Origin of the sequence: Streptomyces sp. ISL-43 (assembly GCF_018614195.1) — a bacterium.
Taxonomy (GTDB): Bacteria; Actinomycetota; Actinomycetes; order Streptomycetales; family Streptomycetaceae; genus Streptomyces.
The window spans coordinates 1-48,726 of the sequence record NZ_JAGGOT010000099.1 but is presented as its reverse complement, the minus strand read 5'-3'; the positions used below and the strand labels follow the sequence as shown (position 1 = coordinate 48,726).

51 protein-coding genes and 2 pseudogenes are annotated in these 48,726 nt (G+C 72.4%); 19 read left to right on the top strand and 34 right to left on the bottom strand.

Going from position 1 to position 48,726, the window contains the following annotated elements:
• Positions 1-16: 16 nt before the first annotated feature.
• Positions 17-1,585: a phosphodiester glycosidase family protein gene (locus J7F03_RS42515; RefSeq protein WP_214957871.1), complete on the bottom strand. Its 1,569-nt coding sequence runs from the start codon at positions 1,583-1,585 to the stop codon at positions 17-19.
• Complete coding sequence (locus J7F03_RS38555; RefSeq protein WP_214957870.1) at positions 1,582-2,304, bottom strand: peptidase inhibitor family I36 protein; 723 nt, start codon at positions 2,302-2,304, stop codon at positions 1,582-1,584. Before J7F03_RS38555 ends, J7F03_RS42515 begins: the two co-directional genes overlap by 4 nt.
• A gap of 50 nt (positions 2,305-2,354) precedes the next feature.
• Here J7F03_RS38555 and J7F03_RS38550 point away from each other — a divergent pair, with 50 nt between their 5' ends.
• Entirely contained in the window at positions 2,355-2,594 is a 240-nt protein-coding gene (locus J7F03_RS38550; RefSeq protein ID WP_214957869.1) for a hypothetical protein, read from the top strand.
• Between the two features lie 39 nt (positions 2,595-2,633).
• On the opposite strand, the gene J7F03_RS38545 is transcribed toward J7F03_RS38550, so the two are convergent.
• The 4 genes from J7F03_RS38545 to J7F03_RS38535 form a co-directional block, all read right to left on the bottom strand.
• Positions 2,634-3,026 (bottom strand): hypothetical protein, encoded by a 393-nt coding sequence (locus J7F03_RS38545; protein ID WP_214957868.1) that lies wholly within the window; start codon positions 3,024-3,026, stop codon positions 2,634-2,636.
• Positions 3,027-3,055: 29 nt separating this feature from the next.
• Positions 3,056-3,688 carry a hypothetical protein gene (locus J7F03_RS38540; protein ID WP_214957867.1) on the bottom strand — a complete coding sequence of 211 codons (633 nt, stop codon included), beginning with the start codon at positions 3,686-3,688 and terminating at the stop codon, positions 3,056-3,058.
• Positions 3,685-3,813 (bottom strand): hypothetical protein, encoded by a 129-nt coding sequence (locus J7F03_RS42195; protein WP_285440551.1) that lies wholly within the window; start codon positions 3,811-3,813, stop codon positions 3,685-3,687. The genes J7F03_RS38540 and J7F03_RS42195 overlap by 4 nt, the downstream gene beginning before the upstream one ends.
• Before the next feature lie 214 nt (positions 3,814-4,027).
• Complete coding sequence (locus J7F03_RS38535; RefSeq protein WP_214957866.1) at positions 4,028-5,395, bottom strand: M64 family metallopeptidase; 1,368 nt, start codon at positions 5,393-5,395, stop codon at positions 4,028-4,030.
• 139 nt (positions 5,396-5,534) lie between these two features.
• Between J7F03_RS38535 and J7F03_RS38530 the strand changes: the two genes are divergently transcribed.
• On the top strand, positions 5,535-6,890 hold the full coding sequence (locus J7F03_RS38530; RefSeq protein WP_214957865.1) for a tetratricopeptide repeat protein: 1,356 nt from the start codon (positions 5,535-5,537) through the stop codon (positions 6,888-6,890).
• Positions 6,891-6,985: 95 nt separating this feature from the next.
• Here J7F03_RS38530 and J7F03_RS38525 read toward each other — a convergent pair whose 3' ends face one another.
• A complete protein-coding gene (locus J7F03_RS38525; protein WP_214957864.1) occupies positions 6,986-7,510 on the bottom strand; it encodes a GNAT family N-acetyltransferase in 525 nt (174 codons plus the stop codon).
• Between the two features lie 57 nt (positions 7,511-7,567).
• Between J7F03_RS38525 and J7F03_RS38520 the strand changes: the two genes are divergently transcribed.
• Positions 7,568-8,095 carry an HAD domain-containing protein gene (locus J7F03_RS38520; RefSeq protein WP_214957863.1) on the top strand — a complete coding sequence of 176 codons (528 nt, stop codon included), beginning with the start codon at positions 7,568-7,570 and terminating at the stop codon, positions 8,093-8,095.
• Between the two features lie 67 nt (positions 8,096-8,162).
• Here the strand turns inward: J7F03_RS38520 and J7F03_RS38515 are convergent, their stop codons facing one another.
• Entirely contained in the window at positions 8,163-8,909 is a 747-nt protein-coding gene (locus tag J7F03_RS38515; RefSeq protein ID WP_214957862.1) for an NADPH-dependent F420 reductase, read from the bottom strand.
• Between the two features lie 194 nt (positions 8,910-9,103).
• Here J7F03_RS38515 and J7F03_RS38510 point away from each other — a divergent pair, with 194 nt between their 5' ends.
• Positions 9,104-9,931 carry a helix-turn-helix domain-containing protein gene (locus J7F03_RS38510; RefSeq protein WP_214957861.1) on the top strand — a complete coding sequence of 276 codons (828 nt, stop codon included), beginning with the start codon at positions 9,104-9,106 and terminating at the stop codon, positions 9,929-9,931.
• Positions 9,932-10,158: 227 nt separating this feature from the next.
• Here J7F03_RS38510 and J7F03_RS38505 read toward each other — a convergent pair whose 3' ends face one another.
• Both J7F03_RS38505 and J7F03_RS38500 read right to left on the bottom strand, forming a co-directional pair.
• On the bottom strand, positions 10,159-10,380 hold the full coding sequence (locus J7F03_RS38505) for a 4-oxalocrotonate tautomerase family protein (RefSeq protein ID WP_214957860.1): 222 nt from the start codon (positions 10,378-10,380) through the stop codon (positions 10,159-10,161).
• A 26-nt stretch (positions 10,381-10,406) separates the two neighbouring features.
• The gene (locus J7F03_RS38500; protein WP_214957859.1) at positions 10,407-11,165 is read right to left on the bottom strand and encodes an SDR family NAD(P)-dependent oxidoreductase; all 759 of its coding nucleotides are present in this window, start codon (positions 11,163-11,165) and stop codon (positions 10,407-10,409) included.
• A 118-nt stretch (positions 11,166-11,283) separates the two neighbouring features.
• Between J7F03_RS38500 and J7F03_RS38495 the strand changes: the two genes are divergently transcribed.
• Both J7F03_RS38495 and J7F03_RS38490 read left to right on the top strand, forming a co-directional pair.
• Positions 11,284-12,186 (top strand): LysR family transcriptional regulator, encoded by a 903-nt coding sequence (locus tag J7F03_RS38495; protein ID WP_214957858.1) that lies wholly within the window; start codon positions 11,284-11,286, stop codon positions 12,184-12,186.
• A gap of 71 nt (positions 12,187-12,257) precedes the next feature.
• Positions 12,258-13,340, top strand: coding sequence for a MerR family transcriptional regulator (locus tag J7F03_RS38490; RefSeq protein WP_214957857.1), 1,083 nt, complete (start codon positions 12,258-12,260; stop codon positions 13,338-13,340).
• 167 nt (positions 13,341-13,507) lie between these two features.
• Here J7F03_RS38490 and J7F03_RS38485 read toward each other — a convergent pair whose 3' ends face one another.
• A complete protein-coding gene (locus J7F03_RS38485; RefSeq protein WP_214957856.1) occupies positions 13,508-13,996 on the bottom strand; it encodes a hypothetical protein in 489 nt (162 codons plus the stop codon).
• Between the two features lie 132 nt (positions 13,997-14,128).
• Complete coding sequence (locus J7F03_RS38480; RefSeq protein WP_214957855.1) at positions 14,129-14,371, bottom strand: hypothetical protein; 243 nt, start codon at positions 14,369-14,371, stop codon at positions 14,129-14,131.
• Positions 14,372-14,504: 133 nt separating this feature from the next.
• Here J7F03_RS38480 and J7F03_RS38475 point away from each other — a divergent pair, with 133 nt between their 5' ends.
• A complete protein-coding gene (locus J7F03_RS38475; protein WP_214957854.1) occupies positions 14,505-16,289 on the top strand; it encodes an NlpC/P60 family protein in 1,785 nt (594 codons plus the stop codon).
• Between the two features lie 15 nt (positions 16,290-16,304).
• Here J7F03_RS38475 and J7F03_RS38470 read toward each other — a convergent pair whose 3' ends face one another.
• From J7F03_RS38470 to J7F03_RS38440, 7 genes are all read right to left on the bottom strand, one after another.
• Positions 16,305-17,489, bottom strand: coding sequence for a GDSL-type esterase/lipase family protein (locus tag J7F03_RS38470; RefSeq protein WP_214957853.1), 1,185 nt, complete (start codon positions 17,487-17,489; stop codon positions 16,305-16,307).
• Positions 17,490-17,563: 74 nt separating this feature from the next.
• Entirely contained in the window at positions 17,564-18,058 is a 495-nt protein-coding gene (locus J7F03_RS38465; RefSeq protein ID WP_214957852.1) for a hypothetical protein, read from the bottom strand.
• A gap of 96 nt (positions 18,059-18,154) precedes the next feature.
• A complete protein-coding gene (locus tag J7F03_RS38460; RefSeq protein ID WP_251073119.1) occupies positions 18,155-19,567 on the bottom strand; it encodes a serine/threonine-protein kinase in 1,413 nt (470 codons plus the stop codon).
• 17 nt (positions 19,568-19,584) lie between these two features.
• Positions 19,585-20,331, bottom strand: a complete 747-nt coding sequence (locus J7F03_RS38455; protein ID WP_214957850.1) for an FHA domain-containing protein — start codon at positions 20,329-20,331, stop codon at positions 19,585-19,587.
• A gap of 76 nt (positions 20,332-20,407) precedes the next feature.
• Entirely contained in the window at positions 20,408-21,271 is an 864-nt protein-coding gene (locus J7F03_RS38450; protein ID WP_214957849.1) for a peptidoglycan DD-metalloendopeptidase family protein, read from the bottom strand.
• A 91-nt stretch (positions 21,272-21,362) separates the two neighbouring features.
• The gene (locus tag J7F03_RS38445; RefSeq protein ID WP_214957848.1) at positions 21,363-21,704 is read right to left on the bottom strand and encodes an NAD(P)-binding protein; all 342 of its coding nucleotides are present in this window, start codon (positions 21,702-21,704) and stop codon (positions 21,363-21,365) included.
• A complete protein-coding gene (locus J7F03_RS38440; protein ID WP_214957847.1) occupies positions 21,688-22,752 on the bottom strand; it encodes a zinc-binding dehydrogenase in 1,065 nt (354 codons plus the stop codon). Before J7F03_RS38440 ends, J7F03_RS38445 begins: the two co-directional genes overlap by 17 nt.
• Positions 22,753-22,822: 70 nt before the next feature.
• Here J7F03_RS38440 and J7F03_RS38435 point away from each other — a divergent pair, with 70 nt between their 5' ends.
• Positions 22,823-23,551, top strand: coding sequence for a TetR/AcrR family transcriptional regulator (locus tag J7F03_RS38435; protein WP_214957846.1), 729 nt, complete (start codon positions 22,823-22,825; stop codon positions 23,549-23,551).
• Between the two features lie 18 nt (positions 23,552-23,569).
• Here the strand turns inward: J7F03_RS38435 and J7F03_RS38430 are convergent, their stop codons facing one another.
• Positions 23,570-24,163 (bottom strand): TetR family transcriptional regulator, encoded by a 594-nt coding sequence (locus J7F03_RS38430; RefSeq protein ID WP_214957845.1) that lies wholly within the window; start codon positions 24,161-24,163, stop codon positions 23,570-23,572.
• A gap of 87 nt (positions 24,164-24,250) precedes the next feature.
• Here J7F03_RS38430 and J7F03_RS38425 point away from each other — a divergent pair, with 87 nt between their 5' ends.
• The gene (locus tag J7F03_RS38425; RefSeq protein ID WP_214957844.1) at positions 24,251-25,102 is read left to right on the top strand and encodes a class I SAM-dependent methyltransferase; all 852 of its coding nucleotides are present in this window, start codon (positions 24,251-24,253) and stop codon (positions 25,100-25,102) included.
• A 63-nt stretch (positions 25,103-25,165) separates the two neighbouring features.
• Here J7F03_RS38425 and J7F03_RS38420 read toward each other — a convergent pair whose 3' ends face one another.
• From J7F03_RS38420 to J7F03_RS38405, 4 genes and pseudogenes are all read right to left on the bottom strand, one after another.
• Complete coding sequence (locus J7F03_RS38420; RefSeq protein ID WP_214957843.1) at positions 25,166-25,963, bottom strand: glyoxalase; 798 nt, start codon at positions 25,961-25,963, stop codon at positions 25,166-25,168.
• 343 nt (positions 25,964-26,306) lie between these two features.
• Positions 26,307-27,851 carry an aldehyde dehydrogenase family protein gene (locus tag J7F03_RS38415; RefSeq protein WP_214957842.1) on the bottom strand — a complete coding sequence of 515 codons (1,545 nt, stop codon included), beginning with the start codon at positions 27,849-27,851 and terminating at the stop codon, positions 26,307-26,309.
• Positions 27,852-28,024: 173 nt separating this feature from the next.
• Positions 28,025-28,912, bottom strand: a complete 888-nt coding sequence (sucD, locus tag J7F03_RS38410; RefSeq protein WP_214957841.1) for a succinate--CoA ligase subunit alpha — start codon at positions 28,910-28,912, stop codon at positions 28,025-28,027.
• 134 nt (positions 28,913-29,046) lie between these two features.
• A pseudogene (locus tag J7F03_RS38405) lies at positions 29,047-29,241 on the bottom strand (succinate--CoA ligase subunit beta); the annotation flags it as partial.
• Positions 29,242-29,302: 61 nt separating this feature from the next.
• Here J7F03_RS38405 and J7F03_RS38400 point away from each other — a divergent pair.
• Positions 29,303-30,241, top strand: a complete 939-nt coding sequence (locus tag J7F03_RS38400; protein ID WP_308380138.1) for a molybdopterin-binding protein — start codon at positions 29,303-29,305, stop codon at positions 30,239-30,241.
• A gap of 41 nt (positions 30,242-30,282) precedes the next feature.
• On the opposite strand, the gene J7F03_RS38395 is transcribed toward J7F03_RS38400, so the two are convergent.
• Positions 30,283-31,860 (bottom strand): PfkB family carbohydrate kinase, encoded by a 1,578-nt coding sequence (locus J7F03_RS38395; protein WP_214957839.1) that lies wholly within the window; start codon positions 31,858-31,860, stop codon positions 30,283-30,285.
• The gene (locus J7F03_RS38390) at positions 31,850-33,424 is read right to left on the bottom strand and encodes a carbohydrate kinase family protein (RefSeq protein ID WP_308380137.1); all 1,575 of its coding nucleotides are present in this window, start codon (positions 33,422-33,424) and stop codon (positions 31,850-31,852) included. The genes J7F03_RS38395 and J7F03_RS38390 overlap by 11 nt, the downstream gene beginning before the upstream one ends.
• A 159-nt stretch (positions 33,425-33,583) precedes the next feature.
• Between J7F03_RS38390 and J7F03_RS38385 the strand changes: the two genes are divergently transcribed.
• Positions 33,584-33,907, top strand: a complete 324-nt coding sequence (locus tag J7F03_RS38385; protein WP_214957837.1) for a putative quinol monooxygenase — start codon at positions 33,584-33,586, stop codon at positions 33,905-33,907.
• A 42-nt stretch (positions 33,908-33,949) separates the two neighbouring features.
• Here the strand turns inward: J7F03_RS38385 and J7F03_RS38380 are convergent, their stop codons facing one another.
• Together J7F03_RS38380 and J7F03_RS38375 are read right to left on the bottom strand one after the other, a co-directional pair.
• Positions 33,950-34,555 (bottom strand): 2'-5' RNA ligase family protein, encoded by a 606-nt coding sequence (locus J7F03_RS38380; protein ID WP_308380136.1) that lies wholly within the window; start codon positions 34,553-34,555, stop codon positions 33,950-33,952.
• A 106-nt stretch (positions 34,556-34,661) separates the two neighbouring features.
• Positions 34,662-35,474 carry a crotonase/enoyl-CoA hydratase family protein gene (locus J7F03_RS38375; protein WP_308380135.1) on the bottom strand — a complete coding sequence of 271 codons (813 nt, stop codon included), beginning with the start codon at positions 35,472-35,474 and terminating at the stop codon, positions 34,662-34,664.
• Positions 35,475-35,708: 234 nt separating this feature from the next.
• Here J7F03_RS38375 and J7F03_RS38370 point away from each other — a divergent pair, with 234 nt between their 5' ends.
• Positions 35,709-36,509: a VOC family protein gene (locus J7F03_RS38370; protein WP_214957835.1), complete on the top strand. Its 801-nt coding sequence runs from the start codon at positions 35,709-35,711 to the stop codon at positions 36,507-36,509.
• A 25-nt stretch (positions 36,510-36,534) separates the two neighbouring features.
• Here J7F03_RS38370 and J7F03_RS38365 read toward each other — a convergent pair whose 3' ends face one another.
• From J7F03_RS38365 to J7F03_RS38350, 4 genes and pseudogenes are all read right to left on the bottom strand, one after another.
• Positions 36,535-37,368 (bottom strand): ABC transporter permease, encoded by an 834-nt coding sequence (locus J7F03_RS38365; RefSeq protein ID WP_214957834.1) that lies wholly within the window; start codon positions 37,366-37,368, stop codon positions 36,535-36,537.
• Positions 37,365-38,225: pseudogene (locus tag J7F03_RS38360) on the bottom strand (ATP-binding cassette domain-containing protein); the annotation flags it as partial. The gene J7F03_RS38365 and the pseudogene J7F03_RS38360, both read right to left, overlap by 4 nt.
• 225 nt (positions 38,226-38,450) lie before the next feature.
• Entirely contained in the window at positions 38,451-38,624 is a 174-nt protein-coding gene (locus J7F03_RS38355; protein WP_214957833.1) for a hypothetical protein, read from the bottom strand.
• Positions 38,625-38,780: 156 nt separating this feature from the next.
• Complete coding sequence (locus J7F03_RS38350; RefSeq protein ID WP_214957832.1) at positions 38,781-39,764, bottom strand: aldo/keto reductase; 984 nt, start codon at positions 39,762-39,764, stop codon at positions 38,781-38,783.
• 129 nt (positions 39,765-39,893) lie between these two features.
• Between J7F03_RS38350 and J7F03_RS38345 the strand changes: the two genes are divergently transcribed.
• The 7 genes from J7F03_RS38345 to J7F03_RS38315 all read left to right on the top strand — a co-directional run bounded on the left by J7F03_RS38345 (position 39,894) and on the right by J7F03_RS38315 (position 47,189).
• Complete coding sequence (locus J7F03_RS38345; protein ID WP_214957831.1) at positions 39,894-40,481, top strand: TetR/AcrR family transcriptional regulator; 588 nt, start codon at positions 39,894-39,896, stop codon at positions 40,479-40,481.
• A gap of 198 nt (positions 40,482-40,679) precedes the next feature.
• The gene (locus tag J7F03_RS38340) at positions 40,680-41,261 is read left to right on the top strand and encodes a (2Fe-2S)-binding protein (protein ID WP_214957830.1); all 582 of its coding nucleotides are present in this window, start codon (positions 40,680-40,682) and stop codon (positions 41,259-41,261) included.
• Positions 41,258-42,265: a xanthine dehydrogenase family protein subunit M gene (locus J7F03_RS38335; protein WP_214957829.1), complete on the top strand. Its 1,008-nt coding sequence runs from the start codon at positions 41,258-41,260 to the stop codon at positions 42,263-42,265. Before J7F03_RS38340 ends, J7F03_RS38335 begins: the two co-directional genes overlap by 4 nt.
• 161 nt (positions 42,266-42,426) lie before the next feature.
• Positions 42,427-44,565, top strand: a complete 2,139-nt coding sequence (locus J7F03_RS38330; protein ID WP_214957828.1) for a xanthine dehydrogenase family protein molybdopterin-binding subunit — start codon at positions 42,427-42,429, stop codon at positions 44,563-44,565.
• 76 nt (positions 44,566-44,641) lie between these two features.
• Positions 44,642-45,028, top strand: a complete 387-nt coding sequence (locus J7F03_RS38325) for a VOC family protein (protein WP_214957827.1) — start codon at positions 44,642-44,644, stop codon at positions 45,026-45,028.
• A gap of 267 nt (positions 45,029-45,295) precedes the next feature.
• Positions 45,296-46,537: a glycosyltransferase gene (locus J7F03_RS38320; RefSeq protein ID WP_214957826.1), complete on the top strand. Its 1,242-nt coding sequence runs from the start codon at positions 45,296-45,298 to the stop codon at positions 46,535-46,537.
• Positions 46,538-46,727: 190 nt separating this feature from the next.
• Positions 46,728-47,189, top strand: coding sequence for a DUF4383 domain-containing protein (locus J7F03_RS38315; RefSeq protein ID WP_214957825.1), 462 nt, complete (start codon positions 46,728-46,730; stop codon positions 47,187-47,189).
• Between the two features lie 12 nt (positions 47,190-47,201).
• Here J7F03_RS38315 and J7F03_RS38310 read toward each other — a convergent pair whose 3' ends face one another.
• Entirely contained in the window at positions 47,202-48,224 is a 1,023-nt protein-coding gene (locus tag J7F03_RS38310; RefSeq protein WP_214957872.1) for a DUF6745 domain-containing protein, read from the bottom strand.
• A gap of 105 nt (positions 48,225-48,329) precedes the next feature.
• Positions 48,330-48,656 carry a hypothetical protein gene (locus J7F03_RS38305; RefSeq protein WP_214957824.1) on the bottom strand — a complete coding sequence of 109 codons (327 nt, stop codon included), beginning with the start codon at positions 48,654-48,656 and terminating at the stop codon, positions 48,330-48,332.
• Positions 48,657-48,726 lie beyond the last annotated feature (70 nt).

Sequence of the window (48,726 nt, the reverse complement as noted above, 5' to 3'; positions counted from 1 at the left end):
ATTCGGAAAGACTCGTCTAGGTACCCGGGGTGACGGACTCGCCGCCCACTCCCACGTAGACGGAGTCGAAGACGGGCCGGTGCTTCTGGTCGGTCAGGCCGGTCTGGCGCGTGTAGTTGTTCGGGTTGGACGGGTCACGCGTGAGCAGCATCGTCGAGCCGCCCCCGTCGAGGTTGATGGCGTCCATGACCTTGAGGTCCTTGAACACGCTCGTGACCTCGGAGAAGAAGGCGCCGTCGTACGTGGCGAGCGCCTCCGCGGGGTCCGCGGGCTCGTCGCGCGTGCCGGTGACCGTCACGAAGACCGTGCGCCCCTGGTCGTCGACCCCCAGCGTGGTGCGCGAGTCCTTGCAGATGACGTCGCTCCCGCTCCCGACCGTACGCCCGCACGAGCCGGGCGCGTAGGGCACGCCGTCGTCCATGAGGCGCGCACCGCCGGAGAGGATGTCCACGGACTCGTCCAGCGGGATGTTGCGGTTGTCGGCGAGGTCGGTCACCTTCTGGTCGATGGTGAGCTTGGCCTTCGCGTCGAACATTCCCTGCAGCCAGGCCGTGGGTTCCACGCCGATGGCCTGGAGGATGTGCTTGCCCTGGGGAACCAGGTGTCCGCCGCGCGAGGTCCAGTCGGCCGGGCGGGTGAGAGTGCCGTCCTCCTCGACCTGCACCTCGAAGCCCGCCTGGTTGTCCGAGCCGATCTTGGGGTTCATGCCGGGGGTCGGAGTGGGCATCCCGTAGCGGTCGTTGAAGAGGATGATCTCCTGCGGATCCTGGTGGACGGTCACCGTCTTCCCGTGGCTGTCTTCGTAGGTGAGCCCGAGCGTGACGGGCACCTTCTCCAACTTGCCGTCCACCATGACCTGCTCGAAGCCGTCCTCCACACCGTCCTTGAGGTCCTTCTCCTTCATGTCCGCGACACCGTCCTCGACGTCCCGCGGGCAGGTCATGGCGCCTCCGGGATTGCGGTTGATGTCGTCGATCTTGTGCAGCGCCGAGCCTCCGCCGGACGGCGGAACGCTGCTCGTCACGGAGAGAGCCGTCGCCAGGTCGGCCACGTAAGGAATGCCGTGCTGAAGGACGAGGGAGCGCCGGGCCGACTTCGTCGGCTCGCAGGCCGCGCCCAGCAGGACGCCGTCGCGGGCCGTGGCGCCGAAGCTCTGTACGGTCTCGGGCGTGGTCGGCCTCTCGGCGTGCTGGCCCTCGTTCGTGAAGTAGCTCGCGTTGATCCCGGCCAGCGGGAGCTGGGCGTACTGGTTCAGCTGATCGCGGACTATCTCGCTCTCGCCCGCCTTCCTGCCGTACGTGCTCTCGATCCTCACGGCGCTGACGGCCGGGTCGATGCGCAGGACGTTCAGCTCGCGCGGCTTGCCCGCGCGCAGGGGGCTGGGGGACGTCTCCTTGTAGCGGAAGAGCTCCACTCCGGGGTCCAGTTGCTGGTACTGGGTGTCGAGCGGCGTCCAGCCCGTGACGTCAGGTGCGGTCGCGGCGGCCGAGACGCTGGACGCGCCCGGGGTGACGAGCAGCAGGACCGAGGTCAGGGCGGTGGCGGTGGCGAGTGCTCCGCGGCGCGCGGTGGTCGTGAGGGTCACGAGCAGTCCGCCTTGTCGCGCAGCTTGTGGGAGACGAAGGTGTCGGCGTGGGCGCCGGCGACCGTGGTGGAGTCACCGGGCAGGACCCGGAACGGCTTGTCCGCTGCCGTTATCTCCGCGGCCGGCTTGTCGTAGAAGCAGGCAGACTTCGCGGTGCGGTTGTAGACGGACTCGATCTTCTTGGCCCAGTAGTCCGGGTGATAGGCGTTGTAGTCGATCTGGGTCTGGAACATCGCGCCGCGGCCGCTGGGCTGCTGGAAGAAGCACAGGAAGCCGTCTTCGCAGCGCTCGAAGCCGGTGAAGCAGTGGCCCTGGGAGGGCGCGAGCTTGTGGGAGGCGAGCTTGCCACCGAGGTTGCCGGCCACGGCGGAGAGGTTGCCCTTGGTGATTTTGGTCCCGGCCTTGGGCGCAATCGCCTTGACCTGGCCCCCGTAGCGGGTCTCCACGTACATGCAGGCCCAGTAGGAGGAGTTGTTCATGAGCGACTCGGCCTTGTTGTTCCAGGTCTCGTACGACTCGGATTCGCTGTTCTTGGCCAGGTCGAAGGCGTGGACGGAGTCGCCCTCGTCGTTGGTGCCGTCCGGCCCACTGTAGAGGCAGAGGCTGTTGTCGGGGCAGGCTTCGTAACCGGCGGCACTCGCCGGGAAAGCCGTGAGCGCTCCCCCGAGGAGCGCCAGGGCGCCCGTGAACAGGGCGCCTCGCAGGATGTTGGTCTTCACGAGGTCAGAATCGCACACACGTACCCACACCAAGCCTGGGGCCTGGGGTTATGAGCTCGGGCCGGCAGCGGCGCGCGGCACTTCCCGCGTACTGCCAGGCCGTGCGGGAGATCGCGAAGGACACCGGGTCGCTGCTCGTCGACCACGAGGCGCACTGGCTGGAGCACCACGGCACGGCCGACCCGATCCCCTGGCTCGACGACCCGGCCCACCCCAACGCGGTCGGCCACCTGCGCATGGCGAACCACACTCTTCGCGCCATGGGCCTGGGCGAGCTGGATCCCCTGTAGGCACGACCCGGGTGATCGCCGTGCCCACAGCGGGGCCGGTCAGGCGGGCGTGAAGACGTCTTCGTGCGCGTCGTCGAGGATGAATCCGTTGTCGAAGCGGACCCGGACGGTCACACGGCCGCGCTGCTCCTGGTAGGCGATCCAGTCGGGCTCCAGGCCGGCGACCTTCTCTTCCAGCTGCGACTTGCTCTCCATGGGCATCTCGTGGCCGAAGGCGTCGAGGAGCGACTTGAGCCGCTCGTACTCGCGGGCCTCCGGGCTCTGCTGGTCGTGCTCGACCACCCGCTCGACGGTGCCCTCGGTCCCCGCCGCCAGGGACAGGGATCCGGCGACGGCCTCCGTCGCGGTCGAAGGGTCGCCGGTCATCGCGACCCAATCGGTCAGCCTGGTGTCCGCCGCCAGCTTCACCCGCCGGCCTTCTTTCAGCGTCATCGCTTCTTCATCTCTCGGATCGGCACACATCAGGACGGTGCCATTATCCGTCCCGCCTTCGCCGCGCCGGCGCGGGCCCGGGCGGCGGCGGCAGGCTCGCGGATGCCCGCCGGGTGGTACCCCACCGGTTCAGCGCGGAGGCAGCGCGAAGAGCCGTCCGTAGCCCGTGATGTCGTCCGTGTACGTGCCGGCCGCGTCATGGCCGACCACAGGAGGACCTGGTTCGCGGTGAGCACGAGCCGGTCGAGGGTGACCTCGAGGGCCTCGATCATGCCGACCGCGCGCAGACCGTTGCCTCCGAAGACGACGGCCTCGGCCTCGTCGGGGACATGGGCGGCCGCCCAGTCGTACAGGTCGCCCGGCCGGATCAGGGATTGGCCGCCGCGCAGGTCGCACGGCGCGTCGGCCAACTGCGCGGCCGCCTCGTCCACATGGGGCGGCGCGGCGAAGTCCCGTACCGGGGCGAGCGGGATCGTCGGATCCATCGCGCCGCCCTTGCGCATCGCGCCGAAGGGCACGCGCGCGCCGTGCAGGCCGACGTCGGCCGGTGCCATCGCGCGCAGTTCGGACTCCGGCCCCACGTCCCCTTGCGGGATGAGCACGCCGAGCCGGACCCGTACGTCCCAGCCGTCGGGCCGCCAGCCCGCCGCGGGCCCGGTCACTTGGCCGTGGGGCGGTCGTGGGCGATTGCCGCGGAGATCCGGTCGGCGGTGGGGCCGAAGCCCACGGTGCCGGGGTTCGGCAGCACTTTGCGGGTGCGGTGCGAGAGCGGTTCCATGGGCACCATGTGCGCATCCGTGCGCCGTCCCACCGGGCACCACTCCGTGTGGGACCCCCTCGGGGACGCTTCCTTCACCCGTCTGCAGGCCGGGGCGTCGGTGCCGTCTCACGCCCCCCGAGCGGGCGCGGCGGGCCGTTGGTGCGGGCGGGCCGGCCGGACCCGCCGGTCGGGGGCCGCCCGCGAGGGCGGCCCCCGACCCGTGGCTGTCTGGGGCCGGCGCCTACCGGCGGACGCTCCAGTCGACGGTGGCGCGCAGTGTGCGGGCGATCTTCGGGTCGCGGACCGAGAGGGTGCGGTCCTCGGCGCTGACCGACAGCTTGTGCGTCCGGAGGTCGTACAGCCGCAGGTCCGCGATCCGCACCTCGGTCCGGCCCTCCAGGCTCTTCAGCTCCCGGCCGTCGAGGTACCAGCGGACCACGAGCTGCCGGCCGTCCGCGCCGGTCAGCCGGGGTACGGCCGCCTTGGCCGTGTCGCGCCGGCGCAAGGTGCGGTCCGTGGGGGTGATCGGGGTGACGGCCCTCGCGTGCTTGTAGAAGCCGGCGATCATTGATTCGACGCCGGGGAGGTTGAAGGGCTTGCCCAGGACCCGCATGAGCGAGTTGTCGGTGGGGCGGTTGAGCCCGGTGACGAAGTAGCCGCCTCCCTCGTACGCGCCGACCGTGCCGCCGTCCGGCGAGGGCTCACCCAGCCAGCGGTACCACTTGGCCCGCTGCCGGGCCAGCCGGTCGGCGGTCAGCGTGGAGATGTTGGAGTCCGCGGGCTCGGGGCCGGTGTACTTCTCGTAGTCCGGGACTCCGGGGTAGAAGTACTCGTCGGCGAGCTTGCCGAGCGAGTGGCCGGTCTCGTGGATGGCGACCTGGCCGGACTTGGCGTTGTCCGACGAGGCGGTGGATATGCCCTCGTAACCGAGGGTGGCGCTGGGCTCGTTGTAGCCCGCGCCGCCGTACTTGGCGCTGTTGGCCAGGACGATGACGAGGTCGGCCTCGGGCGCCTTGGATACGTACGTGTCCACCTTGGGCTGGTCTATGCAGAGCAGCCGCTCGATGTCTTCGCACCAGAAGTACGCGCCGAGGGCCGTGTCGCGCACGGTCGCACGGTCGGGGTCGCCGGAGACGCCCGACTCGCGGGAGACGGCGTCGACGGTCCAGACGTTGAAGAGGTTCCGGTAGGTGGTGTACGGCTCGACGGCAGTCACCTCGGCCCATTTCGCCTCGGCGTCGGCGTGGAACTTCGCCAGCTCGGCGGCGGTGTAGCCGTCGCCGATGATGACGATGTCCAAGCGGTCGGCGGTAGGGCCGTTGTCGACGAGCTTGGCGACCTCGCCGTCGGCCGCCCGCTCCGCCTCGGAGAGCCGGGCGCCGCTCCTGGCCGTGCCCGTGGCCGCGCCGTCGGCGGGTACGAGGACGTGGCCCGATCCGGCGTCGCCCCCGTGCTCCGGTCCCGGTATCTCCACCTCCACCCGCGGCTTGGACGCCGGAGCGTCGGCCGCGCGGACGGGCCCGGCGGCCAGCAGCGCGGTGGTCGCACAGGCCGCGGCGACGGCTGCGCGCAGGACCGATCGGACAGCTGGACGTCTGACGTTGCGCATGAAGTCCTCCCCTGGTGAAGGAAGTTAAACCAGTAGGTAAGTGCACTGAATCGGTTGCTTAAACTAAATGGCGCACGACGGGTGCGCAATGGCCCGCTCCCCCTGAATACTGGGGAGTTCGAGCAACCAGGGGGATTCCATGGACGAACCGTCCGAGATCGGCCGAAGGGTTCAGCGCATGCGAACCGACCTCGGCCTGACGCAGAGGAAGTTGGCGGAGCCCTCGTACACTCCGGCCTACATCTCGACGCTGGAGTCGGGCAAGGTCCGGCCCTCCGAAGCGGCGCTGCGCTTCCTCGCCCGGCGCCTCGGCACCTCCTACGAGGAACTGGCCACCGGACGCCCCGCCCACCTCGCCACCGAGCTGCGCCTCGCCCTCACCGACGCCCAGCAGATCCTGGCCGCCGGAGCCGCCGACGACGCGGCCGTCCGCTACCGGCGCCTCCTCGCCGAAGCGGAACGCCTCGGCCTCGCCGACGTACGGGCCGAGGCCCTACTCGGGCTCGGCGACTGCGCCTTGGAGTCGGGGGAACTGCCCGACGCGATCGGCCACTTCGAGGCGGCCGAACGCCTGCTGGCCGACGAGCCGCTCCCCCGCCGCGCCCGCCCTATCCGCGGCCGCGCCGTCGCGCACCTGCTCGCCGGGGAACTGCGGTACGCCTGCTACCTGCTCGAATCCACCATCGACGAGCTGGGCACGAGCGGACTGGCCGACCCCGAGGCACTGGTGCTGCTCTACGCCGCGGTCATCGGGCCGTACATCGACATGGGCGCCCACGCCCGGGCCGCCCACGCGGCCGAACTCGCCCTGTCACTGGCTCCACAGGTCAGCGACCCGGCTCTGGTCGCGGGCATGCACCGGCAGGTCGCGCGGACGTTCCTCACCGAGGGGCGCGTGGCCGACGCCGACGCCTCCCTCGCCAAGGCCCAGGCGATCTACGGGCAGTTGCGGCTGCGGACCGATCTGGCGCACTGCCACTGGATGCGTGGCTACGTACAGGCCCAGAACGGCGACCTCGCCTCCGCCGAGCGGGAACTGCGTACGGCCCGGGAGATGCTCTCGGCCAGCCGCGCGGCCCTGTACACCGCGCAGGTCGAGGTCGAACTGGCCGACGTACTGCGCCGGCTCGGCCGGTACGAGGAAGCCGCCGGGCTGCTCTCGGCCCTGCTGGAGCTGGGGGACAGCCACGGCGCGGTGCACGCCGGCGGTGCGCACCGGCTCCTCGGCCTGATGGCCGAGGAGCGAGGCGAGACCGAGTCCGCCGAGGAGCACTACGTGCAGGCCCTGGCGCTGCTGGAGCGCAGCGGGGCGACGGGCGACCTCGCCGACCTGTGCCGGCTCCTGGGCGACCTGCTGCGGCGGGCCGGGCGGACCGAGGCGGCCCTGGACGCGTACCGCACGGGCCTGGGTCATCGCGCGGCCCCCGGAACCACCACGCTGGGACCGGCCCCGGCGGCGCCGGCGTTCCCGACCCGCCTGGCACCGCGGTCCTGACGGCCCGGTGCACGCGGGTTCATGATCACGACGCCGCCTCCCCGCGATGATCTCCGCGGGGGACACCGGCGCCCTCACGCTGCCGCCGGCACCTGCTACAGGTCGATCCAGTAGCGCCGCTTGGGGCCGATCAACGTCTCGCGGACGTCCTCCAGGACACCGCCGTTGTTCTCGATCGTGCGGATCGAGGCGCGGTTGCCGGGGTCACAGGTGAGCAGTACCCGGTCCATCCCCAGCAGCCGCGCCTCGTGCAGGACCTCGCCCAGGGCCCAGGTGGCCAGGCCTCGGCCGCGGGCCGAGGGGCGGATGCCGTAACCGATGTGGCCGCCCGCATCGAGCAGGAATCCGTTCAGGTAGTGCCGCAGGTCGATGGCGCCCAGGTACTCGTCGCCCTCGGCGATCCACCAGTACGTGGCGTGGACGCGCCCGTGCTCGACCGGCACCGTGCGGTCCCCGTACCGCTGCAGCCTCTCCGTCCATGCGGCGAAGCCCTCCCGGCTGTCCACGTCGTCGTCGGAGCCGAGTCCGGCGCCGTCCATGTGCGCGTCGTGCCCCCACTCCTTCTGCGCGGCGAGCCACGAGTCGTACAGGCGGGGAGTGGGCGTGATCAGCTCGGGCATAAGCGGACGATAACAGCCCCGGCGGCTGCGGCCCGGACGGGCCGCTACCGTGCTGCCGTGACCGGATCCGCGCAATACCCGCTGCTCTTCCTCGATGTCGACGGACCACTCATTCCCTTCGGCGCGGCATCGCAGGAGTATCCGACGTATCGGATCGGCCCCTCGTCACGGGAGGCCGACTCGAATCCGCTCCTGGACCGGATCGATCCCGCGTACGGGCCCCGGCTGGCGGCCCTGCCGTGCGAGCTGGTCTGGGCCACGACGTGGATGGCCGACGCCAATGAGTGCATCGCGCCGCGGATCGGTCTGCCGGAGCTGGCCGTGGTGATCTGGCCGGAGCCGTCCGACGTCGATGAGCGGGACGAACGCAGCGGCTTGCACTGGAAGGCCCGCGGCATCGTCGCCTGGGCCGCGGGTCGGCCGTTCGCCTGGGTCGACGACGAGATCACCGACACCGACCGGGCGTGGGTCCGCGGACACCATCGAGGCCCCGCCCTCCTCCACCGTGTCGATCCGCGCCGGGGCCTCACCGAACAGGACTTCGACGCTCTCGACACGTGGCTTCGGCGGACGGCCGGACTGTAGGGCGCGTGGGCCGCGGAGCGAACAACGCACCGGGGCGCGTCGTTGCGATCCGGAGACCGGGCCGGAATCAGTCGGCGCTCGGGAGCAGGACCTCGCCCGCGGGCCGGCGAACCGCGGCCTTGACGAGCTTGTCGACGTGCGCCGCCGGAACGACGATGCCCGGTTGCCGGCTGGTCCAGTCGAGGAAGGCCTCGAGGCTCAAGCGGGGTATCGCGCCGAGGTAGGGCTCGACGTACACCGGTGTGTTCGGTTCGCTGCGCCAGCTGGCGGCGAGGGTACCGATGTCCACCGTGTCGTAGCCGAGCGCGTCCAGGAGGCGGGCGGCCTCGGTCTTGGCCCCCTCGTCGTCACCGGCGATGGGCAGGGCGCTGCGGTCCGGTGCGCCCTCGGGCCGGGCGAGGGAGACCAGCTGGTGCGGGGTGATGTTGTTGAACGCCTTCACGACACGGGAGCCCGCGAGGTGGCGCTGCATCAGGGCGCTGGAGGTCAGTTCGCCCGTGTCGAGTTCGGCCCGGTGGCCGTCCCGCTCGGGGTAGTAGTTCGCCGTGTCCAGTACCGTCTTGCCGGCCAGGGCATCGGCGGGGAGCTGTTCGCAGGCCATCAGCGGGATGGCCGCCACCACCAGGTCCGCGGCGCGGGCCGCCTCTGCCGGTGTGGCCGCCCGGGCGCGGCCGCCCAGGTCGGCGACGAGGTCGGCGAGTGTCTCGGGGCCGCGCGAATTGCTCAGGACGACCTCGAGGCCTGCCGCGACGGCCAGGCGGGCAACGGAAGACCCGATCATTCCGCTGCCGATGAATCCGAGCGTGAGGGGCATGGCTTCTCTCCGTTCGTTCGTGTGCGTCGCCACGACGCAGGCCCCGACGGGCGGCGAGCGGGGCAGGGCCGCGCCGGTCGCGCGTAGGTGGCCCCGCCGGACAGCATGGAACCTCCGCAACGGCCCACCCAGGCCCCTGTGCTGCGTACTCACCGCGTGATCACCCACCGCACAGCCGGGCGTAGGGTCGGCGTATGGACGACCGGACCGAGCTGAGCGACTTCCTGAAATCACGCCGTGCCCGCCTGCGCCCCGAGGACGTGGGGTTGCGCGACTACGGCCGGGCGCGCCGGGTCGCGGGCCTGCGGCGTGAGGAGTTGGCCCGGCTGGCGGGCGTGAGCATCGCCCATTACACGCGTCTGGAACAGGGCAAGGGCGACAGCGTCTCGGACGAGGTCCTGGACGCCATCGGCACCGCGCTGCGCCTGGACGCGGACGAATCGGCCTACTTGCACGGGATCGCGCGGCGTCCGCGGGCGTGTGCGGGGGCCGCGGGCTCGCCGGACGTGCGCCCGGGCCTGCGCTACCTCTTGGAGTCGTTCGTGATGACGCCGGCACTGCTGGTCGGGCGGCACACCCAGATCATCGGCTGGAACCGGCTCGCGGTGGCGGTGTTCGGCGACTTTCCCGCACTGCCGGAGGACCGCCGCACCATCTCGCACCTGTGGTTCACCGAGTCGTACTCGCGGCTGCACGGCGCCGGCTGGGAACGGGCGGCATGCGAGCACGTGGCGCATCTACGCGTCCTGGTCGGGCGATACCGCGGGGACGCCGGGCTCGCGGCGCACATCGAGCACATGCGGGATCTGAGCGCGGATTTCGCGCGGATGTGGGCGGAGCACCCGGTCGCGCAGGTCCGGGACCGGGCGTACGTGCTGCACCATCCGGTCGTGGGCGAACTGACCCTGCACGGCGAGCTCATCGCGCTGCCCAATGAGCCGTCGTGCTGGGGGCTGGACCTGTTCGCCGCGGAGCCGGGCTCGCCGTCCGAGAAGGCGCTGCGCGAACTCGCGGGCCTCTAGCGCTGCCCGACGACGCCGGTTCCCGTTTCCCGGACGTGTACGCGGCCGTCGTCCCCACCCGAGACCGCGAACCGCCCGTCCGAGGTCAGCCGGGCGAACCGTCCGCCGGCGCCGAAGGCGACCGCGCCACGGCCGAGGCGGCGGGCGGCGGCCCGGTCCGCAGGGCCTCGCCGACTCCCACTTCGGCGAGGCCCTGGCGGATCCACCCGTCCCGCGGCACTCTCCGGCTACGCGTCCTCAGCGCGGGCGCGGTTGCGGCGGCGGAACTCGTCCGTCGGGACACCGCCGACTCCCCAGTCCTCCAGGGCGACCTCGTCGATGAGGACGAAGGTGGTCGCCGGGTCCTTGTCGAGGACCCTGACCAGCAGATCGGTCACGCCGGCGATGATCTCGGCCTTCTGCGCGGCGGTGGCGCCTTCACGGGTGATCTTGACGTTGACGTACGGCATGGCGGTTCTCCTTCGAGTGGGGGCGGTCAGATCTGGCGGCCGGTGACGTGGCCGCCGTCCACGCGCAGGGCGTGCCCGGTCACGAACCCGGCGCTCGCGAGGTACAGCACCGCGTCGGCGATCTCGGCGGCCTCTCCGACCCGGTTCAGCAGGGCGAGTCCGCCGAAGGAGTCCACGTCGGAGCCCGCGTGCAGCGGGGTGCGGATGATGCCCGGAGCGACCAGGTTGACGCGGATCCCGTCGACGGCGAGTTCGGCGGCCAGGCTCGTCGTCAGCGCGTGCACGCCGGCCTTGCTGACCACCGGCGCGGTGGCCGGGAAGCCCGCCAGCGCGTGGTCGACCAGGACGGTGCCGATGTTGACGATGCTGCCGCCGCCGCCCTGGGCGCGCAGGGCCCGCACGACCGCCTGCGTGGTGAAGTAGGTGCCCTTGAGGTTGCCCGTCAGGTAGCCGTCGAGCTCGTCCTCAGTGACCTCGGTGAAGGGCTTCGGCTCGAAGGTGCCGGCGTTGTTGACGAGTACGTCGATCCGCCCGAAGCGCTCCAGCGCCGTACGGACGAGGGCTTCGCCGGTATCCGGCGAGGCGATGCTGCCCGCGACCCACGCGGTCCGCTCGGGATGGCCGAGGCCGGCGGCGGTCTTGGCGAGGCGGTCGGTGTCGCGGCCGTTGAGGACGACGTTCGCGCCGCTCGCCAGGAAGGCGCGGGCGATGTCCAGGCCGATGCCGCTGGAGGAGCCGGTGACGATGGCGGTGGTCGTGGTGGCGGTGGTGCTGGTGGCGGTCATGAGGTGGGCGCCTTTCGTGGGCGGCGGCCGGGGTGTCCGACCGCCTGACACCAGAAACCTATGAGCCCTCAACCCATAACACCACGACGTAAATTGGAGCATGTGATAATCCAGCGTTATGGATGTGGATCTGCGTGACCTGGAGCTTTTGGACGCCACCGCCGAGGCCGGCTCACTGACCGCCGCCGCCGAGCGGCTCTACGTCAGCCAGCCCGCCCTCAGCCAGCGGCTCACCCGCCTGGAGGGCCGCCTCGGCATGCCCCTCTTCGACCGCAAGGGCCGCCGTCTGATCCCCAACGCCGCGGGCCGCCGGCTGCTGGTCGCCGCCCGCCAGGTCATCGGCGAACTGGAGTCGGCCTCCCGCGACTTGCTGGAGCTCCGCGACGGGCGCGACCGGCGGGTCCGGTTCGCCGCGCAGTGCAGCACCACCTTCCCGTGGCTGCCGCCGGTCCTGCGGGCGTTCCGCGAGCGCGAGCCGGACATCGACGTGCGGATCGAGACCGTCGCCGACGACGCGCCGATTCCGGCGCTGCTCGCCGACCTGGTCGATGTCGCCCTGGTCACCAAGCCGGACCTGCAGATGGACCGGGTATCCCTGACCAGGCTGTTCGACGACGAGATGGTGGCGGTGGTGCCCGCCGGACACCCGTGGGCCTCCCGCGCCCACCTGACCGCCCGCGACTTCGACGGCGCGGACCTGGTCCTCTACGACTTCTACGACCAAAAGCGCATCCCGTCGATGCCGCTGCCCATCCCCGCCGGGGCACGGCCCGCCCGCATCACCACCATGCCGGTGGTGACCGACCTGGTGGTCGAGATGGTGGCGGGCGGCCAGGGCGCGACGGTGCTGCCCAACTGGGTGGCCGCCCCTTACGCGGCCTCGCACGGTCTCGCCCTGGTCCGGATCGGCGCGAAGCCTCTGACCCGCACCTGGTTCTGCGCCACGCGGACCGGCCCCCGCCCGCCCCACCTGGAGGCCTTCGTCGAGGAGCTCGTCTCCCGCCTCCAATCCCCGGTGTGAACGGAGGGGAGCCGGACGGGGTTGACCCTCGACTTGGTGGAGGGCCCAGAGTTCCGGGTGTGGAGAGCGAGATGCGCGGTATAGGTGAGATGGCCCGGGCGAGCGGACTGAGCGTGAGCGCCCTGCGGTTCTACGACGGCGCCGGCGTACTGGTCCCGGCCTGGGTCGATCCGGTGACCGGCTACCGCTGGTACGGACCCGAGCAGCTCGAGGAGGCCGGGCTGCTGGCCCGGCTCCGCCGTGCGGGCATGCCGTTGGCGGACATCCGGCTGGTACTGGCCGGGTGGTCCGGTGCCGACACCGACCTCGTGCGCAAACTGCTCACGGCGCATCTGCGCCGTCTCGAACTGGGGCTGGCCGATGCCCGCAGCGAGTTCTCCACGGTCCGCGTGCTACTCGAACTCAGGGAGAATCCCATGGCTCTGCCCAGCACCACCGCCGTCCGCTTGACCGTCTCGGCGCCCGAGCTGGCCGCCGCGCTGGACACGGTCCGCTTCGCCGCCAGTACCGACCCGGAGTTGCCGACGCTCGGCGGTGTCCTCTTCGACATCGAGGGTGAGGTGCTCCGTGTCGTGGCCACCGACCGGTACCGGATGGCGGTCGCGCAGACCGGTACCACCGGGCATGGCGGACCCCGTGTACAGGCCATCGTGCCGTCCCCGCTCGCCGACGCGATGCGGGCGCTGCTGAGCCGTGACACGTCCGTCCAGCTCACCGTGGAAGGTGACCGCGTGGCCCTGGAGACGGGGGAGCTCGAGGCGGCCGGTCAGCGCCTCGATCACGACTTCCCCGATTACCGTCGCCTCGTCCGGCTGCCCGCGGGGCGCCGCGCGCTCGTCGACGTTCCGGCTTTCCGGAAGGCGGTGGAGACCGGTCCCGTCCGCGCGAACGAGGTGCGCGGACAGGACGGCGTGTCCTGTGATCTCAGCGTGCTGAAGGTGACGGCCGATGGTGTGGTGGCCGTCTGTGAGGACGGGGACGGGGACCAGGACCTCGTCGCCGTCAACCGCGACTTCCTGCTGGATGCCCTCGCCGCCGGAGCCCGCGACGAACTGTTCCTGGAGTTCGGCGCCCCCAAGGCACCCCTGGCGATCCGCCGGACCGATACCGAGGACGCCTTTTCCCTTCTGATGCCGGTCCTCCTGGAGAACTGACCGGCCGCGAGGCCGGGCGGCAGGGGGCGTGCGGGTGAGGCACGGAGGCGTGGCGGCTGCTCGGATCGCTCCGGACGCCTCCCCCGCCCTCACCAGCCCGGACCGCGCACCCGACCACGCGTGTGCTGAAACTCCCGTCCGGGGCCCCGTACCTACTTCCCATTCCCCTACGAAGTACCGCTGGTGGTGGGGGTGGTGAGGGAATCGGCGAGGTAGGCGCCGAGGTCCCGGTCTTCGGGGTGCTCGGGTACGAGCATGTGGCGGATCCAGGCGGCACGCTCGTGCCCGAGCGGTGCCAGCTCCCAGACACAGCCGATCCAGGGGGAGTTCAGCTTCACGAAGTGTGTCGCATCCCGGTCGGGACAGCCCAGCACCGGCTGGCCGGCGGCCGCCCCGCCGAAGTGCAGGACGTTGTCCCACACCCAGCTGTACGTGTTGAGGTAGGCGCTGCCGTCCGACGACTCGTGGACGATGACGAACGTGGCCGGGGGCGTTCCGTCGGACTCCGGCAGCAGGTCGGGCAGTACGGCGTACGCCGCCTTCTCCACGGCGGGTGCGATACCGGCCGGGTCGGCGGTGACGTGGTAGCGCTTGACGTACCGGCCGCCGAGCTCGATCGGCGGGTGCACGGTCAGGAACTTCTCTGCGAAGGACATGTCCGGAAGGTACGCACGGTCCACTGACACCTTGTGTCAGTGGACTTCGACATCCCTGTGACCAGGACAAGCACCCACTCCGGCAGGGTACGGCGGCCGGTCGTGCTCGCCGCAGGTCTTGACGGCCGCCCGTCACATGGCGGAGCGCAGCATTCCCGCCGTCTTCGCCATGGCGGCCCTCGTCGGCTCGTCGGCTGCCGTCCGCGCGGCGTCCTCCAGGAGCAGGGCCGCTGCCTGTAGCAGCCCGACGTGGACCGGTACGGTCTGCAGCCCGGTCAGCGCCGCCATCGCCTGATCGGTGGCGCTCTGCGGGATGAGGGTGCTGACGCCGCGTCCGATGCCGCGCTCACGTGGGCCCTGTGCTGGTGTGGTCACCCCGTGATTCTCCACGATTCGGATGTGTGCCTGCATCCACGACGATCGGGACCTACCGGCCCTTTGGCCCGCGATTTGGGACACCGGCGGGGGCGACTCTCAAGCAGAACCATCCCCACCGGAGAATGACCGTATGTCTCACACTTCTCGACGCAGCGTCCTCGCCGTTCTCGCCACCGCTGCCGCCTCCGTCCCACTCGGCGGTTCGACCGCCGCGGCCTCGCCCAGATCCCCGGCGCGGGCTGCCGCACCGGCAGCCGCCCCCTCCTCCGCGCCCCAGACCGGCGGCACGTCCCTTCCGCCGTCCCTCACGTCACCGCGGTCCTCGGTCACCATGCCTCCCCTGGATCCGTCCTACTTCGCCCAGGCCTCCCTCGGCCCGCTGTCCGTGGGGGTGCCGGCAGGCACTCCGGAGCGTACGGAGGTCACCTCGGCCGGCAAGCGGGTGGCGGTCCTGACGAAGGGGGCGCGCACGGTCGTCGTGACGGGCCCGGAGCGGACCTTCGCGGAGAACAAGCAGGCCTTCGCCGACGAGTTCCAGCGCACGCTCCCCGACCAGACGCTCCCGGTCGCGGACCGGAAGTACTGGGGCACTTCCCCGGGCGGCGGCAGCTGGTCCACGCTCGGGCCGGCCGACACCGACTACTCGGTCGTGCCGGGCAACGGGATCATCACCCTCACCACGGACTACGCGAGCCGTCACGCCACCCTCCGGGACGACGAGATCACCGACGTCGACGTCCGCGCGGTCGCGATGTTCGACAAGGTCCCCACGGGCCAGGCCTGCTCGTACGCGCTGTCCTTCGGCTACCAGGACACGCACAACAACTACCGGGCCAGGCTCTCCTTCCTGACCTCCGGCTCGGTCGAGCTGCGCGTCGAGCGGGAAGTCGCCGACGCGGTCACCCAGTTGACCACGGCCGCCGTCCTCGCCACCTCCGTGCCGGCGGGGACGAACTGGACGATACGCGTCCGCCGCGAGGGCGCCCGCATCCAAGTCAAGGCGTGGCGTACGGACTCCGCCGAACCGCAGGCCTGGGCTGCCGACGTCACGGACTCGACCTTCGCCAAGGGCCGGGTGGGCCTGCGCGCGCTGGCCAACCAGGGCTGCACGAACCTGCCGGTCAAGCTGGTGGTGAGCCGCTTCCAGGTGGACGCCGCCACCTGGCAGCAGCCGCCGTCCGTCACCCACGACACCTGGGTGAGGGTGCTGCCCACGCCGTTCGACGGGACCTGGACGCCCGAGCTGGAGCAGACCGTGCGCGGCTGGGCCGCCTCCGCGTCCCCGGACGTCCTGGCGTACGCGGCGATGTTCCTCGCGGGAGCGCCGGCGGTGACGGGCGGTACGGGCCCGGCGGCGGGCAAGCAGGTACTGGGCGAGGCCGGTTACGGCTACCTGGACCCGCAGGGCTACCGCTACGAGGGCGCCGACTTCCACGAGTACATGAACCTCGGCTGGACCTTCCCCGACGGCACCTACACCGGGCCCTCCTCCAAGCAGGTCGGCAACCTCGACTGCTCGGGCTACACCCGCATGGTCTACGGCTACCACCTGGGCGTTCCCATGGCCGCCGGCGAGGACACCTCGAAGACGCGGCTCCCGCGCAAGTCCCGCCACATGGTCGACTACGCCCCCGGCGCGCGGATCGACTGGACGGACGGCACGAACCCGCCGGCCGCGCAGCAGCTCCAGCCCGGCGACCTGCTCCTGTTCAACGCCGATTCCGGCGACGACACCACGACCGTCACCGTCGACCACGTGGGCATCTACCTCGGCCTGGACACGGCCGGCAAGCGCCGGTTCCTGTCCAGCCGCAAGACCGGCAACGGACCGACCATGTCCGACCTGGGCGGCGCCTCGCTCCTCGACGGCACCGGGACGTACGCGAAGAAGCTGCACACCGTGCACCGCCTCTGAGCCTTCTGAGACAACCTAGGCGGTGCCCTGCGCGAAAGGGCCGTCGGCGGTGAAGGCCAGCTTCGCGAAGCGTTCGCCGATGCGGCGGTGGGTGTCCGCGTCCGGGTGGAGCTCGTCGGGCAGCGGCAGCGTCGCGGAGTCGGCCTGACCGTAGAGGTCACGGCCGTCGGCGTAGTGCAGGTTCGGGTCCGCGGCGGCCCGTTGCGCGACGATCCGGGCCAGCTCCTCCCGGATGACGCCCAGGGTCAGCTTTCCGCTCGCGCGGTCCGCCGGATCCCCCATGGCCAGGAACCGCAGCCGCCCGGCGGCGAGGGCGGTCATGTCCGGGGCGCTGGGGCCGGGCGTGTCCTCGTGCATGGGGCACAGGATCGGCGAGAGGACCAGCAGCGGTGTGGTCGGGTGGCCTTCGCGGATGGTGTCGAGGAAGCCGTGCACGGCGGGGGCGAAGGCACGCAGGCGCATCAGGTCGGTGTTGACCAGGTTTATGCCGATCTTGACGCTGAGCAGGTCGGCGGGGGTGTCCCGCAGGGTGCGCGCGGTGAACGGGTCGAGGAGGGCGCTGCCGCTCAGGCCCAGGTTGATCAGCTCCACGCCGCCGAGGGCGGCGGCGAGTGCGGGCCACGTGGTGCTGGGGCTCGCGGCGTCGGAGCCGTGGCTGATCGAACTGCCGTGGTGCAGCCACACCTTGCGGCCCCGGTCCGGCGCGGGCTCGACCGGGGCGTCGGTGCGCAGGGCGACGAGTTCGGTGATCTCGTTGTGCGGGAGCCAGATCTCGACGTCCTTGGCGCTGTCGGACAGGCCGGTGAAGCGGAGGGTTCCGGCGGGGCCGGGCCGGTGCTCGGCGGTCCCGGTGCTCATGTCGATGACCAGGGAGTTGCCTCCGGTCACACGGGCCTGGCCGGCCAGGCGGCCGTCGACGAGGAGGTCGTACACGCCGTCCGGGCGGGGCGGGGCGCCCACGTAGACGCGCTTGGTGGGCAGCGTGTCCAGCTCGACGGCGGTGGCCCTGGTGCGCAAGGCCAGCCGTACTCCGGAGGGCTGGGACTCCGCCATGGCCAGCTGCGGGTCGGCGCACTGGGCGCGGGCCTTGGCGGGCAGCCGGTGCGGCAGCACGCCGTGCTCGGTGTGCTCCAGTTCGAGGGCGCCGCGCACGAGGTCCGGGGTGATGGGCGTGGTGATCCAATTGTGCTGGGTATGCATCGGTTCAGCCTGCCACAAACGGGCCCGGCCCCGGTCGGTTTCGACCGGGGCCGGGCCCGCGTGGGGGTGGTCTGTCAGCAGTTCTTGATGGAGTACACCGGCGACCAGTTCACGCCGACCTGACCGCCTCCGGGCTGGAAGTGCGTCAACTCGCCGCCGTTCGAGCCGTACAGGTAGGAGGTGACCCCACCGGTCTGGTTGTCGAAGTACCAGCCGTTGCCCTCCCAGTTGGACACCGAGTACCGGTGGCAGGCGTCGAGGTAGAAGATCTTCCAGTCCGATGTCGTCGGGTCCCAGACGAGGGTGCACAGGTTCCCGCCGGCGCAGCCGTAGCTGCCGCTCGGCGGCACGTGGCCGCTGGGGGCCCACGGCGAGATGCCCGGGGAGGCGGCGGCCACGAGGGACGCCGGCTGGGCGGCCGCGGGCGCGGCCGGGGCGACCAGGACGCGGGCTGCTGCCGCGACCTGGCCCGAGGGGGCGGCGGCCTGGGCGGACCCGGTGGTGAAGGCCGCCGCGAACAGCATCGCGGAGACGCCGGCCATGCCGAGGATGGAACGCTTGACGCGCATCGTGAACCCCTTGTCAGAGCGGTGTGACGTGCCTCAAGACTCTCGGAGGGGCCGGCCCGGCAGTACCTCGCAGCTGCGAGGTACACCGCGGGGCGGTCAGCAGTTCGGGACCCAGGCGTGGGAGCGCGGCCGGTCCGTGGCGTCGAGGTTCGTCCTGGTGCGCACCTTCACGCAGCCCAGCAGCTCCCCCTCGGCGGGCTGCGCGTAGTAGAGCACGTCGACTTTGGCCGCCCCCTCGGCGAGGTCGAACCCGTTGTTGTAGACGGAGCGCGGCGCGCCCCGCGCCGCCCACGGGCAGGGGCCCAGGGCGTCGGTCCAGTCGGTGTCGCCATCGACCCAGGAGCACATCTCGCCCCGGCCGTCCCGCTCCGTGAAGAAGCAGACGGCCCCGCGCCGGCACCGGTCGTAGCCCACCGCCCCGGCGTCCCCGAGGGGCAGCAGACCTGAACCCCACGCGGCACCCAGGCCCGCGAGCGCGGCCGCCCCGGCAGCGATCAGCAGGCGGCGCCGCCGCCGCGACCCGGGGAGCCGCACGTCAGGGCTTCGCGGTACGGGGCTTCGCGGGACCGGGTCGCGCGGGACCGGGTCGCGCGGGACCGGCGGTGCGTACGTCGGGCCGACAGCCTGGCCGGTGGCCGCCGCCCGCGCCCGGCACAGCAGCGACGCCGCGGTGTGTCCGGCCCGTTCCTCGTGTCTTCGGGCCAGGCAGTCGCGGACGATGTCCCGCCAGGGTTCCGGCAGTTCGGGTGACAGGCGCAGTTCCTCCTCGCCCCTGGCGTAGCGCAGCGCCGCGTCCCGACGGGCGGCGGAGGTGCCGCCGGGGAGCGGCAGCGAGCCGGTCAGGACGACGTGGGCCAGCACGCCGAAGGCCCAGATGTCAGCCGTCGGACGGATCTTCATCCCGCGTTCGCCGACCTCCGACCAGAGCAGGTCCGGCGGGGTGTAGTCGGGCGTCGCGAAGGCCGGGGAGTAGGCGTGGGTGCCCTCCAGCTCCGCCGCCATGTTGAAGTCGCCGAGCCGCGCCGTGCCGTCGGGCATCAAGAGGACGTTACCGGGCTTGAGGTCGCCGTGCACCCAGCCCGCCCGGTGCAGTTGGTCGAGCCCCTCGCAGACCTGGGCGAGGAGGGCGGGCCCCGTCGGCGGTACTCCGTCGGCCAGCAGGGCGTCCAGGGAGCCCTGCGCCTCCTCCAGGACGAGCACGGTGGCGCCGTCGAGTTCGGGCCGGCCGGGGTCGTCGACCGTGAGCACCTCGTACATCCGGATCAGCCGGGGCGCGCGCACCCGGCGCAGCACGTCGGTCTCTCGATCGGCGAGCTCGCTCAGGTGGCGCAGCTGGCGCGGGGTGCGGGTACCGGTCGGGAGGACCTTGAGGGCGGCCCGGCCGGGCAGGCCCGGTTCGGGAACGGCGCGCAGGGCCGCGTACACGCTGCCGAAGGCGCCGGTACCCAGCAGACGGCCGGTGGTCCAGGGGCCGATCCGGTAGCCGGGCGGGATCGCGAGGGCGCCCAAGTGTCCTGTCCGCCCGTTCACCGTGCGGTTCCGGTCGGGGTGGCCGGCAGGGCCGCCAGGTCGGGCTCGCGGACGAGGTCGAAGCGCAGGGCCAGCGAGACCAGGGTCTCCTTCTTGCCGACCAGTCGCGGTCCCGGATCGGCCGTGTCGGGGCCGGGCTTGAGGCGGAGCTTGACGGCGAGGTAGTCGATGTTCCACTGCACGGCGGCGCGGTTCGCGGCCGGCCAGAGCGGCTTCAGCCGTTCGACGACCTGCTCGACGGTGGGCAGTGGCGCGTGCGGTTCGCCGCGCAGCCGTGACTCACAGAGTGCGGTGAGGACCAGGAAGTACCGGCTGGAGCGGTCGAGCGGGAAGGCGAGTGCGGTCGGCTCACCGCCGGGCTCGCCGGGGGCGTCCCGGTCGGCGTAGTCGTGGCGCGGCGCCCATACGTCCAGGGTGAGGAGTTCGGAGCCGGCCGGCAGGACGATCCGGGCGAACTCGAACGGGACGGGTGCGCCCAGCCGCCCGGGCGCGATCTTGATGTGCTCGCCGGCGCCTTCGGGGTTCTCCACCACATAGGTCGACGAGCGGCTGAGGTTGCTGATCGACCAGCACGTGCCGGTGGCGGTGATCTCCCCCGCCGAGCGCGAGACGCCGATGTGCGGAACGCGCAGGCAGTCGTCGCCCGCTGCCTCACGGCCGAACCGGAGGGTCTGCCCCGGTGCCAGGCGGATCTGTGCGGCCGGGGACATGGTGGGCCCCGGAACCACGATGATGCTGTACACACTGCTTCCTTCCCCCAGAGTGCCGGGGGGAAGGTTAGCCAGCGGAATCAATCAGTCCTGTAACAGTGGCGGGTACTCAGCACTCGCCGCGCCAGTGGAAGCTCTCTATTGTCCGGCCGCCGGCCGGCAGGTTCCCGCGCCCCTCGTCCCAGCCGAAGTGCAGGCAGGCGCCACCACCCTCTTTGAAGCCGACCTGCACGTGGTCGTAACCCGGCTGCGGCGTACCGTTGTTGAAGAAGGACTTTCGCAGGCCGCAGGTGCTGGCCGCCTGGTCGCCGGCGGAGCGGCAGACGGTGCCGGTGCCGTCGGCCCCCGAGTAGAAGCAGACGTAGCCGGACGGGCAGTCCTGCCAAGCGGCCGGCGTACCGGTGCAGTTGCGACTGGTGACGCTCGGCCAGTCCTTCGCGGCGCCCGTGTACTCGATTCCGTCGAAGTGGACCGGAACCCGGTGGCTCTCGTCGGTGAAGTCGCCCGTGGCCAGGTAGCGCTGCTCGTAGTGCAGGTGGGCCCAGCCCGAGGCGCCCGAGGTTCCGATCCGGCCGATCCGGGTGGACGGCTGGACGACGTCGCCCTTCTTCACGTAGGTCGCCGGGTCGTCCTTCAGGTGGTAGTACGCCGTGAACCAGCCGTTGCCGTGGCTGATCTGGATGGTGTTGCCCGAGCCGTTGTTCCAGTAGGTGGCGGACACCGTGCCGGCGGCGGACGCCTGGACGGGCAGGCCGTCGGAGCCGGTGTTGCCCTCCACCACGATGTCCAGCGCGGGGTTGTGGGCCCAGGTGTGCATCTCCCAGGTGGTGCCGCACGGGAACGGCAGCTGGAACGGCGGCTTCGCCGTGGCCTGCGCCGTCTGGGTCACGGCGGCGGCGGGCGTGCCCGCGAGTACCAGTCCCGCCACGCACATCAGCATCACGGCCCGCAGTCTGCGCACATACCGCAGCATGTCTTCCCCTCCCGGCTCACGCGGACGACGCCCGGCCGGGCGTTGTCCAGCGCCATGGTCGGGGGCGGGTGCCGGTCACGACACCTCGCGGCTACGAGGGTGCGCGGGAAGGGCACGCGGCCGGGGTCACGCGCGGGCCCCGCCGAGCACGCGCAGCGGCGGGACCGACGCTCGCGAGGATCCTGCCGGACAGCGACCGGATCGAGGTCCCGGTGACGCGCCGGCCCACTGCCGACAGCTGCCCGCCGAGGCCGAGTTCGCCCAGGACGCGGACGGTGTTGTTCTGGAGCAGGATGCTCGTAGCGACGGCCGTCGGGCGTGGGAGCGCCTCGACGAGCGTGTACGGGATCTCGCGCCGCGCCAGTGCCGCGGCCGCCGCCAGGCCGCCGATGCCGGCTCCCACGATGAGCAGCGGCTCATCCGATGGCGACAACGACCTTCCCCTTCGAACGGCCGCGCTCGACGTACGCGTGCGCGGCGGCGATGTCCTCGAGGGGGTAGGTCCTGTCGATGACGGCCCTCACCTTCCCCTCGGCGGCCAGTGCGGCCAGCATCTCCAGGGCCGGCCGGTCCGGCTTGAACAGGCTCCATCCGTAGCTGCGGCGGTTGCGCGCCTGCGCCAGCCGCCTGCTGTGGAGCGTCGCGGCGGCTCGCAGGCCTCCGCGCACCAGGCCCTTCTCGTCCACCAGCCGCATCAAGGGGTGGACCAGCGTGCCGTAGCCGGAGCCCGGTCCCGGGCGCAGGATCGAGAGCATCTTGTCCTCCTCGGCGTCGTCGGCCAGGCAGACCGCGGCGTCGAACCCGCTGAGGATCCGGCCGAAGTCCTGCGTCCGGTAGTTGATCACCTCGTCGGCGCCCAGGGACCGGCAGAGGTCGACGCCCGCCGGTCCGGCGGTGGTGGCCACGTAGGCTCCCAGCGCCTTGCAGACCTGGAGGGTGACGACCCCCGTGCCGCCGGAGCCGCCCTGCAGGAAGATCCGCTTGCCGGCCGCGTTCCGCGCTCCGAGGCCCGCGTCCCCCAGTGCGGCCCAGGCCGACAGGAAGGCGTACAGGAGCGCGGCGGCCTGTGCGTACGACAGCGCGTCGGGCTTGTGGACCACGTCCTCGGCCCGGACCGCGCAGTATTCGGCGTAGGCGCCGCGGGTGGACGGTTCCTTCGCGCCGAAGACGGCGTCGCCGACGCGTAGACCGCTCACGCCGGGGCCGACCGCGGCGACGTCACCCGAGACGTCGTTGCCGAGCACCAGGGGGAAGCCGCTGACGCCGCGGAGCCTCAGCAGCTTGTGTCCGTAGCCGGCCCGGCGGCGGCAGTCGATCGGATTGACGGAGGTGGCCCGCTGGCGGACGAGGACTTCTCCGTCACCGGGAACGGGCATCGGCGCGTCGTTCACCACCTCGAAGACGTCCTGAGCGGCGCCGAAGCGGCCGATGGGAGCGGCCCGCATGCGGCCCGGTGTCGTGGCTGCGGTACTGGAAGGCATAACGGATACGCTAACACCGAAAAGCAGATAATGGATACACCGACTCCGTAAATAACGGGGAGACGAGCGCATGACCCGAGACCCGTCAGCCGTCCCCGGCAGCCCCGCCTGGTGGGCCGCCCGCCCGACCGCCCCGGCCCCCCGGCGCGGGCGACCGCCCGCCGACGTCGGCCGGATGGTCGACGCCGCCCTGAGACTCATCGACCAGGTCGGAATCCAGGCCCTGACCTTGCGCATGCTCGCCGACGACCTGCAGTCCGGTACGGCGACGCTCTACCGGCACTTCGCGGGCAAGGACGAGCTCCTGGCCCTCGTGGTCGACAAGATCCTCGGCGAGGTGCGCGTCGCCCCCGAGGAGATCAAGGGGCTGGACTGGCGGGCAGCCGTCGAACTCGCCGCCGACGCCTTCCACCGGACACTGCGCCGGCACCCCAACGCCCTGCCGCTCCTGGTCGCCCAGGTGCCGGTCGGCCCCAACGGCCTCGCCAACCGCGAGCGGACCCTCGGCATGCTCCTCGGCTACGGCTTCCCCGAGCCCCTCGCCGCGCGCGCCTTCACCGCCATCGGGCACTACGTCGTCGGCTTCGCGATCCAGCAGCACGGCCCCGGAGCGCCAAGCCCCGAAGAACAGCCGCACCTGCGCGACTACTACCGGAGCTTGGACCCGGCCGCCTACCCGGCCACGACCGCCGCGGCCGACGACCTGACCAACGTGACGCTGGACGAGGAATTCCGGTTCGGGCTGCGCCTCCTCCTCGACGGCCTCGAAAGCGCGAAGGGGGACGCGGAAGAGGTGTGAGGCCAGGCCCGGCCACGGCTACCCGCCCCCGCCCAGCAGGACGGCCGTCAGGCGCCGGATCGTCTCGGGGTCGGCTGCGGCGGTTTCGGGGCCGCGCGTCAGCAGCAGGTGGTGGACGGTGCCGACGAGCGCGAGGGCCATCGCTGCCGGGTCGGCGCCCGCCGCGATCCGGCCCCCCCGCCGCTCCGCCTCGAGGTACGCGGTGACCGACTCCTGCATGGCGTCGAACCCCGGCGCTCCCGCCTCCAGAGCCCGACGGGTGTGGAGCGAGGCACCGGGGCGGGTCATGGCCAGGCCGACGACCGCGGAATCCAGGGAGTTCAGCAGGGCGAGCGCGAACTCCGCGAGGTTCCCCCCGACGGCGCCCTCCCCCACCTTCGAGGCCAGCCGTTCGGCGTCGCCCGCGCTGCGCGCGAACCGGTCCAGCACCAGCTCCGCGACGAACTCGTCGATCCCGGCGAAATGCGTGTGCAGCACCCCCTTGGCGCACTCGGCTTCGGTCGTGACCGCCCGACTGGTCAGGGCGGCCGCCCCGTCGCGGGCCACGACCCGTTCGGCAGCCGCGAACAGCCGTTCGCGCAAGTCGGGAATCGCCACTCCACGCGGTGACATAGGGCCTCTTTCCGCTTACCGATTGCCAGTATGGGCATTCGCCCATACTGTTTGGGCACTTGCCCATTCTAGGTGCGGAGGCGCTCGATGGAACACGTGGTCAACACCGACCAGGCGCAGGCGTGGAACGGCTATGAGGGAACGCAGTGGGCCCGCAACCAGGACCGCTGGGACGCCGTCAACGACGGCTTCAACCGGCCTCTGCTCGACGCCGCCGCCATCGGGACGCGCGAGCGCGTCCTGGACGTCGGCTGCGGGGCCGGCCGCACCACGCGCCTGGCCGCCCGCCGGGCCGCCGAAGGCGGGGCGACGGGCTTGGACCTCTCCGCCCCCATGCTGGAGCGGGCCCGCGCGAGCGCCCGTAGCGAGGGGCTGGGCAACGCGTCCTTCACCCAGGGCGACGCCCAGAGCCACCCCTTCGCACCTGGCGCCTTCGACGTGGCCGTCAGCCGGTACGGCGTGATGTTCTTCGCCGACCCGGTGGCCGCCTTCACCAACATCGCGAGCGCGCTGCGCCCGGGTGGACGCCTGGCCTTCGTCTGCCCGGCGGAAGCCGACGGCAACGAATGGCTCCAGGCACTCGCCGCGCTGCGCGGCATCCTGCCCGTCGGCGAGTTCGGCGCCCCGGGATCCCCCGGAATGTTCTCGCTCGCCGACCCGGAACGCGCCGTTCGGATCCTGTCGGCCGCCGGATGGGAGGAAGCCGAGGCGGTACGCGTCCAGGCGGACGGGGACTGGGGACGTGACGCCGAGGACGCGGCCGGCTTCCTGCTGGGATCCGGCCCCGGCCGGCACCTCCTCGACCAGGTCGGACCCGAGCAACAGCAGCTCGCCCGCCGAACCCTCGCCGACGCGCTGCGCCCCCACCAGAGGGACGGCGCCGTACGGCTGCGCAGTTCGTCCTGGCTGGTCACCGCCCGTCGTCCCGCGACGCGCTGAGGCCGGCGCCCGGCCTTCGCGCCGGCACCGGCACCGGCACCGGCACCGGCGGCGGGCCCTTCGTCAGTCGCCGTCCGGGGCCGGAGCCGTGCCCCGGAGGCCGCCGGCCTCCGACGCCGGCGGCACATCGGCCCGCCACCGCTCCAGCGCCGCGACCTGCCCCAGCTCGCTCTCCACCCGGCGGCGCTCGGCGTCCGTGAGCTCGATGGCGTGCAGCTCGGCGGCCCATGCCTCGATCTGTCCCGACTCGCCCAGGGCGGTGGCCAGTTCCATCAGCGTGGCCAGCGCCAGCGCCCGGTCCACCGCCGCGGCCTTCGCGCCGTGCCGGCGCAGGCCCGAGGTGACCGCGCGGAACGCGGCCCGGTCGTCGCCCTTGAACTCGCGCAGGATGCGGGCGTTGTCCAGCGCCTTGGCGAGCCCCGTCAGCTTCTTCGAACCGCCGTACTCCAGCTCCTGCGGCTCGTCGCGCTGGATGAAGATGACCGAGTTGCCGGACGGGTCGACCAGAGTGAAGCGGGACGCCCCGGGCCGGTAGCGCGTGATCCGCGGCCGCCCGGACGACAGGACCTTGCCGTAGGCCTGACGCATGGCCTCGGTGAAGGCCGCGTGGTACGGCGCCACCGCGTCCACCATGACGAGGCAGCCGCCCGCGTCCTCCTTCGCCGCGTCGACACCCGCGGCCGGCTTGGTGAAGTGCAGCCCGAACCCGCTCCACTCCACCGCCAGATACAGATAGGGCCTGGTCTGCTCGTAGGTGACCTCGAACCCGAGGGCCCGGTAGAACGCCAGGGTCTCCTCCGGTGACACGCACGGCAGCATCGGCACCGTCGTCTCGTTCGCCCGTACCACGGCCTCGCTCAAGGACTTCCCGCCTTCCGTCAGCAGCGGGCACCGGCCGCGCCCGCCCGAGGATCCTGGCATTTCTGCCCGGTTCGCGCCTGTGGAGTCCGCCGGCAGCGGCCCACCAGGACGCGTACCAGCGCCCAGAGCAGCGTCACGCCTGAGTACCGCCACTCAGCCCGTCCCCCCTTCCGTACCTGGTCGGAGCCGGTCCAGGGTCCACGTGGTCACGTACGCCTTCGCTGCCCCGCCGACCCCGGGCACCCGCACCGCTGGAGCATCCGGTGACGCGGCGGTGCGGGTCCGGTGTCATTCGCCGGCCGGGGGGCCTTCGGTGGCCCCGCCCGGGTGTGAAGTGGAGTGCCTACGGCATCAGTTGGTACTGCGGGAAGTTGCCCGGCAGCCGTTGGTCCTCGGGCCCGTCGGTCACCGCGTGGACCAGCAGTTCCCCGCCGACGAACGCGCCGCGCCAGGAGGCGCCGAAACCGCCGAACAGCTCTTCGCGGTCGCCCCGTGAACGGGGTGTGCCGTGGCCGATCTTGAAGGCGCGGATCTGCGGAGCGAGGCGGTCGAAGGTGGCCGGGTCGTCCGTGGAGAGGGTGGCGACCAGAGCTCCGTTGGAGGCGTTCATCGCGGCCAGCAGCTCGGCCTCGGTGTCGACGAGGACGATGCTGTCGACGGGCCCGAAGGGTTCCGCGTGGTAGAGCGGCGAGGAGGCCGGCGGGCTGAGGAGCGCGAGCGGGGCCACGTACGCGGAGGTGTCCTGGCCGGGCAGGAAGCGGGCCGGCTCCAGGGAGCCGCGGTAGAGCGGTACGGCGCCCCGCTCCACGGCCTCGGCGGCGTGGTCGGTGAGTTCCTTGGCCTTGGCGGCGTTGATGAGCGGGCCGAAGTCGAGCTCGGGCAGCGGGTCGTCGGGGTGGGCCACCGCGAGCGGGTGCCCCGTACGGACGGCGGCGACGGCCGGCAGGTACGCGCCGAGGAAGGCGTCGAAGGCGGTGCGCTGGACGACGAAGCGGGGGTAGGCGGTGCAGCGCTGCTTGCCGTAGTCGAAAAGCTTGGGGATGACCGCGCCCAGGGCTGCCCAGTCCGTGTGCTCCCAGATGCCCCACGTGTTGAGGCCTTCTTGTTCGAGGATGTGGCGCTTGCCGAGGTCGGTGACGGCGGTCGCGATGCGGGCGCCGGTGTCCCGGCCGCCGACGAAGGAGACGCAGCCGATCTCCGGGGAGCGGACCAGGGCCTCGGAGAGTTCGCCGCCGCTGCCGCTGATCAAGGTCACCGGGATGCCCTCGCGGTGGATCAGCGCGCAGGCCAGGGTGAGGCAGGCGAGGCCGCCGTCGGTGGGGGTCTTGGCGATGACGGCGTTGCCCGCGAGGGCCTGTACGAGCATCGCGTGCACCAGCACCGACATGGGGTAGTTCCAGCTGGCGATGTTGGAGACCGGGCCGCCGAGCGGTGTCCGTCCCGCCAGCATGGCGTCGATGTGCTCCACGTACCAGCGCACGCCTTCGATGGCCCGGTCCACGTCGGCCTGGGCCAGCCGCCAGGGCTTGCCGATCTCCCAGACGAGGAGCAGGGAGAGCAGCTCCCGGTGTTCGGTCAGGGCGTCGAGGGCCGCGCTGACGCGCGAGCGCCGCTCGGGCAGCGGGACGTGGCGCCAGGCGCGGTGCTGGTCGAGGCTCGCCCGTACGGCCTGGGAGGCGACCGAGGAGTCCAGGCGCGGCGGGCCCGCGATGGGGCTGCCGTCGACGGGGCTGGTGGCGGGCAGGGAGCGGCCGTCGGGATGCCAGGAGCCGCCCCAGAGGTTCAGGACGCGGTCCTCCTGGAAGGCCTCGGGGGCCACGGCCAGGGCGCGCTGCCAGGCATCGGACCATGCCGTGCCGGGCTTGAGGGCGAGGGCGGGGTGTGCCATCTGCGGTTCTCCGCTCGGTCGGTGGGCGGGGCGTGGGCTGGCTCGCGTACGGCCGCCCGCGCACCGGGCGGCCGTACTTGCGAGGGTGGCGCTGTCCGGGCTTGGGCCGTCGGCCTAGGTCCTGTCGGGCGTGTGGCCCGACCGTACGTAGTGTCCGAGCGCCACGAACGGTCTCATCTCTCGGCGGTGAGTCGCTTGAGCACGAGCCGGGCCGTCTCGGTCGGGGTTGACCCGACGGCCACACCGGCGGCCTCCAGGGCCTTCTTCTTGGCTTCGGCGGTGCCGGAGGAACCGGACACGATGGCTCCGGCGTGGCCCATGGTCTTGCCCTCGGGGGCGGTGAAGCCCGCGATGTAGGCGACGACGGGTTTGGTGACGTGCGCGGTGATGTGGGCGGCGGCCCGCTCCTCGGCGTCACCCCCGATCTCGCCGATGAGGACGATGAGTTCGGTGTCGGGGTCGGCCTCGAAGGCGGTGAGGCAGTCGATGTGGGTGGTGCCGACGACGGGGTCGCCGCCGATGCCGACGGCCGTGGTGAAGCCGATGTCGCGCAGTTCGTGCATCAGCTGGTAGGTGAGTGTTCCGGACTTGGAGACGAGTCCGATCCGGCCCGGCCGGGTGGCGATGTCGGCGGGGATGATGCCGGCGTTGGACTGTCCGGGGCTGATCAGGCCGGGGCAGTTGGGGCCGATGACGCGGGTGCCCCGGGCGGCGGCGTAGGCCTGGAAGGCGACGGCGTCGTGGACGGGGATGCCCTCGGTGATGACGACGGCGAGCGGGATGCCCACGTCGGCCGCCTCCATGACGGCCGCCTTGGCGAAGGGCGGGGGGACGAAGACGACGGTGACGTCGGCGCCGTTGGCGTCGATGCCCTCGCGGACGCTGCCGAAGACGGGGACGACGCGGTCGGTGAAGTCGACGTCGGTGCCGGCCTTGCGGGGGTTGACGCCGCCGACGATCCGGGTGCCGGCGGCGAGCATGCGGCGGGTGTGGCGCATGCCTTCGCTGCCGGTCATCCCCTGGACGAGGACGCGGCTGTCCTTGGTGAGGTAGATGGCCATGGGTGCCTCCTGGGTGGGAAGGGTGCGGGTCACGGACCTGGGACTGCGCCCCATCCCCCGCGACGCGACGCCGGCGGGGCAGAAGCGCCCTGCGGGCCTCCCGGCCGCGCGGCGCGGGCGCGGGGCCCGGCGGCTCAGCGGGCCAGGGCCGCCGCCCGCCGGGCCGCGGCGTCCATCGTGGTGGCCTGCTCTACCAGCGGATGCGCGTGGGCCGCGAGAATCGCGCGGCCCTCGGCGGCGTTGTTGCCGTCCAGGCGGACGACCAGCGGCTTCGTCAGCCGGACGGAGTCCAGGGCCTGGGTGATGCCCTCGGCGACACGGTCGCAGGCGCACGTCGAGGGCCTGGTCCTGGCCGGCCGGCGCCCGCCGCCCCTCGGCCGGGGCCGCGCGGTGCGCATCGCCACCGGGGCGCCACTGCCCGACGGCGCGGACGCCGTACTGCGCCGCGAGCACGGCCGCACCGCCCCGGACGCCCGGGGTGAGGCGCTCCTGCACACCGGTGGTCGCGGTGCGCTGCCCACCGGCCGGGACGTACGCCCGCGTGCGGGAGAGTGCCGCGCCGCCGAGATCCTCCTGCCGGCCGGAACGGTGGTCACACCGGCCGTACTGGGCCTGGCCGCCGCGGCCGGCCACGACAGCCTGACGGTCCACCGCCCGCCGACCGTCGAAGTCCTCGTGCTCGGGGACGAACTCCTCGCCTCGGGGCTCCCGCACGGGGGCCGGATCCGTGACGCCCTCGGCCCCATGCTCCCGGCCTGGCTCGCCTCCTACGGGGCCCGCGTCAGTGCCGTCAGCCACGTCCTCGACGATCTCGACGCCCTGTGCGGCGCGCTCGCCGACAGCGCCGCCGACGTCGTGGTCACCACCGGCGGCACCGCCTGCGGACCCGTGGACCACGTCCACACGGCGCTCCACCGGGTCGGCGCCCGCCTCCTGGTCGACGGGGTCCGGGTACGCCCGGGCCACCCCATGCTGCTGGCCGCCTCGCCCGGCTCGGGGAGTCGGACTCGGCACGTGGTCGGGCTGCCGGGCAATCCGCTCGCCGCGATCGCCGGGACCCTGACGCTCGCCGGACCGCTCCTGTCCGCGCTCGGGGGGCGCCCGCCGGCCGGCCCCGGCGAACGGCGGGTGGACCAGGAGCTGCCGGGCCACCCCACCGACACCCGCCTCGTACCGGTGGCCCTCGCGGGAGGCCTCGTACGGCCCCTCGCCTTCCACGGCCCCGCGATGCTCCGGGGCCTCGCCCGCGCCGACGCCCTGGCCATCGTCCCGCCGGGCGGCCTTCCGGCCGAAGCGGCCGTGGAACTCCTCCCGCTTCCCACCGCCTGACGGCCCCGGCCGAACGGCGGTATTCCCAGACGGCCCGCAGGTCAGATGTGGGAGAACCCCTGGTTCTGAAGGGCCCGGTCCAAGTACCAGAACGTGCGGTCGATGGCGTGCCGGGGGAACGTACTCGTGTACGGCTCGGCGGGCAGCGGCACCGACTCGCATCCGTCCTCGGCCAGGACGAGCACGCGGTCGAACCCGTAGTGGCCCTGGAACAGGCCGATCTCGTGGATCACGTTCTGCCGCGCGACGAGTTGGCCGTCCCCCGTCGCGTCCTCGGCGGTCATCACGCAGATCGCGAAACTGCACCGCTGCAGGTAGTCGGTCAGTGCCTCGGTCACCGGCCTGCTCCCCCAGGAGTCGGACTCGAACGAGTAGACCGGCAGACCGAAGCGCCGCTCCACGAAGGCCTTCACCGCGAGCCAGTCGGGACTGCGGCCATGGGCGATGAAGACACCCGCGGGCAGGGCTGCCGCGCGACGGGCGGCATCGTGGGAGCGGATGAAATCCTTGGTGACGGCCGCCAGCCGGCCGTGCCCGTGGCTGCCGACGTAGCTCAGTTTGTGCCGGGCCAGGGTCATTCCGAGGAGCGAGCCGAGCTCCACTTGCAGCCGGTCGCTCGTCAGGACCGCGAGGAGGCCGGCGGCGAAGACGTCGCCCGCCCCGGTGGCGTCCTCGATCTGGTCGTCCGCGAGAACGATCTGCGGATAGAAGTCCTCCACCGCCTTCCCGTTCTCGCTGCGCCAGACATGGATGCCGGTGCGTCGTTTGACGACGATGACGCTCCTGTCGTCCGCGAGGCACTGGAGGAGGTGGCCGGCGATGTCCTCGTCCGTATCGCTGTCGCTCCGCCTGCCGAGCTCGTGGAACTCGCGGTGGTTGAGCATGAGATAGGCGGTCAGGGCGCAGATTCCGAGGACCTCCTCGGTCGGCCGGGTGCTCCAGACGTGCCCGGGGTCGAAGCTGACCAGTGTGGCGGGGTTGGCTTCCTTGACCGCGCGCAGGGTGGCGAGGAGGGCAGTCGGTGTGTGGTCGTCGAGGAACGAGGTGACGTGGACGACCCGGGCCGTGGCGAGGTACGCGACGACCTCGTCGAAGGAGCGGGCCAGGTGGTCGGCCATGGCGCTGTTGGCGCCCGCGTGGGTGAGGAGTGTCCGGTCGCCGTCCTCGGTCAGGGAGAAGCAGATTCCGCAGAGGTGGTCGTCGTCCCTGAAGACGAACGGGTGGTCCACACCGAGGCTCCGCAGCTGGTCGATCGCCGACAGCCCCGGCCCGGGCACGCGGCCGGCGACTCCGACGTAGCCCAGGCTCAGGCCCAGCTGGAGCTGGGCGAGGACGTTGACCGCGTTGTACGCGGACCCGCCGAGGGACGTCTGCAGCGTGGACGTGTTGATCGCTTCGAGTGCCGCGAAGACCGTGGCCTCGTCCACGGCGGTCTCCGTACCCCACTCGGGGACGGGTGCCTGGCCGTCGAGCAGCTCGGCGATCCGGGCGGTGAGCGGCCGGCGGTCCGGGCTCGCGGTCCTGTCGACATGGGTGATGTAGTCGAGGTTGAGCGCCCCGATCCCGACGACGTCCAGGGCGAAGCCGGTCCGCGGTCGGTTCGTCGGATCAGCGGTCATGCGGGTGTCCTCCCCGGGCCAGGATCTGTTCCCGGACCAGCATGCGTTCCAGTTCTACGAAGGTTGTGCTGATCCGGCCGGGAGGGAAGTCCAGACGGATCAGGCCGGCGTTGTTGGAGAACGCCTCACACCCCTCCTCCGCCAGGATGGCGACCTTGCCGAAACCGTAGTAGCCCTGAAAGACGCCGACCTGGTGAACAGCGCTCTCGCTGGCGCGCCGTTGGCCGGCCGCCATCACCCTGGAGGCCGAGAGGACGCAGATCGCGAAGGCGCAGCGGCCCAGCTGTTCGCGCATCATCTGCGGGTAGCGGGCGTCCTGGCCGCGCGGGTGGTTCAGAGTGTGGACCGTCAGCCGGCAGTCGTCCTCCAGGAACGTCCGCAAGGCGTCCCACTGGGCGTCCGCGTCATGGGCGACGAGTACGACCCCGGGACGGGTGCTGGGCCCGGTCAGTGCCTCGGTCGACTGGAGGAAGCCCTCACGGCCGAGCACCGGCAGTACGGGCGCGCCGGTGTGGGACTGCCCGGCGCGCAGGCGTGACAGGCTCAGGCCGAGGAACGATCCGAGCTCGGCCTGGAGCCGGGTGGAGGCGAGCGCCGCGAGTACGGACGCCGAGAACACGTCGCCGGCCCCGGTCGCGTCCTCGATGGCGCCCTCCCGCACCGGCCGGCGCAGTTGGAAGCGCTCAGCGAGCACTCCCGTCGGCGCGGTGCGGAAGACTTCCACGCTGTCGTACCGCTTGGTGACGAACACGGCGCAGCTGGGGCGGCACTTGGCCAGCACCCGCTGGGAGAGGATCGCATCCGACTCCCCCAGCGCGTATTCGCCCAGCGCCTTGAACTCCCGGTGGTTGACGAACAGCAGGTCGCTGAGGGCGAGGATGCCGTCCACCGCCTCGCTCCGGTTCTCGGCCCAGGCGAATCCCGGGTCGAAACTGAGCAGCAGCGCGGGGTTGATACGGCGGGCGCGGTACAGCACTTCGAGTAGCACCGGCGGTGTCGACTCGTCCAGGAACGACGTGACGTGCACGATCCGGGCCTGCGCCAGGTACCGGGCGATCTGGTCGCCGTTCTGTGTCAGGTGCTCGGCCATCAGGTAGTTGGCACCGGGATGCGTGAGCATCACCCGCTCGACGTCCTCCAGGTACGACAGGCACACACCGGCGAGCCGCTGCGGCCTGCGCGCCACCCAGCGCCGGTCGATCCCGAAGACGTCCATCTGCCGTACGAACGACAGCCCGGGCGTCTCGATGCGCCCGGCCACTCCCACGTAGCCCAAGGACAGGCCCAGACGCATCTGGGCGAGCGTGAATATGGTCAGCCAGGCGGAGCCTCCCAGCGAAGCATCCAACGACGCGGCTCCGAGCCTGCCGATCGCCTTGGAGATCGCGACCTCGTCGATGGGGCCCTCGGTGTTCCACTCGAAGCGCGCGGTGGACTCGGAGACCTGCTCCGCCATGTGCGCCGACAGCCGTGAAGCGCTCGCGATGTAGTCGACGTTGAGCGCCCCCACACCGACGATCTCCGGACCGCGCCGTCCGGCGTCAACGCGACTCGCAGCGTCCACGGCACCCCCCAGCCGGCCACCCCACTGAACCCGTGGCGAAGGCATACCCAGCCGGCGCCTGTCTCTCACCACAACCCGTGACGGGGATGACTGTCAGGGCCGGCAGCGCGCACGACTGGGCACGAGGGCCGGGGCGGCCCTCGTGCCTACAATGTTCGAATGATCTTCATTGTGGTCAAATTCCCCGTCAAGCCCGAGTACGTCGACCAGTGGCCCGAGAAGGTCGCGGAGTTCACGAACGCCACCCGCGCCGAACCCGGCAACCTGTGGTTCGAGTGGTCCCGCAGCCTGGAGGAGCCGAACACCTACGTCCTGGTCGAGGCGTTCCAGGACGACGCGGCGGAGGCGCACGTCACCTCCGACCACTTCCGCGCCGCTCTGGAAACCATGCGGCCCCTGGTCACCCGTACGCCGGAGATCGTCAGCACCACCATCGAGGGCGCGACCGGCTGGAGCCGGATGGGCGAGCTGCAAGTCGACTGACGGCCGCTCGCCCCGCCCGGCCGTGGCCCGTCGCGGGCCCGGCTACCCCGAGTCGGGGTGCCAGTGCAGTTCGCCCGAGCCCAGGCGGATCGTGGCACGGGGCCGCATCGGCTCCTCGCCCCTGCGGGAGAGCATCACGATCTCGTGGACCTGCGCCGACATGGTGCCCAGGCGGGCCCCGCACTCGGTGGCCAGATGCCGCGGGTCGCGGGTGCGCCCGAGCGACAGGTGCGGCGTGAAGGACGGGAACCGGCCGCGACACCGGGGGAAGGGCTCCGCCAGGATCCCCTGGAGCGCGCTCCACGGGGCCAGGCCGGCCGCGGCGGGGTCCAGCCACACCGTGGCGTAGCCGCGGTGTCGGAACGTGCGCACCGGGCCGAGCCGGATGGGGAAGGGCTCGATTTCGGTGGCAGCGGCGGCCAGCAGCGGGGCCGCCCCGGCGAAGTCGGCCTCCGGGACGAAGCCGAAGACCAGGTTCACGTGCGGGGGCCAGCGGCGGATCTGGGGATCGTGCTCGGCACGGATGCTCTGGATGGGAGGCCACAGCCCTGCCGGAGGAAGCCACACGACGGCGGTCCGCGCTGTGGGAGCCACGTCGAGGAATCCTGGGACACCGGCTCCGCCGCCGGTGGTCGAGGACGCGTTCACACGACCATGATGCGCTGGGATGCCGGTCGCGTGATGTCCCGGCCGGGCCCCGGCACCAGAGCCGGAGCCGATCGCGTCCTGACGGGTCGGGTCGGGGCCGTGCGTCTCAGCCGGTGAAAGAGCCGTGGCGGCCGGCGCCGCCCGCGAAGCGGTCGGCTCCGGCCTGGGTCTCCCCTGCGGTGAGCGGAACGAGGCCGTGGCGGTACTCGGCGGCCAGGGCTTCCCGCTCGTCCAGACCGTGCTGTTCCCGTACGGAGAGCCGGTCGTGCCGCAGGCACGACTGCGGGAACCCGGCGATCTCGTGGGCCAGTCGCTCCGCCGCCCGGCGGGCTTCCCCCGGCGGAACGAGGCGGTTGACGAGGCCGATCTCGTACGCCTCGGCTGCGGTCACGGGTCGGCCGGTGAGGATCAGGTCCATCGCCCGGCTCTCGCCGATCAGGCGGGGCAGCCGCACCGTACCGCCGTCGATCAGCGGCACGCCCCAGCGGCGGCAGAACACGCCGAGCGTCGCGTCCTCCTCGGCCACCCGGAGATCGCACCACAGGGCCAGTTCGAGTCCGCCCGCCACCGCGTGGCCGCTGATCGCGGCGATCACCGGTTTGGTCAGGCGCATCCGCGTGGGGCCCATCGGCCCGTCGCCCTCGGCCAGCACTCGGTTGCCGCGGTCGGTACCGACGGCCTTGAGGTCCGCGCCGGCGCAGAACGTACCGCCCTCGCCCCACAACACGGCGACGGACGCGTCCTCGTCCTCCTCGAACGCACGGAAGGCGTCGGCGAGGTGGGCTGCCATCGGGCCATCGATCGCGTTGCGGACGCCGGGGCGGCCAAGGATCACCGTACGGACGGGGCCATCGCGCTCGACCCGGACGGCAGACGGGTCGGCGGACGTCGTCCCTGGTGTCTCGGAGGTCGTGGCCACTCGGAACTCCATGGGTCCAGTGGTGCTGCCGGATGTGTGGGAGGTGCGAACGACCACTCTGTATCAAGGGCGGCCTGTTCGTCGACGGCCCGTGCACACAGGGAATGGGGGTACCTCCGCGTGCGGCGACGGCTTCGGAGATCTCCGGTGCGACGACCGGGGTGCGGTCGAGGGGCGAGCGTCCTTGTCCGGTGTCAGGCTGAGGCCACACAGGACGCGCGAAAGGCAAGGACCATGATCACCACTGACTTCGTCCCCGGCTCCCCCTGCTGGATCGACCTCGGTTCTCCCGACGTGCGTGCCGCCGCGGCTTTCTACGGCGCCGTACTCGGGTGGGAATACGAGTCCATGGGTGAGGGGGAGGACATGGAAGGCGGGATGTTCCGGAAGGACGGCAAGATCGTCGCCGGGCTCGGCAAGCTCACCGAGGAGGGAGCGCGCTCGGCCTGGATGATCTACTACAACGTCGCCGACGCGGACGCCACGACCCGGGCCGTCGAGCGCTCCGGCGGCACGGTGCGGGTGCCGACGAGGGACCTCGACGAGTGGGGGCGGATGGCGCAGTACAGCGACCCGTCGGGTGGCCAGTTCGCCGTGTGGCAGCCGGGAAAGGACACGGGTGTCCAGCTGGTCGACCAGCCGGGCTCACTGTCCTGGACAGAGCTGTACACGAGCGACGCCGCGGCCGCCAAGGACTTCTACGGTGGTGTCTTCGGCTGGCGGTTCAGCGACATGGAGCTGCCGGGCGGCGGGAGCACGTACTCCCTCATCACCCCCGCAGGACTTCCCGAAGAGCGCATGCACGGCGGCGTCATGGAGATGCCTGCGGAGAACCTCGCCCTGACGAACGGGCGGCCCTACTGGCACCCGGTCTTCGCCGTCGACGACTGCGACGCCGCGGTCGCCAAGGTCACCGAGAACGGTGGCAGCGTACAGGTGGGGCCGCAGGACGCCGAGGGCGTCGGCCGGCTGGCCGTCTGCCTCGACCCGTCGAACGCGGACTTCGTGGTGCTGGCGCCGGCCGCCCGGAGCTGAACCCGGGGGCGCCCGCCGGCCCGCCTCAGACCCTGGAACGGTACGCGCGCATGGCCAAGGGCACGAAGACCAGTGTGATGCCCGCCGCCCAGATCAGGGACCACATGATCGGCCGGCCTGCGGGGGTGCCGAGCAGGAGGCCCCGGAAGGCATCCGACAGGTGGGTGACGGGGTTGATCTCCACCCATGCCTGCAGCCGGCCGGGCATCGTGTCGACCCGCACGAACGCGCTGCTCGTGAAGGTGATCGGGAAGATGAGGGTGAAGGCGAAGACCTGCACCTGCTCCGCGTCGCCGGCCGGCATCCCGATCAGCACCGCCGTCCACGAGACGGCGGCGGCGAAGGTCAGCAACAGCAGGAGCGCGCCGACGAAGCCGGCGGGGCCGCCGGTGACCTCGAAGCCCAGCAGGGTGCCGAGGCCGATCATCAGGAGCATCGCCCACAGCTGTTTGGCCAGGTCGGCCGTGATGCGTCCGAGAAGCGGCGCCGGGCGGGCGATGGGCAGGCTGCGGAGGCGGTCGAAGACTCCCTTGGGGAGGTCGGTGTTCAACGCCATGGCGGTGTACATGCTCATGAAGAGGGTGTTCTGGACGATGATTCCGGCGAGCGCGTACTGGAGGTAATCCTCCGGGGATCCGGCCATCTGGCCGCCGAAGACGTAGGTGAACAGGAACACGAACATGATCGGCGAAATGCTGTAGTCGACGAGCTCCAGCGGATTGTGCTTGACGGAGACCAGGCTCCGCCACGCCAGCGTCGAGGTCTGCCGCAGGGCCGCCAGGAGGGGCACTCTGCCACTGCCACTGCCGCTGCCGCTGCCGCCCAGGGTGTCGGTCATGGATGTGGACGCGGAGGTCATGACAGGCTCCCCGCCGTGGCGAACTGATCGTCGTCACCCTCGCCGTCCTCGGGCTCCGGCTCCGCCCGGTGGCCGGTCAGGACCATGAACACCTCGTCGAGGGACGAGCGCCGCAGTGTCAGCTCGGCCACCGCGACGCCCGCCTGGTCCAGGCGGCGTACGACGCTCGGCATGAGCGCCGGGTCGTTGACGGGCGCGGTGATCTCATCGCCCTCGATCTTGACCTTCGGCCCCGCTTCCTCGGTGAGCAGGGCGTGCGCCATGCCGAGATCGGCGGCGTGGGCCGGCCGCAGCTGCAGCACTTGACCGCCGACCTGCGCCTTCAGCTCGTCGGGCCTGCTGTGGGCGATCACCCTGCCCTTGTCGATCACGACGATGCTGTCGGCCAGCCGGTCCGCCTCGTCCAGATACTGCGTGGTCAGCAACACGGTCACACCCTCCGAGACCAGGTGGCGCAGCATGTCCCACACCTCGCCGCGGCTGTGCGGATCGAGTCCGGTGGTCGGCTCGTCCAGGAACAGGATCCGCGGCCGACCCACCAGACTGGCCGCGAGGTCGAGACGCCGCCGCATGCCGCCCGAGTACGTCTTCGTGGCCCGTCCCGCCGCGTCGCTCAGCTGGAAGCGGTCGAGCAGTTCGGCCGACCGGGCCCGTGCCGAGCCGCGCGGCATGCCGAGCAGCCGCCCGATCATCAGCAGGTTCTCCGTACCGGTCAGGTTCTCGTCCACAGCGGCGTACTGGCCCGTCAGCCCGATCAGCGGGCGGACCAGGCCCGCCTGCCGCACGACGTCGTACCCGCCTACTTGCGCCCGCCCGCCGTCCGGCCGCAGGAGGGTGGCGAAGATACGGACGGCGGTCGGGAGGCGCGGTCGAGGAGGGCGGCGGCGGGGAGGTCCCGCAGCACATCAGCCGCCGTTTCAAGGACGCCGCCACGGCTACGGGTTCGCCGGCCCCCCGCCGCCCGCCGTGACCGACCCGGCGGCGGTTGCCGCGAGGATCGCCGCGAACGCGCTCACGGCCGGGGCGCTCTCCCCTGCGGCCCGGAACGCCGTGGTGACCAACTCCACCTACGACGGGCTGCGTTACGACACCGTCGCGGCGGCCCGCGCCTTCGCGCCGAGCACCCCGCGCCCGCACTTCGACGAGGCTGGTTCGCGTACGCCCGCTTCGACCCGGTCCACGCGAAAGCCGCTGGCCGCCCTCTCCCAGTGCGCGATGGTCCACGTCAAGTCGGCGCCGCGGCCCCGGTCGAACACGAGCGGTTCACCGAGGCGTTCATCGCTACTGCCTGCCGGACCCGGTCCACAGCGAGGCCCACGGGGTGAGCGTGGATCCGGAGAGCGGCGATCACCTGATCGAATGCGTCCGCACGGACTGCGGCGAATTGCCCGGCGGCGAAGCCCCCGGCGGCGTCAGCCGTTCAGCGAGGTCATGAGCTCGGGCGCGTACCGGTCCCCCGCGACCACGCCGTGCGGCGCGACGGCGTCGATGGAGGCCAGGTCGGCGTCGGTGAGGGTGACCGCGGTCGCGGCGACGTTCTCCTCCAGGTAGCGGCGGCGCTTGGTCCCGGGGATCGGGACGGCGCCCCTGTGCAGGGTCCAGGCAAGCGCGAGCTGCGAGGGGGTGACCCCCTTCTCCGCGGCGAGGCGGCGGACCCGGTCGACGACGGCCAGGTTGCGGTCGAAGTTCTCGCCCTGGAAGCGGGGGTCGGTGCGGCGGAAGTCGTCGGCCGCGAAATCGTCCGGGCTGGTCACGGCTCCGGAGAGGAAGCCGCGGCCGAGCGGGGAGTAGGCGACGAGACCGATCCCGAGCCCGCGCAGGGTGTCCAGGACGCCGTCGTGCTCGATCCCGCGCTCGAAGAGGCTGTACTCGGTCTGTACGGCGGCCAGCGGGTGGACGGCGTGGGCGCGGGCGATGGTGGGCGCGGCGGCCTCGCAGATCCCGATGTGGCCGACCTTGCCGGCGGCGACCAGCTCGGCCATGGCGCCGACGCTCTCCTCGATCGGCACGTTCGGGTCGACGCGGTGGAGGTAGTACAGGTCGATGTGGTCGGTGCCGAGGTGGCGCAGGGAGCGGTCGGCGGAGCGGCGGATGTACTCGGGGGTGCCGTTGTGGCCCCGGAAGGCGCCTTCGTCGGTGAACTCGACGCCGGTCTTCGTGGCGATGACGGCGGCGTCGCGGCGGCCGGTGAGGGCCTTGCCGAGGAGCTGCTCGTTGCGGAAGGGCCCGTAGCCCTCGGCGGTGTCGAGCAGGGTCACGCCCAGTTCGAGGGCACGGTCGATGGTGGCGAGGGACTCGGTCTCGTCGGTGGCTCCGTAGTGGGCGCTCATGCCCATGAGGCCAAGGCCTTCGGCGCCGACCTTCAGTCCCTGGGCGCCCAGTGCGCGGATCTCCATGGTGTCCTCCGTGTGGGGGGTGAGGTGGTGGACCAGCGAGCAATGGAGTAACTAACTGGATAGTTCGAGTCTGCGCCACGAACCCGCCGGATGTCAATAACTAGATAGTTACTTGCTAGGCTGCCTGCCATGGCAAGGGATTCCAGCGCAACGAAGGCACGTCTCCTCGACTCGGCCTTCGCCGAGTTCGCCGCGTACGGCATCGCCGGGGCGCGGGTCGACCGCATCGCGGAGGCCGCCCAGGCGAACAAGCGGCTCATCTACGTCTACTACGGCAACAAGGAGCAGCTGTTCGACGCCGTGCTCCAGCGCGCCCTCGAGACGGGCTCGGAGTCGGTGCCCTTCGACGCGGAGGACCTGCCGGGCTACGTCGGCGCGGTCTTCGACCACCTCGCGGCACGGCCGGACCTGATGCGGCTCATGCAGTGGAAGCAGCTGGAGCGGCCGGGCACCACCGACGCCGAGGCGGAGTCCTACCGGGGCAAGATCGCGGCGGTGGAGCGGGCCCAGGGGGCGGGACTGATCGACCCCGGACTCGATCCGGCGGACCTGCTCGCACTGGTGATGGGCATGGCCGGGTCGTGGACGGGCAGGGTGGGCGGCGTGGCGACGGGCGGCCCGGGCGCCGCCTGGCCCCCGGAGCGGCTGGCCCGCCACCGCGAGACGGTGGTCGAATCCGTCCGCCGCCTGATCCGGCCCCCGCGGACGGCCGGCTAAGGGCCGGTTCGCCGCCCGCCTGGGGATCCCGCCACCCGCATGCCGGCCGTGGCCCGCGCGAACCCCGGTGCGGCGCCGGACCGCGCGACCGGCCCGGCCTGCCTGCGCACCCGCTTGCCCCACACATGAGGTGTGAGATCCGCTCCGACCGGTTATCCGAGAGGAAGTACCTCCACACTCCATGACAAAGGGGAAGCCGTGCCGCATCCACCCCAGGAGACCCGCTCCCGCGTCGGGCTGCATGTGAACGGCCGGCGGTACGAGCTCGACGTGGACCACCGCGTCACGCTCCTGGACCTGCTGCGGGAGCACCTCGGCCTGACCGGCGCCAAGAAGGGCTGTGACCACGGCCAGTGCGGTGCCTGCACCGTCCTGGTCGACGGGCGGCGCGCCAACAGCTGCCTGCTGCTCGCCGTCGCCCACGACGGCACCCAGGTCACCACCGTGGAAGGACTGGCCGACGACACGCGGGGGCCGCACCCCTTGCAGGAGGCCTTCGTGGAACGGGACGCCCTCCAGTGCGGCTACTGCACCCCCGGCCAGCTCTGCTCCGCCGCCGGCCTGCTCGCCGAGGCCGCCGCCGACCCGGGGGCCGCGGACCTCAGCCGTACCGGGATCGCCGAGGCGATGAGCGGCAACCTGTGCCGCTGCGGCGCCTACCCCCGCATCGTGGACGCCGTCCTGGACGTCGTGGCGGCCTCCGAAGGTCCCCCACCGGCAGCGCCCTCCGAGGACGCCGCCCCGGCGACGGTGTCCGGCGACGGGCAGGTGCTCGCGTGAAGCCGTTCGCGTACGTGCGCGCCACCAGCCTCCCGGAGGCCGTCGCCGCCCACGGCGGGCGGCCCGGCTCCCGCTATCTCGGCGGCGGCACCAACCTCGTGGACCTCATGAAGCTCGGGGTCGAATCCCCCGACACCCTCGTCGATCTCACCGGGCTGCCGCTCGCTTCCGTCGAGGAGGCCACCGACGGCGGCCTGCGGATCGGCTCCGGGGTCCGGGGCAGCGACCTCGCGCTCCACCCCCTCGTCCGCGACCGCTACCCCGCCCTGTCCCAGGCACTCCTGGCCGGCGCGTCGGCCCAGCTGCGCAACGTCGCCACCACCGGCGGCAACCTGCTCCAGCGCACCCGCTGCCCCTATTTCCAGGACGTCGCCAAACCCTGCAACAAGCGGGAGCCCGGCACCGGCTGCGGCGCACGCGACGGGGTGCACCGCGACCACGCCGTCCTCGGCCACTCGGCGCAGTGCATCGCCACCCACCCGTCCGACATGGCCGTGGCGCTCGCCGCACTCGACGCGGCCGTCGAGCTCCAGGGCCCGGACGGCGCCCGTACCGTACCCGCGAGCGCGTTCCACCGGCTGCCTGGCGACCGCCCCGAACAGGACACCGTCGTGGAGCCCGGCGAGATCGTCACGGCGGTCACGCTCCCGCCGCGGTGCGCCGGGCTGCCCTCGCGGTACCGCAAGGCCCGCGACCGCGCCTCGTACGCCTTCGCGCTCGCCTCCGTCGCCGCCGTGCTCGACATCGCGGAGGGTCGCGTACGCCATGTCGCGCTCGCCTTCGGCGGGCTCGCGCACCGGCCCTGGCGCGCCACCACCGCCGAGGAAGCGCTGCTGGGCGCCATCCCCACCGAGAGCGCCGTACGGGACGCCGTCGACGCCGAGCTCGACCGGGCGGAGCCGCTGCGCGACAACGCCTTCAAGGTGGCCCTCGCCCGCAATCTCGCCTGCGACGTGCTGAACTCCCTCGTACCGGACTCCCCCGCCCGGGGCGCCCGCTCCTGAACCTCCCGCGCGGCCCGCTCCCGGCCCTTCCCTCCCCCGCTCCCAAACCTCCCGCACGGCCCGCTCCCGGCCCTTCCCTCCACCCGCTCCCGAACCTCCCGCGCGCCCGCTCCCGAACCTGTCCCTCCGCCCCACGCCACCCCGGATCGCGAGGACCCGCCATGGACTCCAGCCCCGCCGCCCCCGCGCCCGCCCTCGGCAGCCCCGCCACCCGCCTCGAGGGCCGGGAGAAGGTCACCGGAAGGGCTCTCTACGCGGCCGAGTACGCCCCGCCGGGCCGGGTGTACGGATGGCCGGTCCCGGCCACCGTCGCCGGCGGCCGCGTCACCGCCGTCGACACCGCCGACGCGCTCGCGCAGCCCGGCGTCCTCGCCGTCCTCACCCCCTACGACGCACCCAGGCTGGGCCCCGCCGACGACCCCACCCTCCGTGTGCTCCAGGACCCCGACGTGCCCCACCGCGGCTGGTACGTGGCCCTGGCCGTCGCCGAGACCCTGGAGGCGGCCCGCGCCGCGGCGGCCGCAGTCCGCGTCGCCTACGACACCGAGCCCCACGACGTCGTCCTGCACACCGCCCACCCGGCCGCCTACACCCCCGAACAGGTCAACGGCGGCTACCCCGCCCACCGCGAACAGGGCGACGCGGCCGCCGCGTTCGCCGCCGCGCCGGTCCGGGTGGACTGCGCGTACACCGTGCCGCCGCTGCACAACCACCCCATGGAGCCGCACGCCGCCACCGCCCAGTGGGAGGCCGGCACCGACGCGGACGCCGACGCCGGCACCCTCACCGTGTACGACTCCAGCCAGGGCTCCGGACTCGTACGCTCCACCCTGGCTTCCCTCTTCGCGCTGCCCGAAGACCGCGTCACGGTGGTCTCCGAGCACATCGGCGGCGCCTTCGGCTGCAAGGGCACCCCCCGCCCGCACGTCGTCCTCGCCGTGATGGCCGCACGGCACACCGGCCGCCCCGTCACCGTCGCCCTCCCCCGGCGCCACCTCGCGGCCGTCGTCGGCCACCGCGCGCCCACCCTGCACCGCGTGCGCCTGGGCGCCCGTACGGACGGCACGCTCACCGCCGTCGCCCACGAGGTCACCACCCACACCTCCCGCGTCCGCGAGTTCGTAGAACAGGCAGCCGTCCCCGCCCGCGTCATGTACGCCGCACCCGCGCTCCTCACCACCCACCGCGTCGTCCCGCTCGACGTGCCCACGCCCTCCTGGATGCGGGCTCCCGGCGAGTGCCCCGGCATGTACGCCCTGGAATCGGCCATGGACGAGCTGGCCGACGCCCTCGGCATCGACCCGGTCGAGCTGCGCGTCCGCAACGAACCCCACGCGGAACCCGACAGCGGCCACCCGTTCAGCAGCCGCCACCTGGTGGAATGCCTGCGCGAGGGGGCCGCCCGCTTCGACTGGGCCGCCCGGCGCACACCCGGCCGGGACGGCCCGCTGCTGATCGGCACCGGGGTCGCCGCCGCCACCTACCCGGTGTACATCGCTCCCTCCTCCGCACGGGCGCACGCCCTCCCCGACGGCACGTACCTCGTCCAGACCAACGCCACCGACCTCGGCACCGGCGCCCGTACCGTCCTGGCGCAGATCGCCGCCGACGCGCTACGGGTCCCCCTGGACCGGGTGACGGTGGAGATCGGGCACTCCGCGCTGCCGCAGGGCTCGGTGGCCGGCGGCTCGGCGGGCACCGCCTCCTGGGGCTGGGCGGTCCACGACGCCTGCACGAGCCTCCTCGACCTCCTCGCCCGCCGCACCGGCCCGCTCCCGGAGGCCGGGGTGTCCGTCCCCGCGGATACGACGGCCTCCGCCAAGCAGAAGTCCCCGTACGCCCGGCACGCCTTCGGCGCCCACTTCGCGGAGGTGCAGGCCGACACCGTCACCGGCGAGGTCCGGGTGCGGCGGCTGCTGGGCGTCTTCGCCGCGGGCCGCATCCTCAACCCGCTGACCGCCCGTTCCCAACTCGTCGGCGGCATGATCATGGGGCTGGGCATGGCCCTCACCGAACACAGCACCGTGGACCCCGCCTTCGGGGACTTCACCGAGAACGACCTCGCCTCGTACCACATCCCCGCCCACGCCGACGTGCCCGACATCGAGGTGCACTGGGTGGACGAGCACGACAAGCACCTCAACCCGATGGGCAGCAAGGGCATCGGCGAGATCGGCATCGTCGGCACGGCGGCGGCCATCGGCAACGCCTTCCACCACGCGAGCGGCCACCGGATCCGTGAACTCCCCCTCACCCCGGACCGCGTCCTGGCGGCCCTCGCCGAAGGCACGCTCCGATGAGGATGATCTCGGGACACCGGGGTGAGGGCGACGCCCGGCCGTTCCGTTCGGGCTGCGAGTGAGCGAAGGTTCGACCATGGTGCACGTACTGGGCAGCAGGGTTCTGCTGTGCCCCACCGATCCCGAGCGCTCACGCGTCTTCTACGGGGACGTCCTGGGCCTCGCCGTCTACCGCGAGTTCGGGACCGGCCCCGAGCGCGGCACGGTCTACTTCCTCGGCGGCGGGTTCCTGGAGGTGTCGGGCCGCGCCGAGGCGCCGCCCGCGCCCGGGCTGCGACTGTGGCTCCAAGTCGCCGACGCGCAGGCGGCGTACGAGGAACTGCGCGGCCGGGGTGCGGAGGTGCTGCGGCCTCCGCTCCGCGAGCCCTGGGGCCTGATCGAGATGTGGCTCGCCGACCCGGACGGCGTGCGCATCGCCGTCGTGGAGGTGCCGGCCGATCACCCACTGCGCTTCCGCCCCTGAGCCGGGCCGCGGAGCGGAACGTACCTGTGTCGAGCTCCGGAGCTACGAGTGGAAGCCGTCCCCATACGTCTCCGCAACAACGGAGAAGCTGTCCGGCTTCTCGCGCCGAAGCTTCTCCATCCCGACACCCTGCCGTTCCTGAGACCGTCGGCCGGGCCGTCGGCCGGGCCGTCGGCCGGGCTGCGGATCTCCGGGCAGAGCCCGAGACCCTCTTCGACCTGGGCGGCGACATTCCTCGCCCAGGTTCGGGCGTGACATCATGAGGTCGTGCGCGTACTGATCGTGACCGCGGGATCCTGGGGCGACGTCGCCCCTTACACCGGATTGGGGACGCGGCTGCGTTCTGCGGGACACGAGGTGACGATCGCCACGCACAGCCGCTTCGACAGCGCGGTGACGGCCCTCGGACTCGGCTTCCGTCCGCTTCCCCTGGACCCGCGCGAGGAACTGGCTTCGGCGGCCGGCCAGGGACTGGCCCGCGCGGTCAGCCCTCCCGTGGCCATGGCCCGGCTGATGCGCATGGCCCGGGAGTTCATGCCCCGGCTCACCGAGGGCGTCGTGGACGCCGTCCGGCAGGGCGCTGACGTACTCCTGACCTCCACGCTCACCGACCCCATGTGCTCGGCACTCGGCGAAGCGTCCGGGCTGCCCAGCATCGGCGTCTACCTGCAGCCGATCGAACCGACGGGCGCCTTCCCGCCCTTGGTCACGGGGTCCCGGTCGTTCGGGCCGTACGGCAACAGGCTGGCGGCGCGGGCCCTGTGGGCCGCCACGGACCGCATCTTCGCCCCGGCGGTGAGCGAACTACGGCGTGAACTGGGCCTGCCCGCACGGCGGTTCGGCGGCCCGCTGGGCCTGCCGCCCGGACGCACGGTCCTGCACGGTTTCAGCCCGATGGTCGTCCGCCGCCCCGCGGACTGGCCCGAAGGCCACCAGATCTCCGGGTACTGGTGGCCCGCGACACCGCCCGGCTGGCAACCCGAACCACGGCTGCTGGATTTCCTCGACGCGGGGCCCCCGCCCGTGTTCGTCGGCTTCGGCAGCTTCGTCGCCGCCGATGCGGAGCGGCTGAGCGCCCTCGTCTCCGAGGCCCTGCGACGGGCCAAGGTGCGCGGCATCGTCCAGGCGGGATGGTCGGGCCTGCACGCCGAGGGCGACGAGCTGCTCACCGTCCAAGAGGTGCCCCACGCCTGGCTGTTCCCGCGCACCGCCGCCGTGATCCACCACGCCGGCGCCGGCACCACGGCGGCCGGTCTGCGCGCAGGGGTCCCGGCCATCCCCGTACCGGTGCAGTTGGACCAGCACTTCTGGGCTGCCCGCCTCAACGCTCTGGGCGTCTGCGGCCCACCGCTTCGCTACCAACGCCTGACCACAACCCGGCTGGCCGCCGCGATCGTCGCAGCCACCCGCACCCCGGCCTTCGCCGCCCGCTCCCACCACCTCGCCGCCGGGCTCTCCCGTGAGGACGGCGCGGCGCGGGTCCTCACCGCACTGGAGCGGCTCGGCTGAAGGCCGCCTACCCGGGCGGACCAATACACTCGGCAGGTCGGCGCGCGCTTCGACCAGATCGTCATCTTGGCCTCCCAAGAGACACGCGCTCCAGCGGTGGCACCGCGTAGTCTCCGGAAACCGGGGTAGCCGCCAGGGGACGGGGTCCGGGCTTTCGTCCCGGGGCCGTCCTGAGCGAAGGAGGCTCGCCATGTCCCCTCGCAGCCGCCCCGCCGCGGCTCCCGGATCGCTGGTGCAGTGGGCCGCGCTGCTGATCGGCGCGGCGTTCCTCGTGGCCGGAGTGCTCGGCATGATCCCCGGCCCCACCACGAACTACGACGCGATGACCTTCGCCGGACACGACTCGGGCGCCGAGCTGTTCGGCCTCTTCCAGGTGTCGGTCCTGCACAACATCGTGCACCTGATCTTCGGGCTCGCCGGTATCGCCCTCTCGCGCACCCCGGGCACGGCGCGCACCTACCTGATCGGCGGCGGAGCCGTCTACCTGGTGCTGTGGCTGTACGGGCTCCTCGTCGACCGCGGCACCGACGCCAACTTCATCCCGGTCAACACCGCGGACAACTGGCTGCACTTCGGTCTGGGCCTGGCCATGGTCGTCCTCGGCCTGATCCTCGGCCGCACCCCGCCGGTCCCGCGCCGGGGCCGGGGCTGAGGCCCGGGCGCGTCAGGTCTCCCGTACCGGTGAGTACACCTCCGCGTCGAGGCCGAAGGTCCAGGCCACCCCCTGCCTCGCGGTCCGCGTGTCCGGCGGCACCCGCAGCCAGTACGTGCGGCTCGTGCCGTCCGGCTCCGGCGTGGAGTTGACCACCTCCACCATCACGACGTCCTCGTCGCCCGGCAGCGGCGTCCGCCACAGGACGCCCGTCCCGTCCCGGTGCACGGGCTCGGCGCCCGATTCGGCGAGGTAGCGCTCGTAGCCGTAGTGCTCCAGCATCACCCGGCGCAGCTCCGCGTTCTCCTCGTCCCGGATGCGCTCGGGCGTCAACGCGTCCAGCCCGGCCAGGAAATCCGCGGGCACGGGCATCCCGCGCCACGCGTACAGCGCGAAGCCGTCCGGGAACGCGAGGGCGGGGCCGTCACCGCGGTCCAGGCGGCCCGCCTCGTCCCGGTGCAGCTCCACCGGGCGCTCGCACAGCACGGCAAGCCGCTCGTACGGCCACCACCAGCCCGCCGCCCGGGCGACCGCGGCGAGCCCCTCCAGCGGTGTGCCCTCGCCCGTGTCGAACGCGCACAGCCAGGCCGCGTCGTGCTGGCCGAGCACGGCGTCCAGGAGCAGCAGCCGGACCTCGGCTTCCTCCGCGGTGTCTCCCGCCTGCTCCTCGACGAGCCCGGTGCGGATCCGGCCGGCCAGTCGCTCGGTGTTCTCCCACAGCCGGCCGCCCGTCAGCGCCCATCTCCGGCCCCAGCCCCGGGGGCCCAGCAGCTCGTGGCAGCGGGCACGCTCGGCCGCCCAGGGCGCGCTGCGGACCGCCTCCCGCACGCTGCGCCCCCGCACGTCCGTCCCCCACGGGCCGTCCGAATCGCCCAGCAGGCCTAGCGCGGCGCGCGGCGAGTCGGCCCACACGATCCGCTCCGGCTCGGGCAGCCCCGCCGTGCGGTAGCCGAGACGCACGCCGGCCTCCGCCGCCGCCCGGTCCGCGGGCCCGGTCGCCGCGGCTACCGCCCGCCACCCGTCGACCCCGTGCACTCCGTCCGTCACGTCCGTCACGTCAAGTCTCTCCGGCCCGCCCACCTGCCCCATCCCCTCCATCAGGACCCCCTCCGCCGCCGTCACCACGTCCCCCTCGGTCACTCAGTCCGCCACGATCCGCACCGAGCCGGGCACGTACTCCCGCTGCCGGACCACCCGGAACCAGCCCTTCGGCAGCGGTATCGCGGCGTGCTCCTCGTGCACCACCCGCCCCCCGTCGGGCAGATGCAGCAGCAGCGGCGCCAACGGCCCCGGCTCCCGCACCAGTCGGCCCGGCCCCAGCACTGCGTGTGCGTGCCCTGTCACCTCGCCCAGCGCCAGTACGAGCCGCCCGCGCCCGTCCCGGGGTTCCGAGGGCGCGTCAGCGGCGTACGAAGGCACCGCCGATTCCTCGAGCGGCACGATGAGTACGTCCCCCTGCCGGTACATGCGTGTCCCCCTCCCGACGCGCCGCCCCGTGCGCCGCGTCTTCTCCCAAGCTAGTGCTGCGCCGCGTTAG

Excerpts from the sequence above, each read along its gene's own strand:
- J7F03_RS38345 (WP_214957831.1), top strand. The coding sequence starts at position 39,894 with ATGGCAAGGGATTCCAGCGCAACGAAGGCACGTCTCCTCGACTCGGCC.
- J7F03_RS38535 (WP_214957866.1), bottom strand. The coding sequence starts at position 5,395 with ATGCGCAACGTCAGACGTCCAGCTGTCCGATCGGTCCTGCGCGCAGCC.
- J7F03_RS38435 (WP_214957846.1), top strand. The coding sequence starts at position 22,823 with ATGACCCGAGACCCGTCAGCCGTCCCCGGCAGCCCCGCCTGGTGGGCC.
- J7F03_RS38515 (WP_214957862.1), bottom strand. The coding sequence starts at position 8,909 with ATGCCCCTCACGCTCGGATTCATCGGCAGCGGAATGATCGGGTCTTCC.
- J7F03_RS38490 (WP_214957857.1), top strand. The coding sequence starts at position 12,258 with ATGCGCGGTATAGGTGAGATGGCCCGGGCGAGCGGACTGAGCGTGAGC.
- J7F03_RS38325 (WP_214957827.1), top strand. The coding sequence starts at position 44,642 with ATGGTGCACGTACTGGGCAGCAGGGTTCTGCTGTGCCCCACCGATCCC.
- J7F03_RS38465 (WP_214957852.1), bottom strand. The coding sequence starts at position 18,058 with ATGCGCGTCAAGCGTTCCATCCTCGGCATGGCCGGCGTCTCCGCGATG.
- J7F03_RS38550 (WP_214957869.1), top strand. The coding sequence starts at position 2,355 with ATGAGCTCGGGCCGGCAGCGGCGCGCGGCACTTCCCGCGTACTGCCAG.
- J7F03_RS38495 (WP_214957858.1), top strand. The coding sequence starts at position 11,284 with ATGGATGTGGATCTGCGTGACCTGGAGCTTTTGGACGCCACCGCCGAG.
- J7F03_RS38430 (WP_214957845.1), bottom strand. The coding sequence starts at position 24,163 with ATGTCACCGCGTGGAGTGGCGATTCCCGACTTGCGCGAACGGCTGTTC.
- J7F03_RS38370 (WP_214957835.1), top strand. The coding sequence starts at position 35,709 with ATGATCACCACTGACTTCGTCCCCGGCTCCCCCTGCTGGATCGACCTC.
- J7F03_RS38415 (WP_214957842.1), bottom strand. The coding sequence starts at position 27,851 with ATGGCACACCCCGCCCTCGCCCTCAAGCCCGGCACGGCATGGTCCGAT.
- J7F03_RS38330 (WP_214957828.1), top strand. The coding sequence starts at position 42,427 with ATGGACTCCAGCCCCGCCGCCCCCGCGCCCGCCCTCGGCAGCCCCGCC.
- J7F03_RS38385 (WP_214957837.1), top strand. The coding sequence starts at position 33,584 with ATGATCTTCATTGTGGTCAAATTCCCCGTCAAGCCCGAGTACGTCGAC.
- J7F03_RS38315 (WP_214957825.1), top strand. The coding sequence starts at position 46,728 with ATGTCCCCTCGCAGCCGCCCCGCCGCGGCTCCCGGATCGCTGGTGCAG.
- J7F03_RS38505 (WP_214957860.1), bottom strand. The coding sequence starts at position 10,380 with ATGCCGTACGTCAACGTCAAGATCACCCGTGAAGGCGCCACCGCCGCG.
- J7F03_RS38450 (WP_214957849.1), bottom strand. The coding sequence starts at position 21,271 with ATGCTGCGGTATGTGCGCAGACTGCGGGCCGTGATGCTGATGTGCGTG.
- J7F03_RS38395 (WP_214957839.1), bottom strand. The coding sequence starts at position 31,860 with ATGACCGCTGATCCGACGAACCGACCGCGGACCGGCTTCGCCCTGGAC.
- J7F03_RS38485 (WP_214957856.1), bottom strand. The coding sequence starts at position 13,996 with ATGTCCTTCGCAGAGAAGTTCCTGACCGTGCACCCGCCGATCGAGCTC.
- J7F03_RS38530 (WP_214957865.1), top strand. The coding sequence starts at position 5,535 with ATGGACGAACCGTCCGAGATCGGCCGAAGGGTTCAGCGCATGCGAACC.
- J7F03_RS38475 (WP_214957854.1), top strand. The coding sequence starts at position 14,505 with ATGTCTCACACTTCTCGACGCAGCGTCCTCGCCGTTCTCGCCACCGCT.
- J7F03_RS38365 (WP_214957834.1), bottom strand. The coding sequence starts at position 37,368 with ATGACCTCCGCGTCCACATCCATGACCGACACCCTGGGCGGCAGCGGC.
- sucD (WP_214957841.1), bottom strand. The coding sequence starts at position 28,912 with ATGGCCATCTACCTCACCAAGGACAGCCGCGTCCTCGTCCAGGGGATG.
- J7F03_RS38425 (WP_214957844.1), top strand. The coding sequence starts at position 24,251 with ATGGAACACGTGGTCAACACCGACCAGGCGCAGGCGTGGAACGGCTAT.
- J7F03_RS38500 (WP_214957859.1), bottom strand. The coding sequence starts at position 11,165 with ATGACCGCCACCAGCACCACCGCCACCACGACCACCGCCATCGTCACC.
- J7F03_RS38545 (WP_214957868.1), bottom strand. The coding sequence starts at position 3,026 with ATGACGCTGAAAGAAGGCCGGCGGGTGAAGCTGGCGGCGGACACCAGG.
- J7F03_RS38440 (WP_214957847.1), bottom strand. The coding sequence starts at position 22,752 with ATGCCTTCCAGTACCGCAGCCACGACACCGGGCCGCATGCGGGCCGCT.
- J7F03_RS38510 (WP_214957861.1), top strand. The coding sequence starts at position 9,104 with ATGGACGACCGGACCGAGCTGAGCGACTTCCTGAAATCACGCCGTGCC.
- J7F03_RS42195 (WP_285440551.1), bottom strand. The coding sequence starts at position 3,813 with ATGGTGCCCATGGAACCGCTCTCGCACCGCACCCGCAAAGTGCTGCCG.
- J7F03_RS38525 (WP_214957864.1), bottom strand. The coding sequence starts at position 7,510 with ATGCCCGAGCTGATCACGCCCACTCCCCGCCTGTACGACTCGTGGCTC.
- J7F03_RS38305 (WP_214957824.1), bottom strand. The coding sequence starts at position 48,656 with ATGTACCGGCAGGGGGACGTACTCATCGTGCCGCTCGAGGAATCGGCG.
- J7F03_RS38470 (WP_214957853.1), bottom strand. The coding sequence starts at position 17,489 with ATGCATACCCAGCACAATTGGATCACCACGCCCATCACCCCGGACCTC.
- J7F03_RS38350 (WP_214957832.1), bottom strand. The coding sequence starts at position 39,764 with ATGGAGATCCGCGCACTGGGCGCCCAGGGACTGAAGGTCGGCGCCGAA.